We start from the raw sequence: 53,215 nt of genomic DNA, 5'->3' as shown, positions 1-53,215 counted from the left end.
CATTTAGTCCCACCACCCCTTCAAGTCTAACCATACAAGCGGGCATGCCCGCGAACACCGGCGCAGCCGGTGCCATGCACCGCGCTGGATTCTTCGCGGGCACGCCTGCTCCCACAGGGGTTACATGGTCGGCGCCACCAACCTGTACCCCACCCCTGGCTCGGTGATGATGAACCGCGGCGCCGTGGGGTCATCGCCCAGCTTCTGCCGCAGATGCCCGACCACGATCCGCAGGTAATGGGTGTCATCCACATGGGTAGGCCCCCAGATATCCTTGAGCAGTTGCTGCTGGGTAATCACCCGCCCCGGGTGCCCGGCCAGTTGCGCCAGCAGCGCATACTCCTTGCGGGTCAGCGCCACCTCCACGCCATCCAGGGTCACCCGGCGAAAGGCAAAGTCCACCATCAGCGGCCCAAAGCTGGCCGCCACTTCCGAGCCACCGGCCTGCGGCACCTGGCGCAGCAAGGCGCGCACCCGCGCCAGGAACTCCTGGATGCCGAACGGCTTGGTCACATAGTCGTTGGCTCCACCATCCAGCGCATCGACCTTCTGCACTTCACTGGCGCGCACCGACAACACCAGCACCGGCACCGCGCTCCATTCGCGCAGATCACGCAGTACCTGCTGGCCGTCCATGTCCGGCAGGCCCAGGTCGAGTACCACCAGGTCCGGCTTGCCCAGCGCCGCCTGGGCCAACCCTTCCGCGCCGGTGGCGGCCTCGAGCACCTTGTAGCCTTGCGAGGCCAGGCTTATGCGCAGGAACTTGCGGATCTGCGGTTCATCGTCGATGACCAGGAGAGTGGCGGACTGACTCATGGGGTTTCGCTTTCGGTTTCAGGTTGAGGGGGCAGCGGCAAGCATAAAGTGATGCTGGTGCCCTGGCCATCGATGCCTTCGCCCACCAGGATCTGCCCGCCATGGGCGCCGATCATGCCTTGGCAGATCGCAAGGCCCAGGCCGGTGCCCTGCCCGCCGCGGTCACCGCGAGCGGCGGTGTAGAACATGTCGAAGATCTTCTCGCGGTCTTCCACGGGAATGCCGGGGCCTTGGTCGCTGACGGCAAAGCACAACCGGGCGTCCTGCACCGACACCTGCAGCTCCAGCCGGCCATTGGCTGGCGAGAAGCGCGCGGCATTTTCCAGCACGTTGACCAACGCCTGTTCGATCAATGCCGCATGCACGAACAGCAACGGCAGCTCGGTCGGCACGTCGGTGTGTACCCGTAGCGGCGCCAGCACCGCGCGCAGGCGGTTGAGCGCGCTGCCGACGATGTCGGCCGGGGCCACCCAGTCGCGGGCCAGCTTGAGGCCGCCGTGGCCCAGGCGGGTCATGTCGAGCAGGTTCTGGATGTAGCGGTCGAGGCGTTCGGCCTCGTTGCGGGTGCCCTCCAGCAGTTCGCGGCGGTCGGCGGTGGGGATCGCCTCGCCCAGCGCCAGCAGGCTGTCGATGCTGCCGCGCATGGCGGTCAGCGGGGTGCGCAAATCATGGGAAACGGACGCGAGCAAGGCGCTGCGCAGCTGCTCGGTTTCGCCATGCAGCCGCGCGGCCTCCAGCTGTTCGGCCAGGCGCGCGCGGGCCAGGGCCTGGGCCAGTGGCTGACCAAGGGCAGTGAGCAGGCGCCGGCGCGGGTCGCTGAGCGGCTGGCCGGAGTGTGGGCGCACACCAAGCAATGCCAGGGGCTGCTCATCCACCGCCAGCGGCCACCACCACCAGCGGCCATTGGGCAGGGTGTCGCTGCCATGACCGGCGGCCTGGCCGTGCTGCCAGGCCCACTCTGCGGCGGCGCGTTCGTTATCGCTGAAGGCATGGGCTTCGCCGCTGGCCACCTGCAACTGGCCTTCGACATTGCGCTCCAGCAGGCACACCTGCATGTCCTGCCAACCGTTCAGGTGCTGGCCGGCGGCGTTGAACACCGCCTGGCGGTCGGTGGCCACGGTCAGCCGGCGCGACAGGTCGAGCAACTGGCTGGTCTGCGCCTGGGTCTCGCGCAGCGCCTGCAACTGGCGGCGCTGGCGGGCGGCCAGGTTGCCGGTGAGCGCGGCCATCAACAGGAAGAACACCAGGGTCAGCACGTCTTCTTCGCGCTGGATCCTGAACGACAGGTTGGGCGGGATGAACAGGAAGTCGTAGGTCAGGAACGACAGCACCGCGCAGGCCAGCGCAGGCCCCAGGCTGCTGCGCACTGCCACCAGCAACACCGCGGCCAGGAACACCAGCGATATGTTGGGCAGCGCCAGCACACTCGACACCGCCCAGGCCAGGCCTGCGGCCATGACCGTGGCCAGCAGCGCCAGCAGGTAATGGCGCCAGACCCACACCCGCCGTACCGCCGAACGCGGCGCTTGCGGCTGCGCGTCGCGGTCCAGCACGTTGATTTCCAGGCCGTGGCTTTCGCGCAGCAGCCGCGCGGCCACACCGGCACCGAACAGGCGCCGGCGCAGGCGGTCGCGGGACTGCCCGACCAGCACCAGGCTGGCCCGTCGTTCGGCGGCATGCTGGATCAACGTGCGCACCACTTCACCGGCACGCAGCAGTACCACCTCCCCGCCCAGGCGTTCGGCCAGTTGCTGGGCAGCTTGCAGGCGCTGGCGTGCGGTTTCGTCGCGCAGGCGGCCGTTGTCCACGTGCACCAGGCTCCAGGGCAGGTGGCGGCGTTGCGCCACGCGGCTGGCATGGCGCACCAAACGTTCCGCCTGGTCGTCGCCATCCACGCCCACCAGCAAGCGCCCACGCAGGGCCGGGGCTTCCTGGCCGCGCTGGCGATAGCCGTGGGCCAGGTCGGCATCCACCTGGGCAGCGGCGGTCTGCATGGCCAGCTCGCGCAGGGCGGTAAGGTTGGTTTGCGAGAAGAACGCATCGATGGCGGCCCGCGCCTGCTCGGGCACGTACACCTTGCCTTCGCGCAGACGTTCGAGCAGCTCGCGGGGTGGCAGGTCGATCAGCACCAGCTCGAAGGCTTCCTGCAGCACCCAGTCCGGAAGGGTTTCGCGCACTTGCACGCCAGTAATGTCGCGGACCTTGTCGTTGAGGCTTTCCAGGTGCTGGACGTTGACCGTGGTGTACACATCGATGCCGGCGGCCAGCAGTTCCTGTACGTCCTGCCAGCGTTTGGCGTGGCGGCTGCCGGGCGCATTGGTGTGGGCCAGTTCGTCGACCAGCACCAGGGCCGGCGCGGCCTTGAGAAGGCCGTCGAGGTCCATTTCCTCGAGCGTGACGCCGCGGTACTGGCTGCGCAGCAGGGGCTGCTGCTGAAGGCCAGCGAGCAATACCTCGGTTTCGGCACGGCCATGGGTTTCGACCACCCCGGCCAGCACCTGCACGCCCTGGCGTTGCTGGGCGTGGGCGGCCTGGAGCATGGCGAAGGTCTTGCCGACGCCGGGGGCGGCGCCAAGAAACACCTTCAACCGCCCCCGGCCGCTTCGCGGGAGGGTAGCCAACAGCGCGTCTGCGCGGGCGGAGTCACTCATCTTTCATCCTTTGCTATTTCCAGCAAGCAGCAAATCCAGGGACAAACACCGTACCTGTGGGAGCGGGTTCACCCGCGAATGCAGTAATAGCGCCACCGACGCATTCGCGGGTAAACCCGCTCCCACAGGGTCCCTGCTAGCCCCTCAAGTCATCTATCAATGGCTGAGGTTTTCCAAGGCCTGGTTCAAGGCCAGCACATTGACCACCGGCGGGCCGATCAATGGGTGGAGGGTGGCCTCTTCCAGCAAGCCTTGCAAGCGCTCCACCGGCAACTGCCGTGCCGCCGCCACCCGAGGGATCTGGTAGGCCACGGCCTCCGGCGGCAGGTGCGGGTCGAGGCCGCTGCCCGAGGTGGTGAGCAGCGCCTGGGGCACCGGCCCCTGCTGCGCCTGGTACAACGCAGCCGCATCGCCCTTGACCCGCTCGGCCAGCGCCGGGTTGCTCGGCGACAGGTTGCTGGCGCTGCTGGCCACGGTGGCGTAGGCGCCTGCCGATGGCCGCGCGTGGAACCAGCCATCGCCCTGGAAATCCTGGGCAATCAGCGCCGAACCGCGCACCTGGCCCTGGTCATCGCGCACCAGGCTGCCATTGGCCTGGGTTGGGAAAGCCACCTGGGCAATACCGGTCACCACCAGCGGATACAGCGCGCCGGTCACCAGGGTCATCAACAGGGCCAGGCTCAATGCCGGGCGTACATAAGCATTCATGGTGGCCTCCTCAGACCAGGTGCAGGGCATTGAGCAGCAGATCGATCAGTTTGATCCCGGCAAACGGCACGACAATGCCGCCCAGCCCGTAGATCAGCAGGTTGCGCCGCAGCAGGTGCGCCGCACTGGCCGCCTGCACCCGCACGCCGCGCAGCGCCAGCGGGATCAGCACGATGATGATCAGCGCGTTGAACACGATGGCCGACAGAATCGCACTCTGCGGGCTGGCCAGGTGCATCAGGTTGAGCACGCCCAACTGCGGGTAGATGGCGGCGAACAGTGCCGGGAGGATGGCGAAATACTTGGCCACATCATTGGCGATGGAGAAGGTGGTCAGCGCGCCGCGGGTCACCAACAACTCCTTGCCGACCTGCACCACATCCAGCAGCTTGGTCGGATCACTGTCGAGGTCGACCATATTGGCTGCCTCGCGCGCCGCCTGGGTACCGTCGTTCATGGCCATGCCCACGTCAGCCTGGGCCAGTGCCGGGGCGTCGTTGGCACCGTCGCCGCACATGGCCACCAGGCGGCCGTCGTTCTGCTCCTGGCGGATGCGCGCCAGCTTCTTCTCTGGCGTGGCCTCGGCCAGCACGTCATCCACGCCGGCCTCGGCAGCGATGGCGGCGGCGGTCAGCGGGTTGTCTCCGGTCACCATCACCGTGCGAATGCCCAGCTTGCGCAGCTCGGCAAAGCGCTCGCGGATGCCGGATTTGACCACATCCTTGAGGTGGATCACGCCAAGCAGGCGCTTGTCCAGGCACACCAGCAGCGGTGTACCGCCGCTCTGGGCAATACGCTCCACTTCACGGGCCAGTGCCGGTGGCATTTCCAGGCGTTGCATGCCGACGAACGCCAGTACGGCATCGACAGCGCCCTTGCGGTAGCGGTGTTGCTGGAAGTCGATCCCCGACAGGCGCGTCTCGGCGCTGAAAGCCACGGCCTCGAACTGGCCGGCGGACGGTTCGACAAAATCATGCAGCTGGCGCAGATACTCGACGATCGACTTGCCCTCGGCGGTGTCGTCCGCCAGCGAGGCCAGCAAGGCGCCCTCCCCCAGCTCGCGGGCGGTGATGCCCGGTGCCGCGTGCAGCGCACTGCAGCGGCGGTTGCCGAAGGTAATGGTGCCAGTCTTGTCGAGCATCAGCGTGTGCACGTCACCGGCCGCCTCCACCGCCCGGCCCGAGCGGGCGATGACGTTCAGCCGCACCAGCCGGTCCATGCCGGCAATGCCGATGGCCGACAGCAGGCCGCCGATGGTGGTGGGGATCAGCGTTACCAGCAATGCGGCGAGAAAGATCAGCGGCAGGCTGCCACCGACAAAGTGGGCGAACGGCTGCAGGGTCACCACCACGATCAGGAAGATCAGGGTCAGGCCGATCAGCAGGATGTCGAGGGCGATCTCGTTGGGCGTCTTCTGCCGCTTGGCGCCCTCGACCAGGGCAATCATGCGGTCGAGGGTCGATTCGCCCGGGTTGCTGGTGATGCGGATCAACAACCAGTCTGAGACCAGCCGGGTATTGCCGGTCACCGCTGAGCGATCGCCGCCAGACTCGCGGATCACCGGCGCGGACTCGCCGGTAATGGCGGCCTCGTTGACCGCAGCGATACCTTCAAGCACCTCGCCGTCACCGGGAATCATTTCACCAGCTACCACGCGCACCACATCGTCCTTGCGCAGCGCGCTGGCTGCTACGGTTTCGTAGCTGCCATCACGCTTGCGACGCTGGGCGGTAAGCCCTTGGCTGCCAGCCTTGAGGCTGTCGGCGCGGGCCTTGCCACGGCCTTCGGCCAGGGCCTCGGCAAAGTTGGCGAACAGCACGGTGAACCACAGCCACAGGGCGATCTGCACGGCCACACCGGTGCTCACACCGCTGCCGGGAGCGAAACACAGGACGGTGGTCAGTACCGCAGTCAGGGCGACCACCAGCATCACCGGCGAGCGCTTGAGTTGGCGCGGGTCGAGCTTGACGAATGCCTGCACCAGCGCCGGGCGCCACAATGCGGCGAAACGGGTCTGATCCTTGGCACTTTGCCGGGCTTTTACTTCAGCAATGGGCATGTTCATGGTCGGTCCTCAAAAACCCAGACTCAAATGTTCGGCGATCGGCCCAAGGGCCAGGGTCGGCAGGAAGGTCAGGCCACCGACCAGCAGGATGGTGACCAGCAGCAGGCTGGTGAACAGCGGGCCATGGGTGGGGAAGCTGTTAAGCCCCTGGGGCGCGCTTTTCTTCGCAGCCAGGCTGCCGGCCAGCGCCAGTACCGGCAGGATGTAGCCGAAGCGGCCGATGAGCATGGCCAGGCCGATCATCAGGTTGTGGTACACCGTGTTGGCACCAAAGCCGGCAAAGGCCGAGCCGTTGTTGGCCGTGCCCGACGTATAGGCATACAGCAGCTGGCTGAAACCATGCGCACCCGGGTTGCTGACCGCACCTGCCGGGCCTGGCAGGCTGGCGGCAATGGCGCCGAGCACCAACACGCCGACCGGCATCACCAGCAGGGTCGCCACCAGCAACTGCACCTCGCGGGCCTGCAGTTTCTTGCCCAGGTATTCCGGGGTGCGGCCGATCATCAGCCCGGCCAGGAACACCGCGATCAATACGAACAACAGCATGCCGTACAGCCCTGCACCGACGCCGCCAAAGATCACCTCACCGACTATCATGTTGACCATCGCCACCATGCCGGTCAGCGGGTTGAGGCTGTCGTGCATGGCATTGACCGAACCGTTGGAGGCAGAGGTAGTAGTCACTGTCCACAGCACCGAGCCGGTGGTGCCGAAGCGGGTTTCCTTGCCCTCCATCGGGGCGCTTTGCTGTACCTGCGCGCTCTCGAGGGCCGGGTTGGGCTGGTACTCGGACCACAATGCCGTGCTGCCGCCGATCAGGAACAGGGCCAGCATGCAGGCGAGGATTGCGCGGCTCTGGCGCAGGTCCTTCACGTAGTGGCCAAAGGTGAACACCAGCGCCACCGGAATGAGGATGATCGAGGCTACCTCGAACAGGTTGCTCCAGGCCGTGGGGTTTTCGAACGGGTGCGCCGAGTTGACCCCGAAGAAGCCACCGCCGTTGGTACCCAGTTGCTTGATGGCGATCTGGCTGGCGGCCGGGCCCAGCGGGATGGTCTGCTCGGTGCCTTGCAGGGTGACCGCGTGGGCGTAGTCGGCCAAGGTTTGCGGTACGCCCTGCCATACCAGCAGCAACGCCAGCAGCAGGCACAGCGGCAGCAAGCCGTAGAGGGTGGCGCGGGTCATGTCGACCCAGAAGTTGCCCAGCGTCGTGGCGCTGCGCCGGGCGATGCCGCGGCACAGGGCGACCAGCACGGCCAGGCCGGTGGCGGCGCTGACGAAGTTCTGCACGGTCAGGCCGAGCATCTGGCTCAGGTAGCTGACCGACGCTTCACCGCTGTAGGCCTGCCAGTTGGTGTTGGTTACGAAGCTGACCGCGGTGTTGAACGCCAGCGACCATTCCTGGCCGGGCAGATGCTGCGGGTTGAATGGCAGGTAGCCCTGCAACAGCAGCACGGCGAACAGCAGCAGGAACCCGGCCAGGTTGAAGGCCAGCAGAGCCAAGGTGTACTGCTGCCAGTTCTGTTCCTGGCTGGTGCCCACGCCCGCCAGCCGGTAGCAGGCTTGCTCGACCGGGCCCAGCACGGGCGACAGCCAGGTGCGCTGGCCTTCCATGACCTTGAAGTAGAACCGCCCGAGCCAGGGTGCTGGTAGCAGCACGATGGCGAAAAATGCCAACAGCAAGGCGAAGTCGTAACTGTGCATGGCCACTCCCTAGCTGCGATCGGCGCGCAGCAGCGCCACCAGCAGATAAAACGCCAATGCCACTGCCAGCAGCAGTGACAGCCCGTCGAGCATGTTCATGTGTGGTTCTCCCCGTGGTGCGGCTTGGGCCGCTTTGGGGAAATTGTCCGAGCGAGGGGCGTAAAGGGGCGAGACTGGGAGGTGGGGATGGCGATAAAGAAGGCGTAAAGATCGGGAGTTGAGGTTGCCTGAACCGGCCTCTTCGCGGGTAAACCCGCTCCTACAGGGACCGCACCGCTCTCCCGGGCTGTGGAGATCCTTGTGGGAGCGGGTTCACCCGCGAAGAGGCCAGTACAGGTTTACTGCTGAGGCGGCTGCGGGACGGCGTTGCGGCTCCAGTCCAGCAGCAGGCTGTAGCCGACCGCCAGCAAGGTCGGCCCGATGAACAGGCCAATGAAGCCAAAGGCGATCAGGCCGCCGAACACGCCCAGAAGCACGATCACCAACGGCAGGTTGCCGCCACGGCTGATCAGGTACGGTTTGAGTACGTTGTCCACGCCACTGATGATGAAGGTGCCCCAGGCGCCCAGGAACACCGCCATGCCGTATTCGCCTTTCCATACCAGCCAGCCGGTGGCCGGAATCCATGCCAGTGGCGGGCCCATGGGGATCAGGCTGAGCATGAAGGTCACCAGGCCCAGCACAATGGCCCCGGGCACACCGGCAATCAGGAAGCCGATCAACGCCAGCACGCCCTGCGCTGCGGCCGTACCGATCACCCCGTTGACCACCCGCTGCACCGTACCGGCCACCAGTTCCAGGTAGTACTCGGCACGGTCGCCCATCAGGCGGTGCAGCAGGCGCAGGACGAACGCCGACAAGCGCGGGCCATCCCGGTAGAAGAAGAACACGAATACCAGGCTGAGGGTCAGCTCCAGCACGCCGCTGCCGATCTGCGCGCTGCGCGCCAGCAACCAGTTGCCCACCTGCCCCAGGTGCGGCTTGACCGAGGCCAGCAAGGCCGCGCCCTGCTGGTCCAGCGATTGCCACCAGCTGACCAGGCGCTCGCCAACCAACGGGATGCCACCCAGCCACGCCGGAGCATCGGGCAGGCCGTCCACCTGCACGTCACGCACGAACGCCGTCGCATCGCGAATGTGGTCGGCCAGGTTGAACCCCAGCCACACCAGCGGCAGCGCCACGATCAGGATCCAGGCAGTGGTCAGCAGGCTGGCCGCCAGGGTTTCGCGCCCGCCCAGCGCACGCGTCAGCAGGCGCATCAACGGCCAGCTGGCAAAGGCCAGGATGGCCCCCCACAACAGCGCAGAAATGAAAGGTGCCATTACCCACAGGCCGGCACCCAGCAGCGCCAGCAGCAGAATCTGGACCAGCAAGCGGTCATTGTTAGCCATGGTGGTGCCCGTTCAACGGATCAGTTCAAGGTGCAGGCCGTCGGTAGGTGCACTACCGACTTCGAGGCGGCCATTGCGCACCCCCGCCTTGACCAGCGCCTCGCGCCAGGCTTCAGCCTGGGCCCCACTGAGGCTGGCACGCAGGGTGCTGTCGAGGTTCAGGCTACGGGCCAGCAGGTTCGCCCAGGCGTCTTGCGGCGCGGCCAGGTCAGGGTAGTCGAGCTTGCCGGTGTCGCGCATTTCGCGCAGCACCGTGGCGGCGGTCGGCAGCAGTTCGCCCAGCGGGCTGCCGGCGATGAACTCTTCCACGTGCAGGTAGGCGCGGCGGTTGCCGCGGGTGACACTGTACAGCGCGACCAGGGTGTCGGCCTGCTCCGCCGAGCGGCGCAGCAGGATGAACGCCTGCTGCTCGTCGCCGCCGTTGAGGCGGGCATTGCCGAACACATCATTGGCCCACAGGCTGGCCTCGCCACAATCGCGGCCCTGGCACCAGAACAGCGGGTAGCCGCCGTCGCGCTGCAGTGCTTCGCGAGCGCTGGTGAAGGCTTCGCGAGCAGTACGCTCGACCGGCAGTTCGTAGGTTACCGAGCTGACCTGGCCACGGCTTTCGACCTTGTCCTCGACCCGCAGGCGGCCGCTGATCTTGCGCAGCGGGCCCATGGGGTAGACGCGCTCCTGCTCCACGGCAGGGCGCTGGTCGACCACCTTGGCGTCCACCGGTACCGGCAGGCTGCCGGCCCACAAAACGGGGCTGGCGAACACCAGGCAGGCAGCGAAGGCATTACGGATGGCAACAGGCGCGCTCATTGGCGAACCAGACGGCGCTCAGCGCCGAGATGAAGCTCCAGGATGTCTGGCAGTTGCATGGTTGTCTCCCTGTTCAACCCGCCAAGCCTCGACACTTGTCCGATGCAAGTCAAGCAAAGCCAAAGAAGCGATTGAAACAGTCTGCGACAAGGGCCGCGCCCTGCTCATCGTTCAGGTGCAGGTGATGGCCACCGGGCAGCGTCACCTGCTCAAAGGGTAGCTGCTCCAGCAACCCGGTGTGGCGCGCCAGCATGCCGTCGGCGGCCACGACCAGGCGCGTCGGGCAACTCACCCGGTGCACATAGGCCATGGCCTGGGCCTCGCTCAGGCGCACTGGCGAAGGCAGGGTCAGGCGGCTGTCGCTGCGCCAGCTGTAACCGCCGGGCACCGGCATCAGGCCGCGCTGGGCCAGCAGCTCGGCCGCCTCACGGCTGACCGCGACCATGCCTTTCATGCGTGCCTGCACGCCCTGCTCCAGTGTGGTGTATACCGACTTGCGCTTGCCATCCAGGCGCAACTGGGCCAGCAGTGCCATGCCCAGCCGCTCCCCGGCGTCCTGCTCGGCGCCGGTCGGCGGAATGACCCCGTCGATCAGGGCCAGATGGCTGACCCGCTCCGGCAACGCGCCAGCCAGCTGCACCGAAATGATTGCCCCCAGCGAATGGCCCAGCAGGGCGAAACGTTGCCAACCCAGCTGCTCGGCCACCCGCAGCACGTCATGGGCGTAGTCGGCCAGGGCATAGCCGGCGCCGAGCGGCCGGTGCTCGGAGTAACCATGCCCGGCCAGGTCCAGGGCGACGATGCGCAGGCCTTTCAGCTGCGGCGCCAGGCGGGCGAAGCTGTTGGCGTTGTCCAGCCAGCCATGCAGGGCGATTACCGGCAGCCCATCCTCGGGGCCGAACAGGTGCGCCGCCAGTTCGATATGACCCAGGCTCAGGCGGATCTCCTCGACCTGCGCGCTCATGCCTGGCTCCAGCGGTCGAACAGGCCCTTGATCAGGCTGGCGGTGTCGGTTGGTCGCTCAAGCGGGAACATGTGCCCACCCGGCACGCTGTGGTATTCGCCCCTGGGCATGCCACGCACGGCCAGCGTGTGGTGGCGGCGAATGACGTTGCTGCGCTCGCCGCGGACCATGGCCAGCGGCACCTGCAACTGCCGCGCGGGCGCAGGGCTGGTATGCGGGATGCTGCGGTAGATGCTGAGTTCCGTGGCCGGGTCGAAGCGCAACTGCAGCCCCTGCTCCATCGCCTGCAGGCCGTGCTCTATGTAGGCATCGAAGCAGTCGGGGTCGAAATGGCGGAACAGTGACTTGCCGGCGAAATAGTCCCGGGCACTGTCGCGGTCATTGAAGGTTTCGCGGCGCCCCAGGGTGCGGCCAGCCGGGGTGATACGGTCAATGAAGCCGAAGCGCTTGGCGGTGCGCAGCAGCCACTGGTCGGCGCGGGTGAGCACCGGAGAGTCGAGCATGACCACGCCGCGGTAATACTCGGGGCAGCGCAAGGCTGCGTGCAGGTGCAACACCCCGCCCAGCGAATGGCCGACGCCCCATACCGGCTGGCCCTGCCGGGCCAGGTGGTGCAGCAGTTCATCGACCAGGCTCTGCCAGTTGTCGTCCACCGGAAAGCGCGGATCGTGGCCGTGCTGGGCCAGGTGCTGCACTTGGTAGTCCGGTGCCAGGGCGGCGAACAGCTTGCCGTAGGTGGCCGAGGGGAAACCGTTGGCATGGGCGAAGAAGATCTGCTGCGACATGGCGCCGGGTCCGGATGGGGAATGATGGCCCATTGTCGGTATCGCGGTGCAGTTCGGCAACGTCCGGAAAGGTCATCGGCGAGGGCTATCAGGTCAGGCTTGCGGGAGATCGCCCAGCCCTTTGGGCTGCGCTGTCGCGTAGATAACTGAGTTCGCAAGCAATCCGCAAACACTGTGGGAGCGGCTTTAGCCGCGAAGAATCCAACACGGTGCATGGCACCGGCTGCGCCGGTGTTCGCGGCTGAAGCCGCTCCCACAGCTCAAGGCGGGGGCGGTACCTGTCCGCGCAGCGGCCCCGGGGTTTCAGGCCGGCGAGTTGATCGCCCGAAGGGTCATCAACCCAGCCAGCGGCCAGTCCCCTTCCAGCTCCGCCAGGCTTGCAGTGCTCATGCCGGCCGGTTGCTGCTGGTGGCCATGCTGCAACACCCCTACCAAGGTACCCACCAGCGGCTGGTGGCTGACCAGCAGCACATGCTCCAGGCCCAGGCGCTCGATTTCGCCGATAACCTGCTGCACATCACTGTCAGGCGTCAGCCAGGGCACGGTGCGCACCGGTTCGGCAAAGCCCAGGGTGTCATGCACCAGGGCAGCCGTTTGCTGGGCGCGTACGTAAGGGCTGGCGATGATCGCCTGCAGCGGCTGGCCCAGCAGGCGGGCGGCGCTATGCAGCACCTGTTCGCGACCATGGGCGGTCAGCCGGCGCTCGGCATCGCTGTTGGCCCGCGGCTCCGCTTCGCCGTGGCGCAGAACCCACAGCTTCACAGCTTGGGCTCCTCGTCACGCACCGGGTGCGGGGCCGGGGCCACCGCATGCGGCGCCTCGCCTTCCGGGGCACGCGGTGCCGGCCAGTCGGCGAACGGCCAGGGCTTCTGGTCGCTGTGGAAGCTGCCGAAGCGGCCGATCTGCGCCAGGTACTGGCTCAGGCTGTCGCCGAAGTTCATCAGGCTGGCGCTGGGGGCGCCGTACACCAGGCGGTAGATCAGTTGTACCAGCACCAGGCCACCGAGCAACAGCTCGGCCAGCTGCCAGACCACCAGGAACACCAGCATCCACAGGGCCCGCAGGATGATCGACTCGCGCTGGGCGCGTTCGGGCGTATCGTTCATGTGTTGCTCCTTGCTGTTGTCAGAGCCGCTCGAGGCTCAGTTGAAACCGCTGATGGAAATGAAATCGACATCGGTCTTCGGCTCGGCACGCATCAGGTGCTCGATCACCTGGTTCAGCGTGCGGCCTTCGAACAGGATGGCATGCAGGCCAGCCACCAGCGGCATGTACACCTGCACTTCCTGCGCCTTGGCCTTGAGCACCTTGAGGGTGTTGACGCCTTCGGCCACTTCGCCCAGGCGGCTGACCGCCTGCTCCAGGCTCAGGCCCTGGCCCAGCGCGTGGCCGACCTGATAGTTGCGGCTCTTTGGCGAGGAGCAGGTGACGATCAGGTCACCGACACCGGCCAGGCCGAGGAAAGTCATGGGGTTGGCACCCTGACTGACGGCGAACCGGGTCATCTCGGCCAGGGCGCGGGTAATCAGCATGCTCTTGGTGTTCTCGCCCATGCCCAGGGCCACCGCCATGCCAGCGATGATGGCGTAGACGTTCTTCAGCGCCCCGCCCAGCTCGACACCAAAGCGGTCGGCACTGGCGTAGACGCGGAAGGTACGCCCGTGCAGCACGGCCTGCACCTGCTGGCACAGTTTTTCGTCCTCGCTGGCGACCACCGTGGCGGTCAGCGCATGTTCGGCGATTTCACGGGCCAGGTTGGGGCCGGACAGCACGCCGATACGCGCCTCGGGGGCGATTTCCTCGAGGATCTGGCTCATCAGCTTGAAGCTTTGCGCTTCGATGCCCTTGGTCAGGCTGACCAGGCCCTTGCCGCGCAGCAACTCGGCATGCGGAGCCAGCACGCTACGCAAGGCGCTCGATGGCAGGGCGACGAAAATCAGCTCGCTGGCCTGCAGTGTGGCGAGCAGGTCGCTGACCGGCTCGACGCCGTCGTGCAGGCGGATGCCCTTGAGGTAGCGCGGATTCTCGCGATTGACGCGCATGGCCTCAGCCTGTTCCGGGTCGCGCATCCATTGGCGCACCGGCACACCGTTTTCTGCCAGCAGGTTCGCCACGGCGGTGCCGAAGCTGCCGCCTCCCAGAACTGCAACAGGTTGCTGTTCAGTCATATCCAATCCGTTAAAGCCAAAAGTTAAGTGGCGACCCAGCCATTATACGGCTCGCCTGCTACAGAACCAGTGTCAGTACTGGCCTCTTCGCGGGTAAACCCGCTCCCACAGGTACAACGAAGCCTTCAGCAGCGGTGCGTTCCGTGTGGGAGCGGGTTTACCCGCGAAAGGGCCATCACGGGTAATGCAGATCACTGGCAAATACGCCACGGTCAGTTACCATGCCTGTTTCAATCCTGATACAAGGCCGCTTTGTGTTCCCTGGCACGCCCTCGTACCCGCGCCTGCTCATACTGACTGCCCTGCTCGGCGGCCCGGCCGTGGCCGATGACCTGTTCATCGACAACACGGACCTGCCGCAGGTTCTGACTGCAACGCGCCTGAAACAATCCCCCGCCGCAGTCCCGGGCAGCATGACCGTGCTCGACAGCGAGCTGATTCGCGCCAGCGGTGCCCGCGACATCCCCGAGCTGCTACGCCTGGTGCCGGGCATGATGGTGGGCTACAACGCCGGCAACCAACCCACGGTCAACTACCACGGCAGCAACGTCAACGATGCCCGGCGCATGCAGGTGCTGATCGATGGCCGTTCGGTGTACCGCGCCGGCCTGGCCACGGTGGACTGGAGCGACATCCCCCTGGCCATGGAGGATATCGAGCGCATCGAGGTGTTCCGCGGCCCCAACACGGTCAGTTATGGCGCCAACGCGCTGATGGCAGTGGTCAACATCCTTACCCGCAACCCGGCCGACAGCCATGGCACGCGGATGAAAATGACTCGCGGCCAGGATGGTATCAACGATTTCTACGCCAGCCACGGCTTCGGCTGGGATGGCGGCGACATGCGCCTGTCGCTGTCAGGCCAGCAGGACGATGGCTTCGACGAGAACCAGTTCGGCCAGGATTACCGCGACAGCCGCCGATTGACCCGCTTCAATATCAACGCCAGCCACAGCCTGGCACACGACCAGACCCTGGAATGGCAACTTGCTGCGAAGGAAGGCAGCAACCAGCGGCCTTATACCTACCAGCCGGTGTTCGCCAAATACGAAGCCGGTAACAACGCTGACGTCAGTGCCAAGGACTACGCCGGCTCATTGCGCTGGACAAAGGACTTCAGTTCTGAGCACAGCCTGTATATCCAAGGCTCTGCCCAACATTTCGACCGTCAGCAGGTGTGGCGTGCCTGTGACGCTTTGCAGTCGTTCAGCCCGGAATTGACCCAGCTCTGGCAAATGAACCCCGATTTCGCCGAAAAAGTGGCGCGCGGCATTGCTACCGGCGCACCACTTTCGACCAACGATCCCGTCATGAGAGGGCTTCTGGAGAAGGTCCAGCAGCAATGGGCGAACGGTGGCAAGCAGCAGGTTTGCGGCGACGTCGACCAGAGCACCCGCGAAACCCGCTATGACCTGGAAATCCAGGACACCCTGAGCCTGACCGACAGCCTGCGCCTGCTCAGCGGCATGAACTACCGCTATGATCGTGCCGACTCGCAGACCTACTTCAATGGCAGCATCGACGACCAGACCTGGCGCCTGTTCGGCCAACTGGAGTGGCGCGCCGACGAACACTGGATCCTGCAGGGTGGTGCCATGTTCGAGGACTCGCGCCTGTCCGGCAGCTCGCTGACCCCACGCGTGGCGGTCAACTACCTGATCACCCCGCGCCATGGCCTGCGTGCAGTGTATTCCGAGGCAGTGCGCTCGCCAGACATGTTCGAGAACAACGTCAACTGGAGCTACACGGTCAAGAACCTGACCCCCAACGCCTTTGGCCTGCAAAACGGCGAATACTTCGTCAAGACCCGCGGCCCGGGCGACCTCGACCAGGAACGCATGCGCTCGCGCGAACTCGGCTACAACGGCTACTTCAGCGACATCGACCTGAACATGGATGTGAAGCTGTTCTATGACGAGATCACCGGCATGATCAGCGAGCCCCTGAAGAACAACCAATACATCGCCAGCAATGCCAACAAGGCCCGTTTCAGCGGCAGCGAGGCGCAACTGGACTGGCGCCCGACCCTGCGCGACCGCCTGCGGGTGACCTACGCCTACGTGGATGCATGGGCCAGCAACCCCGCCGACCGCCGCCTCAGCGCGCGCAACAGCGGCTCGGCCGGATGGATGCGCGAGTGGGGTGCCGGTTGGTCGAGCGCGCTGTTCTATTACGGCGACGATGCGCTCAACCAGTACCGCTACGAGCGCCTGGACCTGCGCCTGGCCAAGCGTTTCCGGGTGCATGGCAGCAACCTGGAGCTGGCGGCGCTGTGGCAACAGCGCCTGGACGATGAGCCGACCACCGCAATCCAGAACCGCTACGACAGCCGCCACCGCCTGAGCGTCAGCGCGGAGCTGGAGTTCTGATGGCCCTGCTGCTGCGCCTGTTGCTGTTGTGCCTGTGGCCGATGGGGCCGCTGTTCGCCAGCGAAATCCTGTTGGTAGGCGCGGAAGACCAGCCTGGCATTCGCAGTTTCGTCGCCGCGCTGGAAAGCCGCCGGCCGCACGACCATGTACATTTCCAGACCACCGACGACCTGCCACGTCCGGGCAAGCTCAAGGCTGACCAGCGCCTGATCCTGCTGGACAACGCCGCACTGGAATGGCGCCTCGCGGAAACTGCCGGCCCGCCGGCCCTGGCCATGAGGGTCAGCCGGGTACAGGCTGAACAGCGCCTGGGAAAGTCGCGGCCCGCGTTCCTCACGCTGCTGTGGAGCGATCCGCCGCTGGGCCGGCAGTTGCGCCTGGCGCGCTACCTGCTGCCGCAGGCCCAGCGCATTGGTGTGCTGTACGGTGAGCACAGCAGCTTTCTGCTCGAAGAGCTGCGCCACGCCGCCCGCGCGCTGGACCTGGAGATCATTGCCCAGGACTGGCCCGACCCGCGCGACAGCCGCCCTTTGCAACACTTGTTGGCCAACAGTGACGTGCTGCTGGGCCTGGACGATGCCGACCTGTACAACTCCAAGACTGCGAAAAACCTGCTGTTGAGCAGCTATGGCCGGCAGATGGCGCTGATCGGCCCGAACGCCGGGTTCGTCCGCGCCGGCGCCCTGGCCAGCACTTTCAGCGACCAGGACGATTGGCTGGCGGTGCTCGACCAGTTGCTCGACCAGCCACCGGCACGCTGGCCACGCAGCCTGTACCCGGTACGCTTCGGCGTCAGCGGCAACCAGCAGGTGGCGCGCGCCCTGGGCCTTGAACCGATCGATCCGAACGCCGCCGCCAAGGCCCTGGCCGAAGGAGAACCCACCCCATGAGCAAGCGCCTGAGCTGGGACATCCACACCCGCACCCAGATCATCAGCCTCGGCCCTGCCCTGCTGTTGACCTTGCTGCTGATCAGCTTCTTCACCTTCGTGCGTATCCAGGACCTGCGCCAGGAACTGAACCACACTGGGCAACTGATCGCCAACCAGCTGGCGCCAGCCTCGGAATACGGGGTGATCTCGGGCAACAACGAAGTGCTCGAGGGCCTGATGCGCGCCACGCTCAGCATCCCCCACGTGCGCTTCCTCGAGGTGCAGGACAGCCGCAACCACATACTGGTCTATGTGGAGCAGTCCGACGAAAGTGCCAACCGCGCGCAGCGCGTCGAAGTGTTCCAGGCGCCCATCCGCCTGCAGCAGATCCGCCTGGACAGCGACTTCCTGCAACAGGGCAAAGCCACCACCCCGGCCATCGGCGACGATTACCTGGGCCGGGTCATCGTCGGCATGTCCGATGACGCCTTCAGCCAGCGCCAGCAGGAAATCGTGATCAAGGCCGGCATCCTCGCGCTGTTCGCCCTGCTGTTCACCTTCCTGCTGGCGCGCCGCCTGGCCCTGAGCCTGGCCAAGCCGATCAGCGACATGGGCCATGCGGTCAAGGCCATCCAGCAGGGCGAGTACCACACCCTGTTGCCGGTGGTCGATGACAGCGAACTGGGCCATCTGGCACGCCACATCAATAACCTGGCCCATGCCCTGGCGCAGGCCAGCAATGAACAGAAGCAGGCGATCGCCGAGCTTATCCAGGCCCGCGAGGAGGCCGAACAGGCCAACCGCGCCAAATCGGATTTCCTCGCGATGATGAGCCACGAGCTGCGCACGCCGATGAATGGCGTGCTGGGCATGCTGCAGTTGCTGGAAACCACGCAGTTGAACAGCGAGCAGGCCGAGTACACCGCGGTGGCCAGCGAATCCACCGGGCACCTGCTCAAGGTCATCAACGACATCCTCGACTTCTCGCGCATCGAACGCGCCGCGCTGCAACTGGAACACATCGACTTCAACCTTGGCGAACTGATCACCAGCAGCGTCCAGTCGTTCCAGCACAGCGCCCAACAGCGCGGCCTTGCCCTGCACCTGCAAATGCCGGCGGGTATCGAGCAGCTGCAGGTGAACGGCGATCCCACGCGCATCCGCCAGATCCTGCTTAACCTGGTCGGCAACGCGCTGAAATTCACCGAACGCGGCCAGGTTCAGGTCGAGGCGCGCTGGCAGGTGCTGGACCGCCAACTGATCTGGCTGACCTGCAGTGTGCGCGACACCGGTATCGGCATCGACAACGAACGCCTGGAAATGATGTTTGTCGCCTTCCAGCAGGCCGACAGCTCGATTTCCCGCCGCTATGGCGGCACCGGGCTGGGGCTGTCGATCGCCCGCACCCTGGCCGAACGCATGGGCGGCAAGCTGCGTGGCGAAAGCCGTGAAGGCCTGGGCTCAACCTTCACCTTGGAGATGCCTCTGGCGCTGGCCAGCCCTGCCCCGCTCTCGCTGACGCAGCCAAGCGCTGCGCCAGCGGCGGTGGCCGACAATGATCAGGTGCTGCTGGTAGAGGACAATCCGGTCAACCAAAGTGTCATCGAAGCCATGCTGCGTAGCCTGGGGCTGGCGGTATGCACGGCCGAGGACGGCCTGGAGGCGGTCGAAAGGGTCAGCCGGCAGCGTTTTGCCGCCGTGCTGATGGACTGCCGCCTGCCGCACCTGGACGGCTATGAAGCCACCCGGCGTATCCGGCAGCTGCCCAACGGCGCCAGGCTACCGATCATCGCCCTGACCGCCAACGCCTTGCAGGGCGACCGCGAGCGTTGCATGGCGGCCGGCATGGACGACTACCTGAGCAAACCCTTGCGCCGCACCGAACTGCAGCGTGTGCTGCAGCGCTGGCTACCCGGTCAGACAACCGCGACTGGCGATAAATGCTAAAGTGCGGCAGTCTTAAACACTGGACAGGACCTTCATCGGACCTGAAAATAGACGTTTCAGTGCACACCTGTACTTCTTTCACCGGGTGCACTGTGACTTTCACCACAACGCAATAGTCTACCTGTAGGCTGCCGCCCCGAACGCGATGCGTATCGGGCCGGCCGGGAAGATTCATCCCCTGCCGCAGGGGGTTATTGAGGAGCTCGCATGACCAAACAACACGCCTTTACTCGGGAAGACCTGCTGCGCTGCAGTCGCGGTGAGCTGTTCGGCCCAGGTAATGCGCAACTGCCCGCGCCGAACATGCTGATGGTCGATCGCATCACCCATATCAGCGAAGAAGGCGGCAAGTACGGCAAAGGTGAATTGGTCGCCGAGCTGGATATCAATCCGGACCTGTGGTTCTTCGCCTGCCACTTCGAAGGCGACCCGGTAATGCCGGGCTGCCTGGGCCTCGATGCCATGTGGCAGCTGGTAGGTTTCTTCCTCGGCTGGCAGGGCCTGCCAGGCCGCGGGCGCGCCCTGGGTTCGGGCGAGGTGAAGTTCTTCGGCCAGGTACTGCCGGAAGCCAAGAAAGTCACTTACAACATTCACATCAAGCGCGTCCTGAAGGGCAAGCTGAACATGGCCATCGCCGATGGCTCGGTCAGCGTCGACGGCCGCGAGATCTACACTGCCGAAGGCCTGCGGGTCGGCGTGTTCACCTCCACTGACAATTTCTAAGGGTTATTCGCATGCGCCGCGTCGTTATCACTGGTCTGGGCATCGTATCGTGCCTGGGCAATGACAAAGCTACCGTCACCGAAAACCTGCGCAACAGCCGTCCGGGTATCCGTTACAACCCGGAATACAAGGAAATGGGGCTGCGTAGCCAGGTTTCCGGGTCCATCGACCTCAACCTCGAAGAACTGATCGACCGCAAGGTCTACCGCTTCGTCGGCCACGCTGCTGCCTACGCCTACCTGGCGATGCAGGATGCGATCAAGGACGCCGGCCTGACCGAAGAGCAGGTTTCCAACCCGCGTACCGGCCTGGTGGCGGGCTCCGGCGGCGCCTCGACCCTGAACCAGATGGAAGCGCTGGACACCCTGCGTGAGAAAGGCGTCAAGCGCGTCGGCCCATACCGCGTTACCCGCACCATGGGCAGCACCGTTTCGGCGTGCCTGGCTACCCCGTTCAAGATCAAGGGTATCAACTACTCGATCTCCTCGGCCTGCGCCACTTCGGCACACTGCATCGGCACCGCGCTGGAGCAGATCCAGTGGGGCAAGCAGGACATCGTCTTCGCCGGTGGCGGTGAAGAAGAGCACTGGAGCCAGTCGTTCCTGTTCGATGCAATGGGCGCCCTGTCGACCAAGCGCAACGAAACCCCGGAACAGGCCTCGCGCGCCTACGACGCCGACCGTGATGGCTTCGTCATCGCTGGCGGTGGCGGCATGGTGGTGGTCGAGGAGCTGGAACACGCCCTGGCCCGTGGCGCCAAGATCTACGCGGAAATCGTCGGCTACGGCGCCACTTCCGACGGCTACGACATGGTTGCCCCGAGCGGCGAAGGTGCTATCCGCTGCATGCAGCAGGCGCTGTCGACCGTCGACACTCCGATCGATTACCTGAACACCCACGGCACCTCGACCCCGGTCGGTGACGTTGCCGAGATCAAGGGCGTTCGCGCCGTGTTCGGCGACAAGGCACCGAAAATCAGCTCAACCAAGAGCCTTTCGGGCCACTCGCTGGGCGCTGCCGGCGTACACGAGGCGATCTACTGCCTGCTGATGATGGAAAACAACTTCATCGCCGGCTCCGCCAACATCGACGAGCTGGACCCGGAGGTCGCCGACCTGCCGATCCTGCGCAAGACCGAAGAAAACGCCAAGATCGACACGGTCATGAGCAACAGCTTCGGCTTCGGCGGCACCAACGCCACCCTGGTGCTCAAGCGCTGGGAAGGCAAGTAAGACGCTGCTGCGGTAAACGAAAACGCCCCGACTGGTTCGGGGCGTTTTCATTTGTGTTGCCTGTACCGGCCTCTTCGCGGGCGCGCCCGCTCCCACAGGTACAGCACCGGTTTCAACAGCAGCGCGGCCCCTGTGGGAGCGGGTTTACCCGCGAAAGGGCCGGCACAGGCGAAATACTATTGCTTGGGCAACACATCCAGAAAATTCTCCCTGGCCACCTTGTTGGCAACTTGTTCCGGCAATGCATCCAGAAACGGCCTGAACCCGTGCATCTGCTCCCCAAGGCTACCAAACCGCCCCACCACATCCGAACCCAGCATGAACCGTTCCGGGAACCTCTCGACCAGTGCCAGCCACTCCTTGCGCGGTACCCCCTGGCCATCCAGCAGATAGGGTTTCAGCACGCTCCACGACAAATCGACATACAGGTTCGGGTAATCCTCCAGCAACCGCGTCAGCACCGGCAGCAGAAAGTCCATTTGCGTCTGGTGCCGCTGAATCTCCATGCTGCTGCCGGCGTGCGCCCAGATGAACCGCGTGTGCGGGTGATTGCGCAGCGGCTGTTCGATCTCCGCCAGGTACAGCGGGTTACGCTCGCGCTTGGAGGTGATGTTGGAATGCAGCAGCACCGGCAGGTCGCGCTCGGCCGCCAGGTGGTAGATACGCGCCATGGCTTCGTTGTTGGCGCGCGGCGTGTCACCGCTGGTCAGAGCAGTCAGGTCATCGTGGCGGGTGAACACCTCGCCAATGCCCTGCCACAGCCCCGGATGCAGATCGAGCATGCGCTCGATATGGCTGGCGGCGTTCTTGTCCACCGGATTGAAGCCGGCCAGGAACGGATGAAAGCGCTTGCGCTGCTCGTCGGGCAGTTGCTGTAGCGCCGCAGCCACGTAGGTATCGGTGGCGCTGTACCAGTAGGCTTCGGCGTCATCCCCAGCGTAATAGCGTGGGCGCTTGGGCTCGTCTTCATGCCACTTCTTGGCCACCGGCACGCCGGAAATCATCGACTGCTCGATACCGGCGGCATCCATGGCCTTGATCAGCGCAGGCATGCCTTCGCTTTCCTGGAAGAAGTCGACGTAGTGCAGGTGAGCATCACTGTAGCGGTAGTCGCGTGCCTGCGCCGCTTGGCACAGCCAGGTGGATAACAGCACGCAGGCCAACGCTCTCACGATCATGATGAAGCTTCCTTTTCCGGGTATCAGATCTCTAGACCGGCCGGCCTGCGAGACGGTTCAGCCGGGGCGGGCAAACCGCTATGCTTGGGGCATTTCCACCTTGCCTGGAGCCTTCCCATGAGCAGCCCCCTGGTCATCCGCCCACGTGCCGAATCGGTCGAGGGCCAGCCGATCCTGCGCCCGCTGCCATCAGCCCAGTGTCGCAGCGTCGGCCCGTTCGTGTTTTTCGACCACATGCTCGAAACCGACTATGCCCCGGGGCATGGCATGGACATCCGCCAGCACCCGCATATCGGCCTGTCGACCCTTACCTACCTGTTCGAAGGGGCAATCCTGCACAAGGACAGCCTCGGCTCGGCGCAGCGGGTGCTGCCGGGCGACGTCAGCTGGATGACCGCAGGCAGCGGCGTGGCCCATGTCGAGCGCACGCCTGAAGATGCCCTGGCCCATGGCTCACGCCTGCACGGGCTGCAGGTATGGCTGGCGTCGCCACGCGAGCATGAACAAGGCCCGGCAAGCTACAGCCACCACCCGGCGGCGAGCCTGCCGGTCAGCGACAGCCTGGGGGTACGCATCTGCATGATCGCTGGCAGCGGGTTCTGCCTGGAATCGCCGGTGCCAGTGCTCTCCCCTACCCTGTACGCGCATGTACAGATGCAACCGGCAACCACGCTACTGGTGCCGAACGAGCATTCGCAGCGGGCGCTGTACCTGCTTGATGGTGAGCTGGTGATGAACGATGAGGATGTGGAACCCTGCAGCCTGGTGGTCCTGCCCGAGGGTGAAGAGGTGACGCTGTATGCGGAGGGTGAGTGCCAGCTGGTGCTGATTGGTGGCGCACCACTGGATGGGCCGCGGCGGATGAACTGGAACTTTGTCGCCAGTGATGTGGAGCTGATCGAACAGGCCCGGGCCAAGTGGGCTGCGGGGGATTGGCCGGTGGTGCCAGGGGAAACCTCGCGAATCGAGTTGCCTAGGTGAAAGGGGGGCGTTTTTGCGACCCATTCGCGGGTAAACCCGCTCCCACAGACAGCGCAGTACCTGTGGGAGCGGTTTACCCGCGAATGGGCTGCAAAGCAGCCCCGTGCAATCTCAGCGCTGGAAAACTTCGGTCAGCAGGTTATGCATCGCCCGGAACGCCCGCTCCGAGGTACGCCGGTCATACTGCATCTTGCCCGGCACGTTGGCGCTCGGGTCGGTAAACGAGTGCACCGCGCCGCCATAGCTCAGCAATTGCCAGTCAACCTTGGCCGCGTTCATCTCCTCCTCGAACGCCGGCAACTGCTCCTTCGGCACCAGTGGATCGGAAGCGCCGTGCAGCACCAGCACCGAGCCCTTGATGCGCTTGGCATCTTCCGGATTCGGCGTGTCCAGCGTGCCATGGAACGACACCGCTGCACGCAAATCGGCGCCGGTACGGGCCAGCTCCAGTGCACAGCAGCCACCAAAGCAGAAACCAAACGTGCCGACCTTGCCCGGCTCCAGAAGCGCCTTCGACTGCCCCAACAGTTGCGCCAGGGCTTCCTGCATGCGCTTGCGCAGCTCGCCACGATCGTTCTTCAACGGCATCATCGCCGCGCCGGCCTCGTCCGCGTTGGACGGACGCACCGATTGTCCGTACAGGTCGGCAATCAGCACCACATAACCTTTCTCGGCCACTTCCTTGGCGATGCGCTCGGCACCTTCGCCGATACCCATCCAGTTCGGCGCCATCACCAGACCTGGCCGCCCCAGCGCGCCCGGCTCGTATACCAGGCGGCTTTCATACGCCTTGCCGGACAGGTGATAGACCAGCGATTCGACGATTACTTTGCTCATCAAGCACTCCTTTGGCACTCGTCATCAATATGCTCGCCATGAAAAAAGCCCGCCGAAGCGGGCTTTCCTATGCATCAACTCAAGCAGACAGTTCGACCAGCAGCTTGTTCAGGCGACGAACGTAAGCCGCCGGGTCCTTCAAGCTGTCACCGGCCGCCAGGGCCGCCTGATCGAACAGGATGTGCGACAGCTCGGCGAAGCGGTCTTCGCTCTGCTCGTTGTCCAGCTTCTCGATCAGCGGGTGGGTCGGGTTGAACTCGAAGATCGGCTTGGACTCCGGCACCTTCTGCCCGCTGGCTTCGAGGATCTGGCGCATCTGCAGACCCAGGTCCTGTTCACCGATGGCAAGGATCGCCGGCGAGTCGGTCAGGCGGTGCGACACGCGCACTTCGGCCACGCTGTCACCCAGCGCGCCCTTCAGGCGCTCGACCAGGCCTTCCTTGTCCTTGGCGACTTCTTCCTGGGCCTTCTTGTCTTCTTCCGAGTCCAGCTTGCCCAGGTCCAGGTCGCCACGGGCGACGTCGACAAAGGCCTTGCCGTCGAACTCGTTCAGGTAGCTCATCAGCCACTCGTCGATACGGTCGGTCAGCAGCAGCACTTCGATGCCTTTCTTGCGGAAGACTTCCAGGTGCGGGCTGTTCTTGACCTGCGCGTACGACTCGCCGGTGAGGTAGTAGATCTTGTCCTGGCCTTCCTTGACGCGAGCCAGGTAGTCCGCCAGGGCGACGCTCTGCTCGCCGCTGTCGTCCTGGGTGGAAGCGAAGCGCAGCAGGCCGGCGATCTTTTCCTTGTTGGCGAAGTCTTCGGCCGGGCCTTCCTTCAGCACCTGACCGAAGTTCTTCCAGAAGCCCTTGTACTGCTCGGGCTCGTTCTTCGCCAGCTTCTCCAGCATGTCCAGCACGCGCTTGGTCAGCGCGGTCTTCATCGAGTCGATGATCGGGTCTTTCTGCAGGATTTCACGCGACACGTTCAGCGACAGGTCGTTGGAGTCGACCACACCCTTGATGAAGCGCAGGTACAGCGGCAGGAACGATTCGGCCTGGTCCATGATGAACACGCGCTGCACGTACAGCTTCAGGCCGCGTGGCGCTTCGCGCTGGTACAGGTCGAACGGCGCGCGGGCCGGCACGTACAGCAGCGAGTTGTATTCGAGCTTGCCTTCTACCTTGTTGTGGCTCCAGGCCAGCGGGTTTTCGAAGTCATGGCCGATGTGCTTGTAGAACTCCTGGTATTCCTCGTCCTTGATTTCGGTACGCGGACGGGTCCACAGGGCGCTGGCACGGTTGACGGTTTCCCACTCTTCGGCCGGCTGCTCTTCGCCTTCGGCGGTAGCTTGCTCTTTCAGCAGCTGGATCGGCATGGCGATGTGGTCGGAGTACTTCTTGACCACGTTGCGCAGGCGCCAGCCATCGGCGAACTCCTGCTCGCCCTTCTTCAGGTGCAGGACGATGCGGGTGCCGCGCTGTGGCTTGTCGATGGTGGCGACTTCGAACTCACCTTCGCCCTTCGACGACCAGTGCACGCCTTCAGCGGCCGGCTGGCCGGCACGGCGGCTGTACACGTCGACCTTGTCGGCAACGATGAACGCGGAGTAGAAGCCCACACCGAACTGACCGATCAGGTGCGAGTCCTTCTTCTGGTCACCGGTGAGGTTCTTCATGAAGTCGGCAGTGCCGGACTTGGCGATGGTACCCAGGTGGGCGATGACGTCTTCGCGGCTCATGCCGATGCCGTTGTCCTCGAGGGTCACGGTACCGGCGTCCTTGTCGAAGCTCAGGCGAATCTTCAGGTCGGCGTCGCCTTCGAACAGCTCTGGCTTGGCCAGGGCCTCGAAACGCAGCTTGTCGGCGGCGTCGGAGGCGTTGGAGATCAATTCACGCAGGAAGATCTCCTTGTTCGAATACAGGGAATGGATCATGAGGTGCAGCAGCTGCTTTACCTCGGTCTGGAAGCCCAGCGTTTCTTTTTGAGTCTCCACACTCATGGTCTTCAAAACTCCGATCTGATGGCAGTTGACGCCTGGCGGCCAGGTTGGCCAGCGTTTAGCGGCGGATGTCATGCAGATGGGGGCTGCCCGGATGATTTCAAGGGCTTTTCCGGTTCGATCTTGAAATGGGCCCGAGCCGTGGCGATCGGCGACTGCCTGTCCCCCTGCCAGGCGGTGATGGCCACATTGGTCACCCGTCGGCCCTGGCGCCAAAGCTGGCATTGGGCGTAAGTATCGCGAAAGTGCCCGGCGCGCAGGTAATCGATGGAAAAGTCGATGATCTTCGGAATGCTTGCGCTCTCGCTGAAGATCAGCAGGTACAGCGCTGCCGACAGTTCCATGAAGCCCGCGATCACCCCGCCATGGATGGCCGGCAGCAGCGGGTTGCCGATGTTGTCCTGGTTGGCCGGCAGGCGGAACAGCAGGTCATCGCCCTCACGCTCGCATTCAATGCCGATCAGGCCGGCATAGGGGATCAGCGCCAGCAAGGGCCGATAGTCTCCCACCGCGTGGGCAGCGTTGAGCTGTTGGCGAACCTCGTACGGAATCATGCCCCGCCCTCCTTCAGGCTGTTGCCGAAGCGGAGGCCACCCTTGATTTCCTGGCCCAGGCGCATGAACGTGCCCACCACCTGGCAGATAGGCTGGGCGGGGTCATCCTGATAGGCCGTGCCACGGGTGAAGATCACATCGCGGGTGACTCGGTAGCATTGGGCATGGCCGTAGATGTCCTTGCCGGCCTCGGCCGGGTGCATGTAGTCGATGCGCAGGTCCAGTGTCGGGCACACCTCGAAGCGCGGCAGCACGCACAGCGTGGCCATGCCGCAGGTGGTGTCCATCAGCGTGGTCAGCGCGCCGCCATGCACGGCGCCGGTCTGCGGGTTGCCGACGATGGCCGCAGACCATGGCAGCACCAAGGTCATGCCATCGGCATTGGTTTGCGCCACACGCATTTGCAACAACTGACAATGTTTCAGGGCCGAGAGAAAGCGCTCGGCCATGGCCATCAAGGTTGAATCGCTCATTGGCTGTTTCCCTGCGCATTGCCGCATCGGCATAAAATCGTTAAAAAGTCTATATAGAACGGGGCGTTATATATGTGTAATCTTCGCGGAACTTATTCCGCATAGTTGCACTCGAAGGAACAAGTCACTTATTTCACCAAGGAGAAACACCCCCATGCGTAAACCTTTTGCTTTTGCTCTGATGCTGGCTGCTGCCATGGGCCTGGCTGCTTGCGATAAAGCGAGCGAAGACAAAGCCCAGGACGCACAGCAACACGCCGAGCAAGCCCAGGAAAAAGCGGGCGAAGCTCAGGATAAGATGAACGAGGCTGCCAAGGAAAACGCCGAAGCCGCCAAAGATCAGGCCGAAGCCGAGCAGAAGGCCGCCGAAGAAGCCGCTCCGGCTACTCCGGCTCCGGAAGCCGCTCCTGCTGCTCCAGCCGAACCTGCCAAGCAGTAATCGGCTAAAACAAAAAAACCCGACATTGTCGGGTTTTTTTGTGCCTGAAACTTAAGGGTTAAACGTTTCAGGTTCCTGGTGCGGTGTTTTCCCTGGCAGGTTCGATCGAAATACTTTCGGTAGGTGTGAACACCATCACATCCAATACATCCGAATGGAACTCGCGGCGGTACAGAATCAGCACTACTCCGACACTCATGACCATGAATAACCATGGGCTGATGAACCAGCTCAACATGGCCATGCCGAAGTAATAGGAACGCAGGCCCAGGTTGAACTGGTTGGCGGCAAGCGACAGCACCCGCGCCGCCCGCGAGGCGAATGCCTTGCGTTCAAGCTCATTGACCAGCCGTTCACCGATCATCGGCGCCGAACCCACCAGCACTGCCGCGAAGTTGTATTGGCGCATGCACCAGCTGAAGGTGAAAAAGGCATAGACAAAAACCATGGCCAGGCACAGCAGCTTGATCTCCGACATGCCCTGGGAGGTCTGCTGTACCAGCGGCAGGTCGGCCAGCAGCGACAGCGCCCGGTCGGAAGCCCCGAGCACGGTAAGGATACCGGCGAGGATGATCAGGGTGCTGGAGGCGAAGAACGAGGCGTTGCGCTCGAGGTTGCCGATCACGCTGGCATCGGCAATGCGGTTGTCGCGCAGCAGCATGCGGCGCATCCAGTCTTCGCGATACAGGTGCAGCACGCTGGCCAGGCACGCGGTGTCGCGGCCCTTCCAGATGGCATAGCGGGTGTAACCGCCCCAGCACAGGGCGAACCAGATGATGGCCAAAAGGTTGTTGAAGTTGCTTTGGATGAAGTTCATGCACGGTTCCCGGGAGGGCCAGATACCTGAAGGATAGGGACCGGATTTCGACGCTGGCAAGCGGCAAAAGGCACACATCCATCCTGATATTTGTACTGCTCATCCCGGCCTCTTCGCGGGCACGCCCGCTCCCACAGGTACAGCGCCAATTCTGAGGTTTGCGCTTGACCTGTGGGAGCGGGCGTGCCCGCGAAGAGGCCGGTACAAGCAAACAAAAAGCCCCGCATCCTTTCGGATACGGGGCTCTTGAGTTTCCACCCTTGGCGAGCACCCTTCGGCTTGTGGCCGGTGCCGCCCTCAGGCTTCGACTATCAGGCCAGCGCTTCGCGCGGCTTGCCGAGCATGCGGTCGCAGGCCACGGCACCAACCAGGGTCACCACCGAAGGCACCAGCCAGGCCAGGCCCTGGTCGCTCAGCGGCAGGTGAGCCATGAAGTCCGGCAGCACGTGGGCAATGCTGCTGCCCTTGATCGCGTCGACCATGCCGAACAGCAGCGATACCAGCATCACTGGTGCCAGGATGCGGGTTGGCGAGTTCCACAGGTCCTTCACGAAGCTGAGCCCGACCACCACGATGCACGGCGGGTAGATCGCGGTGAGCACCGGGATCGAGAACATGATCAGCTTGGTCAAGCCGAGGTTGGAGATCAGCAGCGAGAAGCCCGCCAGGATCACCACCAGTGCGCGGTACGACAGCGGCAGCATCTGGCTGAAGTACTCGGCGCAGGCACAGGTCAGGCCAACGGCGGTCACCAGGCAGGCCAGCGCGATCAGCACGGCGAGGAAACCGCTCCCCAGGGAACCGAAGGTGTGCTGCACATAGGCATGCAGTACCGCCGCACCGTTGGTAGCGTCAGCCGCGATCTCGTGGCTGGTTGCACCCAGTCGGAACAGGCTGATGTACACCAGGGCCAGACCGACACCGGCGATCAGGCCGGCGATGATGGCATAGCGGGTGATCAGTTTCGGCGACTCGACACCGCGCGAGCGGATGGCGTTGACGATGACGATACCGAACACCAGGGCACCCAGGGTGTCCATGGTCAGGTAACCATCGGAGAAGCCCTTGGAGAACGCTGCGGCGGCATAGGCCGGCTGCGCTTCACCAATGGTACCGGCAGGCAGCGCGAAGGCGGCGATGCCCAGCACCGCCAGGGCGATGATCTTCAACGGTGCCAGGAAGCGGCCCACGGTGTCGAGCAGCTTGCCCGGGTACATGGACACGGCCAGTACCACGAGAAAATACACCAGGCTGTAGATGAACAACGCCAGGGGGCTTTCACCGGTCAGCGGCGCAACACCCACTTCGAACGATACGGTCGCGGTGCGCGGGGTGGCGAACAGCGGGCCGACCGACAGGTAGCACACGGCCGCCAGCAGGCCACCGAAGAACTTGCCGATCGGGCTGCTCAGGGCATCCATGCCGCCGCCGACCTTGGCCAGGGCGACCACGGTGATGACCGGCAGGCCTACGGCGGTAACCAGGAAGCCAAGGGCCGCCATCCATACGTGCGGGCCAGACTGCAGACCGACGATAGGCGGGAAGATGATGTTGCCAGCGCCCACGAAAAGCGCAAACGTCATAAAGCCAAGCGCCAGGATATCCTGGCCTTTGAGAACTTTCATTTAAGGTAGTACCACACTGCTGAAATCGGGATTCGAGAGGGGATTTCCCTTTGGATGAGGGGAAATGCTGCCCGGCTTGATAGGCCAGACCCGTTTAGCGTGTCGTTCCCTTTTGGGGTACGGGCACAGAGTGAGCGCGTAATGTAACTGTTTTGTCAGTCAAACGCACTGGCACAGTACTGCTTGTCCGATGTGCGTACATGTTTGTCGTCTGTGCGACCGAGGACAGCGAGAATTATCCTCGAATTGAAACATTCGTCTGCGTGAAAATTCCTATCAAAGCCATCGAAAAATCCATGTTGCCTGTACCGGCCTCTTCGCGGGCTTGCCCGCTCCCACAGGGGATCACCACAGCCCCGGAAAGTGGAGATCTCATGTGGGGGCGGGCAAGCCCGCGAAGAGGCCGGCACAGGAATTCCCCCCAGAAACGACAAAGGCCACCCGAAGGTGGCCTCTGTGCGCGTGGGGGGTATAGCAGTATTACTTCTTGACTTCCCAGCCAGTCAGCTCGGCCAGGGCCTTGCCGATGTCAGCCAGGGAACGCACGGTCTTCACACCAGCGTCCTGCAGAGCGGCGAACTTCTCGTCCGCAGTGCCCTTGCCGCCGGAGATGATGGCGCCAGCGTGACCCATGCGCTTGCCCGCAGGTGCGGTAACACCAGCGATGTAGGAAACGACAGGCTTGGTGACGTTGGCCTTGATGTAGGCCGCAGCTTCTTCTTCAGCCGAACCGCCGATCTCGCCGATCATGACGATCGCTTCGGTCTTCGGGTCTTCCTGGAACAGCTTCAGGATGTCGATGAAGTTGGAGCCCGGGATCGGGTCACCGCCGATGCCGACGCAGGTCGACTGGCCGAAGCCGGCGTCGGTGGTCTGCTTCACAGCTTCGTAGGTCAGGGTGCCGGAACGCGAAACGATACCGACCTTGCCTGGCAGGTGGATGTGGCCTGGCATGATGCCGATCTTGCACTCGCCCGGGGTGATGACACCTGGGCAGTTAGGGCCGATCAGGGTCACGCCCAGCTCGTCGCACTTGACCTTGGCATCCAGCATGTCCAGGGTAGGAATGCCTTCGGTGATGCACACGATCAGCTTGATGCCGCCGAAGGCAGCTTCCAGGATCGAGTCCTTGCAGAAAGGAGCCGGAACGTAGATCACCGAAGCATCAGCGCCGGTAGCTTCCACAGCTTCTTTCACAGTGTTGAACACTGGCAGGCCCAAGTGGGTGGTGCCACCCTTGCCTGGGGTTACGCCGCCGACCATCTTGGTGCCGTAGGCGATGGCCTGTTCGGAGTGGAAAGTACCCTGCGAGCCGGTGAAGCCCTGGCAGATGACTTTGGTGTCTTTATTGATCAGGACGCTCATTACTTGCCCTCCGCAGCTTTGACAACTTGTTGAGCAGCGTCGGTCAGGCTGGTTGCCGCAATGATGTTCAAACCGCTTTCTGCCAGTACTTTAGCGCCCAGTTCGGCGTTGTTGCCTTCAAGGCGAACGACAACCGGAACTTTCACGCCGACTTCTTTCACTGCACCGATGATGCCTTCGGCAATCATGTCGCAGCGAACGATGCCGCCGAAGATGTTGACCAGAACGGCCGCGACATTGCTGTCGGACAGAATGATCTTGAACGCTTCGGTAACGCGCTCTTTGGTAGCACCACCACCAACGTCGAGGAAGTTGGCCGGTTTGCCGCCGTGCAGGTTGACGATGTCCATGGTACCCATGGCCAGGCCGGCACCGTTGACCATGCAGCCGATGTTGCCTTCGAGGGCAACGTAGTTCAGTTCGAACTTGGCAGCGTGGGCTTCACGGGCGTCGTCCTGCGACGGGTCGTGGAAGGTTTTCAGCTTAGGCTGACGGTACATGGCGTTGGCGTCGATGTTGATCTTGGCATCGAGGCAGTGCAGGTCGCCGTCGGCCTTGATCACCAGCGGGTTCACTTCCAGCAGGGCCAGGTCGTGATCCTTGAACAGCTTGGCCAGACCAACGAAGATCTTGGCGAACTGTTGAACTTGCTTGCCTTCCAGGCCCAGCTGGAACGCCAGCTCGCGACCCTGGAACGGCTGAGCGCCGACCAGCGGGTCGATGGTGGCCTTGAGGATCTTCTCAGGCGTTTCGTGAGCGACTTTCTCGATGTCCACGCCACCTTCGGTGGAAGCCATGAACACGATACGGCGGCTCGAACGATCGACTACAGCGCCCAGATACAGCTCTTTGGCGATGTCAGTGCAGGATTCGACCAGAATCTTGGAGACGGGTTGACCGTTGGCATCGGTCTGGTAGGTAACCAGATTCTTGCCCAACCACTGTGCAGCGAACGCCTTGGCGTCTTCTTTGCTGCGAACCAGCTTGACGCCGCCCGCCTTACCGCGACCACCCGCGTGAACCTGGGCTTTTACCACCCACTCGTTCCCGCCGATCTTGTCGCAGGCTTCTGCAGCTTGCTCAGGGGTATCGACAGCGAAACCCTTGGAAACTGGCAGGCCGTACTCAGCGAACAGCTGCTTACCCTGATACTCGTGAAGATTCATGCTTTTTACCGTCTTCGTTAGGTACTGCGCTTCGGCGCTGCGCCATCACTGGCGCCGCACCACCTGTGACCGTTGACCCCGGGTTTTCCCGTGTGATCCGGTCCGGCGGACTTTCCGCGGTGAGTCATGCACGCAAGACTCACGACGGGCAGCCCGCCGTGGTTTCTTATAATTAACGCTTCTTACGGTTGGCCACGTGAATGGCGCCGCCATTCACTGCCAGCGCTGCTTCATGCAACGCTTCGGACAGGGTCGGATGGCTGAAGACCATCATGCCCAGATCCTCGGCACTGGTGCCGAATTCCATTGCGATTGCGCCCTGCTGCACCAGTTCGGCAGCCGATGGGCCAATCACGTGCACACCCAGGACGCGGTCGGTCTTGGCATCGGCGATGACCTTGACGAAACCACCGGTGTCGTTGGCAGCCATCGCACGGCCGCTGGCCGCGAACGGGAAGGTGCCCACGTTAACCTCAACGCCCTCGGCCTTCAAGGCCTGTTCGGTCTTGCCGACCCACGCGATTTCCGGGTGGGTGTAGATGACCGACGGAATCAGGTCGTAGTTCATCTGGGCCTTGTGGCCCTTGATGCGCTCGACCACCATGATGCCCTCTTCCGAAGCCTTGTGGGCCAGCATCATGCCGCGCACCACGTCACCGATGGCGTACACGCCAGGCACGCTGGTAGCGCAGTAGTCGTCGACGAAGATGTAGCCACGCTCATCGATGGTCACACCGCTGTCGGCAGCCAGCAGGTCGGTGGTCACCGGGCGACGGCCGACCGCGACGATCAGCTTGTCGAAGGTGATCTTCTGCTCGCCGTTGGCGTCGGTGTAGGTCACTTCGACTTCGTTGCCGTTGACTTTCGAGCCGGTGACGCGCGCACCCAGCTTGATGTCCAGGCCTTGCTTGGTCAGGGTCTTCTGGGCTTCTTTCGACACGGCGGTGTCGGCAGCCATCAGGAAGGTGTCCAGGGCTTCCAGGACGGTGACTTCAGCACCCAGGCGAGCCCATACCGAGCCCAGCTCCAGGCCGATCACGCCAGCACCGATAACGCCCAGGCGCTTCGGCACGGCCTGGAATTCCAGGGCGCCGGTGGAGTCGACGATGACGTTCTGGTCGACCGGAGCCGGTGGAATGTCGATCGGGCGCGAGCCGGAAGCCAGGATCACGTTCTCGGCTTCGATGACTTCGGTGGTGCCGTCAGCCTTGGTGACTTCGACTTTCTTGCCGGCCAGCAGCTTGCCGTGGCCCTGGATCGAAGTAACGCCGTTGGCCTTGAACAGGGTGGCAACGCCACCGGTCAGGTTCTTGACGATGCCAGCCTTGCGGCCAACCATCGCGGCGACGTCCATCTTCACTTCACCAGTGGAGATACCGTGGACGTTGAAGCTCTCTTTGGCTTCCTTGTACTTCCAGGAGCTGTCCAGCAGCGCCTTGGAAGGAATGCAACCTACGTTCAGGCAGGTGCCGCCCAGGGCCAGCTTGCCCTCGGCGTCGGTGTACTTCTCGATACAGGCAGTCTTCAGACCAAGTTGTGCGGCCTTGATGGCAGCAACATAGCCGCCAGGACCTGCACCAATTACCACTACGTCGAATTTCTGGGTCATAAAAGATTCCTTATCAGCTACAAGCTACAAGCCGCGGACCGCGCGGCATGGCTTCCTGCGAAGCCAGGGCCGGCACGGTACGCAGCCAGAGGGTTAGATGTCCAGCAGCAGGCGAGACGGATCTTCCAGCAGGTTCTTGATGGTGACCAGGAAGGTTACCGCTTCCTTGCCGTCGATCAGGCGGTGATCGTACGACAGCGCCAGGTACATCATCGGGCGAATCACAACCTGACCATTGATGGCCATCGGGCGCTGGATGATGTTGTGCATGCCGAGAATGGCAGCCTGCGGCGGGTTGACGATCGGGGTCGACATCATCGAACCGAAGGTACCACCGTTGGTGATGGTGAAGGTGCCGCCAGTCATCTCTTCGATGGCCAGCTTGCCATCACGAGCCTTCTTGCCGAAGGTGGCGATGCCGTTCTCGATTTCCGCCAGGCTCATCGACTCGGCGTTACGCAGTACCGGTACCACCAGGCCACGGTCGCTGGACACGGCTACGCCGACGTCGGCGTAGCCGTGGTAGACGATGTCGTTGCCATCGATCGAGGCGTTGACAGCCGGGAAGCGCTTCAGGGCTTCGGTGGCAGCCTTGACGAAGAACGACATGAAGCCCAGGCGCACGCCGTTGTGGGTCTTCTCGAACAGGTCCTTGTACTTCGAACGCAGGGCCATGACTTCGGTCATGTCGACTTCGTTGAAGGTGGTCAGCATGGCCATGCTCGACTGGGCTTCGACCAGACGCTCGGCGATCTTGGCGCGCAGGCGGGTCATCGGCACGCGCTTCTCGGTGCGGTCGCCAGCGGCAACGACAACCGGGGCAGCAGCGGCAGCGGCGGCAGGCTTGGCAGCTGCAGCAGGCGCCGACTTCTTGTTGGCGACGGCAGCGACGACGTCTTCCTTGGTGATGCGACCACCTTTGCCGGTGCCGGCAACGGCAGCCAGGTCGATGCCGTTCTCTTCAGCCAGCTTGCGCGCGGCCGGGGCGGCAACCGGGTCTTCTTCGCCAGCGTCGGCAGCAGCGGCAGCCGGGGCAGCAGCGGCCGGGGCGGCAGCTGGTGCAGCGGCGGCAGCACCGCCTTCAACGATCGAACCCAGTACTTCGTCGGACAGGACGGTGTCGCCCTCGCCCTTGACGATGGCGCCCAGCACGCCGTCGGCGGTGGCCAGTACTTCCAGGACGACCTTGTCGGTCTCGATGTCGACGATCAGCTCGTCACGCTTGACGGCATCGCCCGGCTGCTTGTGCCAGGTGGCAACGGTGCCATCGGCAACCGATTCCGGGAAGGTTGGGGCTTTGATCTCGATAGCCATTATCTGTGTTTCCTTAAATTCGGTTTCAGGTGCGCGAAGGCATTAAACAGTGAAAGCGTCTTGCAGCAGTTTTTCCTGCTGTTCGGCGTGCTTCGATGCGTAACCACAGGCTGGCGCGGCGGAAGCGTCGCGGCCGGCGTATTCCAGGACCAGTGCCTTGTTGTGGCGGCCCAGGATACGGCGCATGTGGTGCTGGCTGCTGTACCAGGCGCCCTGGTTCATCGGCTCTTCCTGACACCAGACCGCATGCTTGAGGTTGGTGTAAGGCGCCAGGATTTCGACCAGGTCGTCCTCAGGGAACGGATACAGCTGCTCGATACGCACGATGGCGATGTCTTCGCGGCCTTCGGCACGGCGTTTTTCCAGCAGGTCGTAGTAAACCTTGCCGCCGCACAGGACCAGGCGTTCGACCTTGGCCGGATCGAGGCTGTCGATTTCCGGGATCACGGTCTGGAACGAGCCTTCTGCCAGGTCTTCCAGGGTCGAGATGGCCAGCTTGTGGCGCAGCAGAGACTTCGGCGTCAGCACGATCAGCGGCTTGCGCAGCGGACGGATGACCTGGCGACGCAGCAGGTGGTAGATCTGGGCCGGGGTGGTCGGTACGCAGACCTGGATGTTGTGCTCGGCGCACAGCTGCAGGTAACGCTCCAGGCGCGCGGAGGAGTGCTCCGGGCCCTGCCCTTCATAACCGTGTGGCAGCAGCATGGTCAGACCGCACAGACGGCCCCACTTGTGCTCGCCGCTGGTGATGAACTGGTCGATCACCACTTGCGCACCGTTGGCGAAGTCACCGAACTGGGCTTCCCAGATCACCAGCGCGTTCGGCGTGGTGGTCGAGTAGCCGTATTCGAAGGCCAGTACCGCTTCTTCCGACAGGAAGGAGTCGTACAGTTCGAACTGAGGCTGGCCCGGGAACAGGTTCTTCAGCGGTACGTAGGTGCTGGCGTCCTTCTGGTTGTGCAGCACCGCGTGACGGTGCGAGAAGGTGCCACGGCCGATGTCCTGGCCGGTCATGCGGATCGGGTGACCTTCGAACTGCAGGGTGGCGTAGGCCATGGTCTCTGCATAACCCCAGTTGATCGGCAAGCCACCGGCCTGCATCTTCTGGCGGTCTTCGTAGATCTTGGCGACCTGGCGCTGGACGACGAAACCTTCCGGGATCTCCAGCAGCTTGGCCGACAGTTCCTGCAGAGTCTTGAGGTCGAAGCGGGTATCGTGACGCGCGGTCCAGGCATGGCCCAGATACGGACGCCAGTCGACGAACAGCTCGCGGTTCGGCTCCTTGACCAGGCTCTTCACCACGTGCAGGCCGTTGTCCAGCGCGTTGCGGTACTCGTCGATCTTGGCCTGGGCGCGTTCGGCATCGATGCGGCCGGCCTGGATCAGTGCCTCAGCGTACAGTTCACGCGTGGTGCGCTGCTTGCTGATCTGCTGGTACATCAAAGGCTGGGTGCCGTTCGGCTCGTCGGCCTCGTTGTGGCCGCGGCGGCGGTAGCAGACCAGGTCGATGACCACGTCACGCTTGAACTGCATGCGGTAGTCGATGGCCAGCTGGGTCACGAACAGCACGGCTTCCGGGTCGTCGCCGTTCACGTGCAGGATCGGCGCCTGGATCATCTTGGCAACGTCGGTGGCGTACTCGGTGGAGCGCGCGTCCAGCGGGTTGCTGATGGTGAAACCAACCTGGTTGTTGATCACGATGTGCACGGTACCGCCGGTCTTGAAACCGCGGGTCTGCGACATCTGGAAGGTTTCCATGACCACGCCCTGGCCGGCGAATGCTGCGTCGCCGTGGATCGAGATCGGCAGTACCTTGTCGCCAACGGTGTCGTTGCGGCGGTCCTGACGGGCGCGCACCGAACCCTCGACCACTGGCGAGACGATTTCCAGGTGGGACGGGTTGAACGCCATGGCCAGGTGCACTTCGCCGCCCGGGGTCATCACGTTCGAGGAGAAGCCCTGGTGATATTTGACGTCACCGGAGCCCAGCTCGTTCATCTTCTTGCCTTCGAACTCGTCGAACAGCTCGCGCGGGTTCTTGCCGAAGGTGTTGACCAGAACGTTCAGGCGGCCACGGTGGGCCATGCCGATCACGACTTCCTTGGTGCCGTAGGAACCGGAGCGCTGGATCATCTCGTCCAGCATCGGGATCAGGCTTTCGCCGCCCTCGAGGCCGAAACGCTTGGTGCCCGGGTACTTGGTGCCCAGATATTTCTCAAGGCCTTCACCGGCGGTCACGCGCTCGAGCAGGTGGGCCTGCACGTCAGCGGAAAACTCCGGACGGCCGCGCACGCTTTCCAGACGCTGCTGGAACCAGCTGCGCTGCTCGGAATCGACGATATGGGTGAACTCGGCGCCAATGGTGCGACAATATGTCTTCTGGAGCGCCTCGAAGATCTCGCGTAGGCTCGCCTCCTCTTTGCCGATGAACAGGTCGCCGGCACGGAAGGTCGTATCAAGATCGGCATTGGTCAAGCCGTAGTGATTGATCGACAGGTCTACGGGCGCAGGACGCTGCCACAACCCCAACGGGTCGAGCTTGGCAGCCTGATGGCCGCGCATACGATAGGCCTGGATCAGTCGCAGAACTTCAACCTGCTTCTTCTCGTGTTCACTGCTCACGCTCCCGGCGGATACCGGTTGGGCGCGGCGCTGGTTCTTTGCCAGCAGTACGAAATGGTCGCGGATTGTCGAGTGCGATACATCGGTAGCGGTGCTGCCGTCGGCGGGCAACTTCTGGAAGTAGGTGCGCCACTCTTCTGGCACAGCGTTAGGGTCGTGCAGGTAGAGCTCATAAAGCTCTTCCACATATGCAGCGTTACCACCTGAAAGGTGGGCGCTTTCCCACATGCGCTGCATCACGCTTTCTTGCATGCTTGGTCACCCTCGGTTAGGGGACTGATCGGCGAGAGCCACAGCAAACCTGGAAAAGTCCGAATACAGCGACTGAACCACGCCACTTGGATCCTGCTGATTTTCCGGGTACCAGCCCGGAAGCCCCTGCTGGTCTCATATCTTCATAGGTAATGAACGCAGGCTTTGTGGGCCCTTGTTCGGGTTTTACCTCAGTGCGGGCTCACCACCCGCACCTCGGCTTACTGCAGGTACAACTCTTTGTATCAGGTGCCGCTTTGCAGCAGCATGTTACGTACGTGGCCGATTGCCTTGGTCGGGTTCAGACCTTTCGGGCAAACGTTGACGCAGTTCATGATCCCGCGGCAGCGGAATACGCTGAACGGGTCATCCAGGGACGCCAGGCGCTCCTGGGTCTTGGTGTCACGGCTGTCGGCCAGGAAGCGATAGGCCTGCAGCAGTGCGGCGGGGCCCAGGAACTTGTCCGGGTTCCACCAGAACGACGGGCAGGAGGTCGAGCAGCAAGCGCACAGGATGCACTCGTACAGGCCGTCCAGCTTGTCGCGGTCTTCCGGCGACTGCAGGCGCTCGATGGCCGGTGCCGGGGTGTCGTTCTGCAGGAACGGCTTCACCTTCTCGTACTGCTTGTAGAAGATGCTCATATCGACGACCAGGTCACGAATGACCGGCAGGCCCGGCAGCGGACGCAGAATCAGCTTGTTGCCCTTCACCACCGCCGACAACGGGGTGATGCAGGCCAGGCCGTTCTTGCCGTTGATGTTCATGCCATCGGAACCGCAAACGCCTTCACGGCACGAGCGACGATAGGAGAAACCTTCGTCCTGTTCCTTGATCAGTGCCAGCACGTCCAGAACCATCAGATCCTTGCCGCCGGTATCGACCTGGAAGGTCTGCATTTTCGGCGCCGAATCGGTGTCCGGGTTGTAACGATAAACTTCGACTTGCAACATAGCGGCCACCCTTAGTAAGTCCGGACTTTTGGTTCGAAGGCTGGAACAGTCTTCGGCGCAAAGTTGACGCCACGCTTGGCGACGCGCTTCTCACCCGGGTAGTACAGGGTGTGGCACAGCCAGTTTTCGTCGTCACGGTCTTCGTAGTCTTCACGGGCGTGAGCGCCGCGGGACTCTTTACGGGCTTCTGCCGCGATGGCGGTAGCTTCGGCGACTTCCAGCAGGTTCTGCAGCTCCAGCGCTTCGATACGCGCGGTGTTGAAGGCCTGGGACTTGTCGTTGATCTTGACGTTGGCGATACGGTCACGCAGACCGGCCAGCTGCTCGATACCCTTCTGCATGTATTCGCCAGTACGGAATACACCGAAGTAGTTCTGCATGCAGCTCTGCAGCTCGCGCTTCAGGCTGGCAACGTCTTCACCGGTGGTGCGCTCGTTCAGCTTGTTCAGGCGGTTCAGGGCAACATCGACGTCGGTGTCGCTGGCGTCGCGGTATTCCACGCCTTCGGTCAGCGCCTTCTCCAGGTGCAGGCCGGCAGCACGGCCGAACACCACCAGGTCGAGCAGCGAGTTGCCGCCCAGGCGGTTGGCACCGTGAACAGATACGCACGCCACTTCACCTACGGCGAACAGGCCCGGGATGATGTGGTCGTTGCCTTCGGCGTCCATGGTAATGGCCTGGCCATGAATGTTGGTGGCAACGCCGCCCATCATGTAGTGGCAGGTCGGGATGACCGGTACCGGCGCGACCACAGGGTCGACGTGGGCGAAGGTCTTGGACAGCTCGCAGATACCTGGCAGACGGCTGTGCAGCACTTCCTCGCCCAGGTGGTCCAGCTTCAGCAGTACGTGGTCCTTGTTCGGGCCCACGCCGTTGCCGGCGATGATTTCCTTGACCATGGAACGGGCGACCACGTCGCGGCCGGCCAGGTCTTTCGCGTTCGGCGCGTAACGCTCCATGAAGCGCTCGCCGTGGGCGTTGATCAGGTAGCCACCCTCACCGCGGCAACCTTCGGTGACCAGTACACCGGCGCCGGCGATGCCGGTCGGGTGGAACTGCCACATTTCGATGTCCTGCACCGGCACGCCGGCACGCAGGGCCATGCCCACGCCGTCACCGGTGTTGATCAGGGCGTTGGTGGTGGAGGCGTAGATACGGCCGGCACCGCCAGTTGCCAGCACGGTGGCCTTGGACTTGATGTACAGGGTCTCGCCGGTTTCGATGCAGATCGCGATCACGCCAACGAATGCGCCGTCCTGGTTCTTCACCAGGTCAACTGCGTAGTACTCGTTGAGGAAGGTGGTGCCGGCTTTCAGGTTGCCCTGGTACAGGGTGTGCAGCAGCGCGTGACCGGTACGGTCGGAAGCGGCGCAGGTACGGGCAGCCTGGCCACCTTTACCGAAGTCCTTGGACTGGCCACCGAACGGACGCTGGTAGATGCGACCGGTTTCGGTACGCGAGAACGGCAGGCCCATGTGGTCCAGCTCGAAGACCGCAGCCGGGCCTTCCTGACACATATATTCGATAGCGTCCTGGTCACCGATGTAGTCGGAGCCCTTGACGGTATCGTACATGTGCCAGCGCCAGTCGTCGTTCGGGTCGGCCGAAGCGATGGCGCAGGTGATGCCGCCCTGGGCGGATACAGTGTGCGAACGGGTCGGGAAGACCTTGGTGACTACGGCAGTCTTGTGGCCGCCTTGAGCCAGCTGCAGCGCAGCGCGCATGCCGGCGCCGCCGCCACCGATGATGATGGCGTCGAAGGAAATGGTTGGAATGCTAGCCATGGATCAGATACCCCAGAGAATCTGCACACCCCAGACGAAGTAAGCGAACATCGCAACGCCGCATACCGCCTGGAACAGGAAACGAATCGCAGTTGCCGACTTGCCGAACGACATAGGCGTCAGGTAGTCGGTCGCAATGGTCCACATGCCGACCCAGGCGTGAGCGCCCAGGGCAACGAGGGCCAGCAGACTGAAGATCCGCATCGCGTTGTTGGAGAACAGACCATGCCACTGGGTGTAGTCGATGCCTGGGTGGGCGACCACGTAGCCGATCAGGAAGAGGAAGTAAGCCGCGAGAACGACCGCAGAAACGCGCTGCGCCATCCAGTCATAGAGGCCCGAACGCGACAGGTTCGTGACATTGGTTACCATACCCAAACTCCCACCAGAACGATCAGCACCACGGAGATGACGATCACGATTTTCGAGCCCAGCTTGCCGCCTTCCAGCGTCTCACCGATGCCCATGTCCATGATCAGGTGACGAACACCTGCCACGAGGTGATAAAGCAGGGCGGACAGCAGGCCCCAGGTCACGAATTTGGCCAGCGGGCTGGTCAGACACGCCTTCACCTCACCAAAGCCTTCCTCGGAACCCAGCGACTTGCCCAGTGCATAAAGCATGATGGCAAGGCCGAGGAACAGGATGACGCCGGAGATACGATGCAGGATGGACGTGTACGCAGTGACGGGGAGCTTGATGGTCCTTAGGTCTAGGTTTACAGGTCGTTGGCTTTTCACGGCTTTTTTCACACTGAAGAGCCCCTAGCGAATCAGGGCAAAGTTGTTGGTAAGTGTACTGGTCAGGTACCCACCACCCAGGGAACGGCGACCCCCAGCAGTTCGGGCTTGCAAGCCCCTGGCGGTCGGGTTGCGAGTATAGACAGTTAGGCTGCTTATGACAACGTGACGGGGTAGCCCAAATAGCGCATTGCCTTTAGCGCACAAAAGGCGTAAATGGGCGAGAATTTCGCGAAAAATCAGGCCTCAATGCCTGTTTCAACAAGCCTTTAGGCAAATTGACATCTGAATTTATCCCTCTATAGTGGTGCGGGCCCTGCGTGGGGGGTCTGTCTGATGATTTCAAGCATTAATAGGAGGCCACATGGCTGACAAAAAAGCGCAGTTGGTCATCGAGGGCGCTGCCCCCGTCGAGCTGCCCATTTTAACCGGCACCGTTGGTCCTGATGTAATCGACGTCCGCGGGTTGGGGGCCACTGGTCACTTCACCTTCGACCCTGGTTTCATGGCGACTGCCTCGTGCGAGTCGAAGATCACCTACATTGACGGCGACAAAGGTATCCTGCTGCACCGCGGCTACCCGATCGAACAGCTCGCTGAAAAATCCGACTACCTCGAAACCTGCTACCTGCTGCTCAACGGCGAACTGCCGAATGCCGAGCAGAAGGCCCAGTTCGTCAGCACCGTGAAGAACCACACCATGGTTCACGAGCAGTTGAAGTCCTTCTTCAACGGCTTCCGCCGCGACGCCCACCCGATGGCGGTGATGTGCGGCGTGGTTGGCGCCCTGTCGGCGTTCTATCACGACTCCCTGGACATCAATAACCCGCAACACCGCGAAATTTCCGCGGTGCGCCTGGTCGCCAAGATGCCGACCCTGGCCGCGATGGTTTACAAGTACTCCATGGGCCAGCCGATGATGTACCCGCGCAACGACCTGTCGTACGCGGAAAACTTCCTGCACATGATGTTCAACACCCCGTGCGAGATCAAACCGATCAGCCCGGTGCTGGCCAAGGCGATGGACCGGATCTTCATCCTCCACGCCGACCACGAGCAGAACGCCTCCACCTCCACCGTTCGTCTGGCCGGTTCGTCGGGTGCCAACCCGTTCGCCTGCATCGCCGCCGGTATCGCCGCACTGTGGGGCCCGGCCCACGGCGGTGCGAACGAAGCGGTACTGACCATGCTCGATGAAATCGGCGATGTCTCGAACATCGACAAGTTCATCGCCAAGGCCAAGGACAAGAACGACCCGTTCAAGCTCATGGGCTTCGGTCACCGCGTGTACAAGAACCGCGACCCGCGCGCCACCGTGATGAAGCAGACCTGCGACGAAGTCCTGCGCGAGCTGGGCATCAAGAACGACCCGCAGCTGGAACTGGCCATGCGCCTGGAAGAGATCGCCCTGACCGATCCGTACTTCATCGAGCGCTCGCTGTACCCGAACGTCGACTTCTACTCGGGGATCATCCTCAAGGCAATCGGCATTCCGACCAGCATGTTCACCGTGATCTTCGCCCTGGCACGTACCGTGGGCTGGATCTCGCACTGGAAAGAAATGCTCTCCAGCCCGTACAAGATCGGCCGCCCGCGCCAGCTGTACACCGGCGAGCAGAAGCGCGACATCGTTGCGCTGCAGGACCGCAAGTAAGCTTCCATAGCCGAACGCAAAAAGGCTGCCCTCGGGCAGCCTTTTTTATTCGTCCTGTGCTGGTCTCTTCGCGGGTAAACCCGCTCCCACAGGGACCCCACAGGCCCGAAAGTTTGCGGGATACCTGTAGGAGCGGGTTTACCCGCGAAGAGGCCAGCACAGGTGACACAATGCCTCAGTTTTTCTCAGCCCGCTCCCGCAACCCTTTCAGGGTATTGAACGGCGCATCCACCACGAACTTGTTGGCCACCATCGCCGGCACGCTACCACCCGGTTCGGTGTGCACCTGATAGGTCACTTCCGTGCTGTCGCCCTTGGGCACCAGCTTCCAGAAGCCTTCGACCTTCGCCACCCGCACAAAGCCCTTCTCTTCCGGGATATAGGTCGGCTCTTCCTTCAGGTTGCGCACCAGGCTGCCATCAGCCTCCTTCACAGTAGTCACATGCAACACCGAGTCCCGCGGCGTCACCGGCCATGGCGTATTGAACTGGGTATAGGTCCAGCTTTGGTCACCTTCGTGCTTGAGCAGCTTCTGCGACTTGCATTCGTGAATCCATGCACAAGCCCCGACCACGTCCTCCTGCAACGCCTGCACCTTGGCCAGCGGCGCCTTGATCACAGTGACACCTTGATAGGCCTTGTACTTGGAACCGGCCACTTCGCTAAGGGAAACCTTGATCCCCTCCTCGTCCTTGGCCACCTGCCAGTTTTCGGCCCAGGCCGCAGGCGCCAGCAGAACACCCATGCCACACAGCAGAGCAATACGCTTGAACGATCTCATCATGTTTATCCTTGTTTTCGAAGATCCAGCCTGTCACGCCGCCGTTATCTGTTCCCACCAGCCGAGAATCCTTATAGCCTCATCACGATCACTGCCACACACCTCGACATCCGCCTTGAAACCACCACACACCGCAGGCCTTTCGGGCTTGCCGAACAAGTCGCAGAGGTTGTCGACAGTCAGGTGCAGGCAGCGCTCGCCAGCCGGCTTGCCATTGGGCATGCGCGGCATCGCAGAGGTGATGGACGGGGCGATGCAGCAGGCACCACAGCCCTCACGACAGTTCATGGCTCTTCACCAAAATAACGACTCCCTGGAACAAAACGGGACGAGCGTCCCTGGATAGTAACCGCTCAAACAGGCGTTTGAAATTGCTGGCACGCTGAAATCTGCCATGACCCGGCAGTCAGTTCGTCAGCTACTGGCGGTACTCGAAATCGATGGCCGCCCCTTCCACTTCCCGACGGCTGTCATTGCGTAGCTGCAGCTGCATTTCATTGCTGATCAACCGGCCATTGAGCTGGAACGGGCTGTCGCTGGTCTCCGGCTTTTCAGTGAACATGGGGGGCAGAAGAGGTTTGCGACGCTGTATCGGCGACAGGCTGCCCACATCTGGCTCAAGGTTATCGACCATCTCGGCCGGCAGGCTGAGGTCGAGCTTTGCCTTGGGTAGCGGCTTGGCAACCTCCTTGCTCACCTGCTTGCGCGCCGGCCTGGCCTTGCTGTTACCGGCTTTTTTTGCTGATTGTTTGTGCGCTGGCCTGGCTGCGGCCTTCTGCACCGGCTTGGCCGCCTGCGCCTGGCTTGTCGGCTGTGCAGCCTGGGCAACACCAGCCAGGCTGCAGAGCGGTACAAGGCACAAGATCAGGGCAAAACGGCGCAGAGCATTCATGGCAAATGGACAGACTGGCAGGAAAAGTGCGTATGCTCCCTGTTCCACAGGCGCGTGGCAAGCCTATAAAAAAGCTGCCGCTGGCTCCCGGCACAATTGCTGGGCCAGCAAACCGAGGGTGATCACCGCGCGCTCGGCTTCCTTGTTCCAGGGTATGCCGCAATTAAGGCGGATGCAGTGGTTGAATTGCTCGGTGTTACTGAAGATCAGCCCCGGCGCAATACTGATGCCCTGCTCCAGCGCACGCACATGCAGCTCCTGAGTGTTGACCCGCCCCGGCAGGCTCACCCACAGGATGAAACCGCCCGTCGGCCGGGTCATCTGGGTACCCTCGGGGAAGTGTTGCTGCACCGCCAGCTGGTAGGCACTGAGGTTCTTGCGGTACTCCTGGCGAATGTAACGCAGGTGCCGGTCATAGCCGCCATTCTCCAGGTAGGCCGCCACACCCATCTGCGTCACGCTACAGGCCGAGTGAGTGGTGAAGGTTTGCAGGCGCTGGATCTCGTCCTGATAGCGCCCGGCAATCATCCAGCCAACTCGAACACCAGGGGACAGCGTCTTGGAAAAACTAGAGCAATAGATTACTCGGTCCAGGCGGTCGAATGCCTTGAGCGCCTTGGTCTTGCCTTGCTCGAACATCAGCTCGCCATAGATGTCATCCTCGACGATCTGGATATCGAAGTCCGACGCCAGGCGCAGCAACTGCTTCTGCCGCTCTTCCGGGACAGTGCCACCCAGCGGGTTGCTAAGGCGCGCGGTCAGAACCAGGGCCTTGATCGACCACTGGTTGGCGGCCAGTTGCAGCGCCTCGAGGCTGATGCCGGTGGACGGGTCACTGGGGATCTCGATCACCTTAAGGCCCAGCAGGTCGGCCAGTTGCAGCAGACCGTAATAGGTGGGCGATTCGGCCGCGATCAGGTCGCCTGGACGAGTCAGCACGCGCAGCGACATCTGCAGCGCATCGACACAGCCATGGGTCACGATCACTTCACGCGGGTCGACCAGTACGCCGGCATCACGCATGCGAATGGCGATCTGCCGGCGCAGCGGCTCGAAGCCGGGGCTGAACATGTAGCTGAAGGCACGCGGGCTGTGGAAGCGCGTCACCTTGGCAATCTGCTGGTGTAAAGCACGGACCGGCAGGTAGTCGACATGCGGCACAGCGGCGCCGAACGGGAACACGCCATCACGGCGAGCCTCGGTCAGCACCTGCTGGATGATACTGGCGCGGGTGACCAGGCCGGGGCGCTCCACGCGGGCGATGTCCGGGGTCTGCGCGGTCAGGGCCGGGGTCTGGTGCACGTAGTAGCCGGACTGCGGCCGCGCACGAATCAGCCCCTGGTCCTCGAGATTGGCATAGGCCTGCAGCACCGTGGCATGGCTGACATTGAGCTGGGCGCTCATCTTGCGCACGGAGGGCACCCGCTCGCCTGGCTGGTAGACACCACGACGGATGTCATCGGCCAGTTGCTGGGCGATACGCTGGTACAACAGCAGGTTGGTCATGGCGGCAGACTCGTTATTCTTGTACGGCTCAGTGACGGTAGAGGATACCGTAACAGTTGCAGAGTGTACTGGAACAGAATGCAACATAGTCGACAATACAATAGCGTGACAGCTATCGAAACGATTAAGCCGACAAACTGCCGGGAGTGCGCCGCCCCTGTGGGAGCGGGTTCACCCGCGAAGCAGGTGACGCGGTGGATGGCACCGGCTTTGCCGGTGTTCGCGGCTAAAGCCGCCCCCACAAGAGCAGTGCCGAACTCAAGGCATGCACAACGCCTGTAGGAGCGGCCTTGTGTCGCGAAAGGACCGCAGAGCGGTCCCCGGTATTTCAAAGACTTAGCGTGCTGGCGCAAGCCTGCCCTTGTCATCGGAGAACACGATCTCCACCCGACGGTTCTGCGCCCTGCCCCGCTCCGAGGCATTGGCCTCGATCGGGTACTGGTCGCCATACCCCTCGACCTGCAGGCGCTTCTCGTCGATGCCCAGGTCTACCAGCATGTCGGCCACGGCCTGCGCCCGGTCACGCGACAGCTTCAGGTTGTCCTCGGCCGGGCCGGTGCTGTCGGTATAGCCCTCGATCCGAACCACCCGGCGCGGGTTGAGCTGGAGGAACTGCACCAGCTTGAGCACGGTACGGCTGGCCGAGTTCTTCAGGTCGGCCCGGCCGGTGTCGAACAGCACGTCCCCCAGGGTCATCACCAGACCACGGTCGGCCTGCTCCGAGGCCAGCGCGGCGATCTGCGACTCGACCCACTTGCCCTGCTGCTGAACACTGGCCAGCTTGGCCTCGCGCAGGGCCAACTGCAGGCGCTGGCGCTCCAGGTCGAGCTTGGCCTGGCGCTCCTGGTTCAACGCCAGCTTGGCATGCTCGCTGGCAATTTCGCTGTAGCGCTGGCTCAGGTAGGCGTAATGGCGCACGTCGGCACCGGTGCCGATGTAGCTGGACAGGCGCTCGGCACGGGCCAGCGACTCGCCTGCGCGAATCACGTCGCGCGGCGCGCTGCGCAGCACATTGGAATCATCCTTGACCTTTTGGAAAGCTGCAGTGGCATCATCCAGCGCTGCGCTGCTGCGCTGGCTGGCGCAACCTTGCAAACCTGCCGCCAGCGCCAGCACTGCCAGCGCGGCCAATGGCATACGACGGATCATGGCTGCACCTCCAACTGTTTGCGCAGGCGCTGGACCCGCGACTGCAGCAGCTGCAGCTGCTCTTCGCTCTTCTGGTTCAGTACCTGGGCCTCGGCCAGGCGCGCATCCAGCTCGGCCTGCTCGGCACGCATGCGCGCATCGCGGTAGTCTTCGGTGAGCATGTTGGTCTTGGCCCGGGCCAGCTTGTCTTCAGCCAGCTTGAGCGCATCGACCTGCTCGGTGGCACCGACGGCCCTAGCCTGCTCCAGTGCCTGTTCGGAGATGCGCATCTGCTCGTTAGGGGCCGGATCGTTGGCGCAGCCAGCCAGGCCGAGCACGGCCAGGGCAAGGATTAGTGGTTGGGTTCTCACGCAATCTTCCTAGTGTTTGGGGGCGTCCGACGGCACCTGCAGCTGCGCTTTCCAGCGCTCGACATTACGTTGCAGCACGGCCTCGGATGCTCCGGAGATCGGCAATTCTGTCAGTTTTTTCGCCAATTGCCCACGCAGCCAGCTGTCATTGCAGGCCGAATTGTGCGACAGCGCCAGGTACAGGCCCGGCCGATCCACCGGCAGGCCGCGGGCGATCAGGTCATTGCTCATGCCCAGGCTCTGAGCCATGGCGATGCCCGAATAGCGGCCAGCGAGCACATAATCCACCTGGCCGAGCACCAGCTTCTGGAATGCCTGGGTCAGGTTCTGTGCCGGCTCCAGCTTCAGCTGGGCCTTGGCGAAAGCGGTAAAGGCCGGGGTCAGCCGCGCGCGCTCGGACAAACTGCCTTGGTACTGGGCCAGGTCAGCCGGGCCCTCGAAGGCCAGTGTGGCGTCGTGGCGCGTCCACACCAGGTATTCGTTGAGCTGCAGGGGTGGATGGATGTAGTCCAGCGCGGTCAGTTGCTCCACCTGCATGGGGGTGTCGAGCAGCAGGTCCATCCGCCCGCTACGCACTTCTTCCAGCGCCTGGTCACGACGGCCGGCGCTCAGCACCTCAACTTTCACACCCAGCTCGCCAGCCACCTGGCGCAGCAGGTCGACGTTGGCGCCGATCAGGTGTTTCGGGTCGTTGGGGTCCTGCCATGAATAGGGCGGAGAATCAGGGCTGCCGGTTGCCACCAGGCGTTCACACTTGCCCGCCGCCATGGCCAGCGGCGAAACCAGCACCGCCATGCATGCCAGCACCCCGCCTGCTTTACGCAGCACCATTGCTCACTCCTTGTACAGACCAAAAAAAACCCGGCCCCTGTACAAGGGCCGGGTTCTTTATAAGTGAAGCAGGCGGATCAGACCAGCTTTTCCAGCTCCGGGACCGCTTCGAACAGGTCAGCGACCAGGCCGTAGTCGGCTACCTGGAAGATCGGCGCTTCTTCGTCCTTGTTGATCGCCACGATCACCTTGGAGTCCTTCATGCCGGCCAGGTGCTGGATCGCGCCGGAGATACCGACGGCGATGTACAGCTGTGGCGCGACGATCTTGCCGGTCTGACCGACCTGCATGTCGTTCGGCACGAAGCCGGCGTCGACCGCGGCGCGCGAAGCACCGACGGCAGCGCCGAGCTTGTCGGCCAGGCTGTACAGGTGCTTGAAGTTGTCACCGTTGCCCATGCCACGGCCGCCGGAAACGACGATCTTGGCAGCGGTCAGCTCTGGGCGGTCGGACTTGGCCAGCTCTTCGCCAACGAAGGCCGAGATGCCGGCGTTGTGCGCAGCGCCAACGGCTTCGATGGCAGCCGAACCACCTTCGGCGGCCACGGCGTCGAAGCCGGTGGTACGCACGGTGATGACCTTGATGGCGGCGCTCGATTGCACGGTGGCAATGGCGTTACCAGCATAGATCGGGCGCTTGAAGGTATCGGCGGACTCGACCGAGATGATCTCGGAGATCTGGTCCACGTCCAGCAGCGCGGCAACGCGCGGCAGGATGTTCTTGCCGTTGGTGGTGGCCGGCGCCAGCACGTGGCTGTAACCCTTGGCCAGCTCGACGATCAGCGGCGCAACGTTTTCTGGCAGGACGTGGGCGTAGGCAGCGTTATCTGCAACCAGCACCTTGGCCACGCCAGCGATCTTGGCTGCGGACTCGGCAACGCCGCCCACGTTCTGGCCAGCGACCAGCACGTGCACATCACCACCGATCTTGGCGGCAGCAGCAACAGTGTTCAGGGTGGCCGGGGCTACGGCACCGTTCTCGTATTCAGCGACAACCAGGATAGTCATTTAGATTACCTTCGCTTCGTTCTTCAGCTTCTCGACCAGTTCGGCCACCGATTTGACCTTGATGCCAGCGCTGCGGGCAGCCGGGGCTTCAACCTTCAGGGTCTTGTTGGTGGAGGCGAGGGAAACGCCCAGCGCATCTGGAGTAAGAGTCTCCAGCGGCTTCTTCTTGGCCTTCATGATGTTCGGCAGCGACGCGTAGCGCGGTTCGTTCAGGCGCAGGTCGGTAGTGACGATGGCTGGCAGGTTCAGTGCAACGGTCTGCAGGCCGCCGTCGATTTCACGGGTGACGTTCAGCTTGTCGCCAGCCACTTCGACCTTGGAGGCGAAGGTGCCCTGGGCGAAGCCGGTCAGCGCAGCCAGCATCTGGCCGGTCTGGTTGTTGTCACTGTCGATGGCCTGCTTGCCGAGGATGACCAGCTGCGGCTGCTCTTTGTCGACAACGGCTTTCAGCGCCTTGGCCACGGCCAGGGAATTCAGTTCGTCAGCGGCTTCGACCAGGATGGCACGGTCGGCACCCAGTGCCAGGGCAGTACGCAGTTGCTCCTGGGCAGTGGTCGGGCCGACGGAAACGACGACGATCTCGGACGCGACGCCCTTTTCCTTCAGGCGTACGGCTTCTTCCACGGCGATTTCGCAGAAGGGGTTCATGGACATCTTGACGTTAGCAAGGTCGACGCCGGAGTTGTCCGCCTTGACGCGAACCTTGACGTTGTAGTCGACCACTCGTTTGACAGCTACAAGAACCTTCATGGATTCCTCGTTACTCTCCGGTGAATAGATAGTCGCCAGGGGCAGAGCCCTGCGATGCGCGTGGGTACAAGGGCACCTCTAAAAACGTACCGGGAGGCGGTAACTTCACAGTGACCGAACAGTCTTGTCCGGACTCTTGCGACAAATACTCACGGGTCATTTTCTGTCGTGGCGTGTAAACTCCACTACAAACCGGCCAAAGGCCGCAAAACCCTGCTCCACACCTGGTCTTTAGAGGTGTACCTGCGCCCGGCTGCAAGCCTACGGCGAACGTAAAACCGCTCGTATCTTGACCGTAACACCCAATCCGGTCAATACGGCAAATCGGTCACCCTCCAGCCGCGTTCCTGTGATTTTACTGGCCTGCGGCAAATTCAAACAAACGTTTGTATTGGACCCGCCAAGTGGTGTAGATATAATGCGCGGCCAAGACAAAACGGTGTAGTCCGTCATTTGCCCAGCTACAGTTCCGCCGTTGCGTAGAACCGCTGCGAATGCCCCGCGCACCCAATAAGACAAAGCAACAGCACGAGCCTTGATGAGTAGGAGAGAACCAGTGGAACGCGAATACATGGAATTCGACGTGGTCATCGTCGGCGCCGGCCCGGCGGGCCTGTCCGCCGCCTGCCGCCTGAAGCAGAAGGCCGCCGAAGCCGGTAACGAAATCAGCGTCTGCGTGGTGGAAAAAGGCTCTGAAGTCGGCGCCCACATCCTATCCGGCGCGGTGTTCGAACCCCGCGCCCTGAACGAGCTGTTCCCCGACTGGAAAGAGCTCGGCGCGCCGCTGAACACCGAAGTGAAGCGTGACGACATCTACGTGCTCAAGGATGCAGGTAGTTCGACCAAGGTGCCTGACCTGTTCGTGCCCAAGACCATGCATAACCAGGGTAACTACATCATCTCCCTGGGCAACCTGTGCCGCTGGCTGGCCCAGCAGGCCGAGAACCTGGGCGTGGAAATCTACCCGGGCTTCGCCGCCCAGGAAGCACTGTTCGACGACAACGGCGTGGTCCGTGGCATCGTCACCGGCGACATGGGCGTCGACCGCGAAGGCAACCCGAAAGACGGCATGTACACCCCTGGCATGGAACTGCGTGCCAAGTACACCCTGTTCGCCGAGGGCTGCCGCGGCCATATCGGCAAGCAGTTGATCAAGCGCTTCAACCTCGACAGCGAAGCCGACGTCCAGCACTACGGCATCGGCCTGAAGGAAATCTGGGAAATCGACCCGGCCAAGCATGAGCAGGGCCTGGTGGTGCACACCGCTGGCTGGCCGCTGGACGTCATGGCCAAGGACAACACCGGTGGTTCGTTCCTTTATCACCTGGAAAACAACCAGGTAGTCGTCGGCCTGATCGTCGACCTGTCCTACGCCAACCCCTACCTGTCGCCGTTCGACGAGTTCCAGCGTCTCAAGCACCACCCGGTGATGGCGCAATACCTCGAAGGCGGCAAGCGCATCAGCTACGGTGCCCGTGCCATCTGCAAGGGCGGCTTCAACTCGCTGCCGAAAATGGTCTTCAACGGCGGCGCGCTGATCGGCTGCGACCTGGGTACCCTGAACTTCGCCAAGATCAAGGGCAGCCACACCGCAATGAAGTCCGGCATGCTCGCCGCCGAAGCGGTGGCTGATGCACTGATCGCCGGCAGCGAAGGCGGTGACCAGCTCAACGGCTACGTCAGCGCCTTCAAGGCCAGCTGGCTGTACGAGGAGCTGTTCGCCAGCCGCAACTTCGGCCCGGCCATGCACAAGTTCGGCCCGCTGCTGGGCGCGGCATTCAACTATGTGGACCAGAACTGGTTCGGCGGCAAGCTGCCGTTCACCCTGCACGACACCAAGCCGGACTACGCCTGCCTGAAGCTGGCGGCCGAGTCGCAGAAGATCGATTACCCGAAACCGGACGGCAAACTCAGCTTCGACAAGCTCAGCTCGGTATTCCTCTCCAGCACCAACCACGAAGAGGAACAGCCCTGCCACCTGAAGCTGACCGACCCGAACGTGCCGATCGCCAGCAACCTGCCGCTGTACGACGAGCCGGCCCAGCGCTACTGCCCGGCAGGCGTGTACGAGGTTGTCACCCAGGAAGACGGCAGCAAGCGCTTCCAGATCAACGCGCAGAACTGCGTGCATTGCAAGACCTGCGACATCAAGGACCCGGCCCAGAACATCACCTGGGTCACCCCTGAAGGCGCTGGCGGGCCGAACTACCCGAACATGTAAGGCCCCTGCCCTGCACTGACAAAAAGCCCCCGGTTCTCACGAGCCGGGGGCTTTTTGTTTTACCTGTACCGGCCTCATCGCCGGCAAGCCAGCTCCCACCTCGACCGCATCGACCTCGAGCCATGCGCTATCCCTGTGGGAGATTCTATGGTTTTAGGGAAGTTTTTTAAGCGGCTTTTGACC

47 protein-coding genes are annotated in these 53,215 nt (G+C 63.1%); 9 read left to right on the top strand and 38 right to left on the bottom strand.

Translation table 11 applies throughout. From position 1 onward, the window contains the following. Window positions 1-120: 120 nt before the first annotated feature. The 13 genes from MJ643_RS22775 to MJ643_RS22715 all read right to left on the bottom strand — a co-directional run bounded on the left by MJ643_RS22775 (window position 121) and on the right by MJ643_RS22715 (window position 14,059). Complete coding sequence (locus MJ643_RS22775; RefSeq protein WP_013973414.1) at window positions 121-816, bottom strand: response regulator; 696 nt, start codon at window positions 814-816, stop codon at window positions 121-123. After that, a complete protein-coding gene (locus MJ643_RS22770) occupies window positions 813-3,467 on the bottom strand; it encodes a sensor histidine kinase KdpD (protein WP_024087413.1) in 2,655 nt (884 codons plus the stop codon). The genes MJ643_RS22775 and MJ643_RS22770 overlap by 4 nt, the downstream gene beginning before the upstream one ends. 156 nt (window positions 3,468-3,623) lie before the next feature. Further along, on the bottom strand, window positions 3,624-4,175 hold the full coding sequence (kdpC, locus tag MJ643_RS22765; RefSeq protein ID WP_013973416.1) for a potassium-transporting ATPase subunit KdpC: 552 nt from the start codon (window positions 4,173-4,175) through the stop codon (window positions 3,624-3,626). Between the two features lie 10 nt (window positions 4,176-4,185). Continuing rightward, window positions 4,186-6,240: a potassium-transporting ATPase subunit KdpB gene (gene kdpB, locus MJ643_RS22760; RefSeq protein ID WP_013973417.1), complete on the bottom strand. Its 2,055-nt coding sequence runs from the start codon at window positions 6,238-6,240 to the stop codon at window positions 4,186-4,188. Window positions 6,241-6,249: 9 nt separating this feature from the next. After that, complete coding sequence (gene kdpA / locus MJ643_RS22755; RefSeq protein ID WP_208209545.1) at window positions 6,250-7,944, bottom strand: potassium-transporting ATPase subunit KdpA; 1,695 nt, start codon at window positions 7,942-7,944, stop codon at window positions 6,250-6,252. 9 nt (window positions 7,945-7,953) lie between these two features. Then, on the bottom strand, window positions 7,954-8,043 hold the full coding sequence (gene kdpF / locus MJ643_RS22750) for a K(+)-transporting ATPase subunit F (RefSeq protein ID WP_003251485.1): 90 nt from the start codon (window positions 8,041-8,043) through the stop codon (window positions 7,954-7,956). A gap of 239 nt (window positions 8,044-8,282) precedes the next feature. Next, window positions 8,283-9,335: an AI-2E family transporter gene (locus MJ643_RS22745; protein ID WP_013973419.1), complete on the bottom strand. Its 1,053-nt coding sequence runs from the start codon at window positions 9,333-9,335 to the stop codon at window positions 8,283-8,285. A gap of 12 nt (window positions 9,336-9,347) precedes the next feature. Further along, entirely contained in the window at window positions 9,348-10,142 is a 795-nt protein-coding gene (locus tag MJ643_RS22740) for a DUF4892 domain-containing protein (RefSeq protein ID WP_013973420.1), read from the bottom strand. 109 nt (window positions 10,143-10,251) lie between these two features. Further along, window positions 10,252-11,106: an alpha/beta hydrolase gene (locus MJ643_RS22735; protein WP_013973421.1), complete on the bottom strand. Its 855-nt coding sequence runs from the start codon at window positions 11,104-11,106 to the stop codon at window positions 10,252-10,254. Further along, window positions 11,103-11,891, bottom strand: a complete 789-nt coding sequence (locus MJ643_RS22730; protein WP_247727001.1) for an alpha/beta hydrolase — start codon at window positions 11,889-11,891, stop codon at window positions 11,103-11,105. Before MJ643_RS22730 ends, MJ643_RS22735 begins: the two co-directional genes overlap by 4 nt. Window positions 11,892-12,194: 303 nt before the next feature. After that, window positions 12,195-12,653 carry a phosphohistidine phosphatase SixA gene (sixA, locus tag MJ643_RS22725; protein ID WP_013973423.1) on the bottom strand — a complete coding sequence of 153 codons (459 nt, stop codon included), beginning with the start codon at window positions 12,651-12,653 and terminating at the stop codon, window positions 12,195-12,197. Continuing rightward, a complete protein-coding gene (locus tag MJ643_RS22720; RefSeq protein ID WP_013973424.1) occupies window positions 12,650-12,997 on the bottom strand; it encodes a DUF4389 domain-containing protein in 348 nt (115 codons plus the stop codon). Before MJ643_RS22720 ends, sixA begins: the two co-directional genes overlap by 4 nt. Before the next feature lie 36 nt (window positions 12,998-13,033). Further along, window positions 13,034-14,059, bottom strand: coding sequence for an NAD(P)H-dependent glycerol-3-phosphate dehydrogenase (locus tag MJ643_RS22715; RefSeq protein WP_013973425.1), 1,026 nt, complete (start codon window positions 14,057-14,059; stop codon window positions 13,034-13,036). Between the two features lie 221 nt (window positions 14,060-14,280). Between MJ643_RS22715 and MJ643_RS22710 the strand changes: the two genes are divergently transcribed. The 5 genes from MJ643_RS22710 (at window position 14,281) to fabB (ending at window position 21,201) form a co-directional block, all read left to right on the top strand. After that, a complete protein-coding gene (locus MJ643_RS22710) occupies window positions 14,281-16,428 on the top strand; it encodes a TonB-dependent receptor (RefSeq protein ID WP_013973426.1) in 2,148 nt (715 codons plus the stop codon). Beyond that, entirely contained in the window at window positions 16,428-17,318 is an 891-nt protein-coding gene (locus tag MJ643_RS22705) for an ABC transporter substrate-binding protein (protein ID WP_013973427.1), read from the top strand. The genes MJ643_RS22710 and MJ643_RS22705 overlap by 1 nt, the downstream gene beginning before the upstream one ends. After that, window positions 17,315-19,246: an ATP-binding protein gene (locus MJ643_RS22700; RefSeq protein WP_208209544.1), complete on the top strand. Its 1,932-nt coding sequence runs from the start codon at window positions 17,315-17,317 to the stop codon at window positions 19,244-19,246. Before MJ643_RS22705 ends, MJ643_RS22700 begins: the two co-directional genes overlap by 4 nt. A 207-nt stretch (window positions 19,247-19,453) precedes the next feature. Further along, window positions 19,454-19,969, top strand: a complete 516-nt coding sequence (gene fabA / locus MJ643_RS22695; RefSeq protein ID WP_003251509.1) for a 3-hydroxyacyl-[acyl-carrier-protein] dehydratase FabA — start codon at window positions 19,454-19,456, stop codon at window positions 19,967-19,969. An 11-nt stretch (window positions 19,970-19,980) separates the two neighbouring features. Continuing rightward, window positions 19,981-21,201 carry a beta-ketoacyl-ACP synthase I gene (gene fabB, locus MJ643_RS22690; RefSeq protein WP_013973429.1) on the top strand — a complete coding sequence of 407 codons (1,221 nt, stop codon included), beginning with the start codon at window positions 19,981-19,983 and terminating at the stop codon, window positions 21,199-21,201. Between the two features lie 176 nt (window positions 21,202-21,377). Here fabB and MJ643_RS22685 read toward each other — a convergent pair whose 3' ends face one another. Next, window positions 21,378-22,379, bottom strand: a complete 1,002-nt coding sequence (locus MJ643_RS22685) for an amidohydrolase family protein (RefSeq protein ID WP_208209543.1) — start codon at window positions 22,377-22,379, stop codon at window positions 21,378-21,380. Between the two features lie 117 nt (window positions 22,380-22,496). Between MJ643_RS22685 and MJ643_RS22680 the strand changes: the two genes are divergently transcribed. Beyond that, window positions 22,497-23,360: a pirin family protein gene (locus tag MJ643_RS22680; RefSeq protein WP_208209542.1), complete on the top strand. Its 864-nt coding sequence runs from the start codon at window positions 22,497-22,499 to the stop codon at window positions 23,358-23,360. 111 nt (window positions 23,361-23,471) lie between these two features. On the opposite strand, the gene MJ643_RS22675 is transcribed toward MJ643_RS22680, so the two are convergent. From MJ643_RS22675 to MJ643_RS22660, 4 genes are all read right to left on the bottom strand, one after another. Next, window positions 23,472-24,197, bottom strand: coding sequence for a dienelactone hydrolase family protein (locus MJ643_RS22675; protein ID WP_013973432.1), 726 nt, complete (start codon window positions 24,195-24,197; stop codon window positions 23,472-23,474). A 79-nt stretch (window positions 24,198-24,276) separates the two neighbouring features. Beyond that, window positions 24,277-26,181 carry a molecular chaperone HtpG gene (gene htpG / locus MJ643_RS22670; protein ID WP_023661535.1) on the bottom strand — a complete coding sequence of 635 codons (1,905 nt, stop codon included), beginning with the start codon at window positions 26,179-26,181 and terminating at the stop codon, window positions 24,277-24,279. A gap of 71 nt (window positions 26,182-26,252) precedes the next feature. Next, on the bottom strand, window positions 26,253-26,735 hold the full coding sequence (locus MJ643_RS22665; RefSeq protein WP_013973434.1) for a PaaI family thioesterase: 483 nt from the start codon (window positions 26,733-26,735) through the stop codon (window positions 26,253-26,255). Continuing rightward, the gene (locus MJ643_RS22660) at window positions 26,732-27,208 is read right to left on the bottom strand and encodes a PaaI family thioesterase (protein WP_013973435.1); all 477 of its coding nucleotides are present in this window, start codon (window positions 27,206-27,208) and stop codon (window positions 26,732-26,734) included. Before MJ643_RS22660 ends, MJ643_RS22665 begins: the two co-directional genes overlap by 4 nt. A 154-nt stretch (window positions 27,209-27,362) precedes the next feature. Here MJ643_RS22660 and MJ643_RS22655 point away from each other — a divergent pair, with 154 nt between their 5' ends. Further along, complete coding sequence (locus MJ643_RS22655) at window positions 27,363-27,647, top strand: hypothetical protein (protein WP_023661534.1); 285 nt, start codon at window positions 27,363-27,365, stop codon at window positions 27,645-27,647. Window positions 27,648-27,714: 67 nt separating this feature from the next. On the opposite strand, the gene MJ643_RS22650 is transcribed toward MJ643_RS22655, so the two are convergent. The 11 genes from MJ643_RS22650 to sdhC form a co-directional block, all read right to left on the bottom strand. Beyond that, window positions 27,715-28,464, bottom strand: coding sequence for a DUF599 family protein (locus MJ643_RS22650; protein ID WP_013973437.1), 750 nt, complete (start codon window positions 28,462-28,464; stop codon window positions 27,715-27,717). Between the two features lie 311 nt (window positions 28,465-28,775). Continuing rightward, window positions 28,776-30,089, bottom strand: a complete 1,314-nt coding sequence (brnQ, locus tag MJ643_RS22645; protein ID WP_004375997.1) for a branched-chain amino acid transport system II carrier protein — start codon at window positions 30,087-30,089, stop codon at window positions 28,776-28,778. A gap of 480 nt (window positions 30,090-30,569) precedes the next feature. Then, on the bottom strand, window positions 30,570-31,454 hold the full coding sequence (gene sucD / locus MJ643_RS22640) for a succinate--CoA ligase subunit alpha (RefSeq protein WP_004376004.1): 885 nt from the start codon (window positions 31,452-31,454) through the stop codon (window positions 30,570-30,572). Beyond that, on the bottom strand, window positions 31,454-32,620 hold the full coding sequence (sucC, locus tag MJ643_RS22635; RefSeq protein WP_003254205.1) for an ADP-forming succinate--CoA ligase subunit beta: 1,167 nt from the start codon (window positions 32,618-32,620) through the stop codon (window positions 31,454-31,456). Before sucC ends, sucD begins: the two co-directional genes overlap by 1 nt. A gap of 172 nt (window positions 32,621-32,792) precedes the next feature. Further along, entirely contained in the window at window positions 32,793-34,229 is a 1,437-nt protein-coding gene (gene lpdA / locus MJ643_RS22630) for a dihydrolipoyl dehydrogenase (RefSeq protein WP_013973439.1), read from the bottom strand. A gap of 93 nt (window positions 34,230-34,322) precedes the next feature. Further along, window positions 34,323-35,543, bottom strand: coding sequence for a 2-oxoglutarate dehydrogenase complex dihydrolipoyllysine-residue succinyltransferase (gene odhB / locus MJ643_RS22625; RefSeq protein ID WP_013973440.1), 1,221 nt, complete (start codon window positions 35,541-35,543; stop codon window positions 34,323-34,325). A gap of 42 nt (window positions 35,544-35,585) precedes the next feature. Beyond that, the gene (locus tag MJ643_RS22620) at window positions 35,586-38,417 is read right to left on the bottom strand and encodes a 2-oxoglutarate dehydrogenase E1 component (RefSeq protein WP_013973441.1); all 2,832 of its coding nucleotides are present in this window, start codon (window positions 38,415-38,417) and stop codon (window positions 35,586-35,588) included. Window positions 38,418-38,662: 245 nt separating this feature from the next. Next, window positions 38,663-39,367: a succinate dehydrogenase iron-sulfur subunit gene (locus MJ643_RS22615; RefSeq protein ID WP_011534752.1), complete on the bottom strand. Its 705-nt coding sequence runs from the start codon at window positions 39,365-39,367 to the stop codon at window positions 38,663-38,665. An 11-nt stretch (window positions 39,368-39,378) separates the two neighbouring features. Next, window positions 39,379-41,151, bottom strand: a complete 1,773-nt coding sequence (gene sdhA, locus MJ643_RS22610) for a succinate dehydrogenase flavoprotein subunit (protein WP_013973442.1) — start codon at window positions 41,149-41,151, stop codon at window positions 39,379-39,381. A 3-nt stretch (window positions 41,152-41,154) separates the two neighbouring features. Next, window positions 41,155-41,523 (bottom strand): succinate dehydrogenase, hydrophobic membrane anchor protein, encoded by a 369-nt coding sequence (sdhD, locus tag MJ643_RS22605; RefSeq protein WP_003254214.1) that lies wholly within the window; start codon window positions 41,521-41,523, stop codon window positions 41,155-41,157. Continuing rightward, complete coding sequence (gene sdhC, locus MJ643_RS22600; RefSeq protein WP_012315350.1) at window positions 41,517-41,903, bottom strand: succinate dehydrogenase, cytochrome b556 subunit; 387 nt, start codon at window positions 41,901-41,903, stop codon at window positions 41,517-41,519. Before sdhC ends, sdhD begins: the two co-directional genes overlap by 7 nt. A gap of 352 nt (window positions 41,904-42,255) precedes the next feature. Between sdhC and gltA the strand changes: the two genes are divergently transcribed. Then, entirely contained in the window at window positions 42,256-43,545 is a 1,290-nt protein-coding gene (gene gltA / locus MJ643_RS22595) for a citrate synthase (protein ID WP_013973445.1), read from the top strand. 175 nt (window positions 43,546-43,720) lie between these two features. Here the strand turns inward: gltA and MJ643_RS22590 are convergent, their stop codons facing one another. From MJ643_RS22590 to MJ643_RS22550, 9 genes are all read right to left on the bottom strand, one after another. After that, window positions 43,721-44,326, bottom strand: a complete 606-nt coding sequence (locus MJ643_RS22590) for an START domain-containing protein (RefSeq protein ID WP_024087417.1) — start codon at window positions 44,324-44,326, stop codon at window positions 43,721-43,723. 33 nt (window positions 44,327-44,359) lie between these two features. Next, entirely contained in the window at window positions 44,360-44,614 is a 255-nt protein-coding gene (locus MJ643_RS22585; RefSeq protein WP_023661894.1) for a YkgJ family cysteine cluster protein, read from the bottom strand. A gap of 130 nt (window positions 44,615-44,744) precedes the next feature. Continuing rightward, window positions 44,745-45,218 (bottom strand): hypothetical protein, encoded by a 474-nt coding sequence (locus MJ643_RS22580; protein ID WP_013973448.1) that lies wholly within the window; start codon window positions 45,216-45,218, stop codon window positions 44,745-44,747. A gap of 63 nt (window positions 45,219-45,281) precedes the next feature. Next, window positions 45,282-46,724: a PLP-dependent aminotransferase family protein gene (locus tag MJ643_RS22575; RefSeq protein WP_013973449.1), complete on the bottom strand. Its 1,443-nt coding sequence runs from the start codon at window positions 46,722-46,724 to the stop codon at window positions 45,282-45,284. Between the two features lie 336 nt (window positions 46,725-47,060). Further along, window positions 47,061-47,873 (bottom strand): OmpA family protein, encoded by an 813-nt coding sequence (locus MJ643_RS22570; protein WP_013973450.1) that lies wholly within the window; start codon window positions 47,871-47,873, stop codon window positions 47,061-47,063. Further along, complete coding sequence (locus tag MJ643_RS22565; RefSeq protein ID WP_013973451.1) at window positions 47,870-48,223, bottom strand: DUF4398 domain-containing protein; 354 nt, start codon at window positions 48,221-48,223, stop codon at window positions 47,870-47,872. The genes MJ643_RS22570 and MJ643_RS22565 overlap by 4 nt, the downstream gene beginning before the upstream one ends. Before the next feature lie 9 nt (window positions 48,224-48,232). After that, window positions 48,233-49,054 carry a transporter substrate-binding domain-containing protein gene (locus tag MJ643_RS22560; RefSeq protein WP_013973452.1) on the bottom strand — a complete coding sequence of 274 codons (822 nt, stop codon included), beginning with the start codon at window positions 49,052-49,054 and terminating at the stop codon, window positions 48,233-48,235. A 77-nt stretch (window positions 49,055-49,131) separates the two neighbouring features. Continuing rightward, the gene (locus MJ643_RS22555; protein WP_013973453.1) at window positions 49,132-50,061 is read right to left on the bottom strand and encodes an FAD-binding protein; all 930 of its coding nucleotides are present in this window, start codon (window positions 50,059-50,061) and stop codon (window positions 49,132-49,134) included. Next, window positions 50,062-50,811 carry an electron transfer flavoprotein subunit beta/FixA family protein gene (locus tag MJ643_RS22550; RefSeq protein ID WP_023661847.1) on the bottom strand — a complete coding sequence of 250 codons (750 nt, stop codon included), beginning with the start codon at window positions 50,809-50,811 and terminating at the stop codon, window positions 50,062-50,064. A 538-nt stretch (window positions 50,812-51,349) separates the two neighbouring features. Between MJ643_RS22550 and MJ643_RS22545 the strand changes: the two genes are divergently transcribed. Then, window positions 51,350-53,032, top strand: coding sequence for an electron transfer flavoprotein-ubiquinone oxidoreductase (locus tag MJ643_RS22545; protein WP_080563809.1), 1,683 nt, complete (start codon window positions 51,350-51,352; stop codon window positions 53,030-53,032). The last annotated feature ends 183 nt before the right edge of the window (window positions 53,033-53,215 follow it).

Origin of the sequence: Pseudomonas sp. PNPG3, from assembly GCF_023093815.1 — a bacterium.
Classification (GTDB): Bacteria; Pseudomonadota; Gammaproteobacteria; order Pseudomonadales; family Pseudomonadaceae; genus Aquipseudomonas; species Aquipseudomonas asiatica.
The sequence above is the reverse complement of the archived record's forward strand: the minus strand, read 5'-3'. Positions and strand labels throughout refer to the sequence as shown.

Excerpts from the sequence above, each read along its gene's own strand:
- MJ643_RS22575 (WP_013973449.1), bottom strand. The coding sequence starts at position 46,724 with ATGACCAACCTGCTGTTGTACCAGCGTATCGCCCAGCAACTGGCCGAT.
- MJ643_RS22620 (WP_013973441.1), bottom strand. The coding sequence starts at position 38,417 with ATGCAAGAAAGCGTGATGCAGCGCATGTGGGAAAGCGCCCACCTTTCA.
- MJ643_RS22740 (WP_013973420.1), bottom strand. The coding sequence starts at position 10,142 with ATGAGCGCGCCTGTTGCCATCCGTAATGCCTTCGCTGCCTGCCTGGTG.
- MJ643_RS22735 (WP_013973421.1), bottom strand. The coding sequence starts at position 11,106 with ATGAGCGCGCAGGTCGAGGAGATCCGCCTGAGCCTGGGTCATATCGAA.
- MJ643_RS22570 (WP_013973450.1), bottom strand. The coding sequence starts at position 47,873 with ATGATCCGTCGTATGCCATTGGCCGCGCTGGCAGTGCTGGCGCTGGCG.
- htpG (WP_023661535.1), bottom strand. The coding sequence starts at position 26,181 with ATGAGTGTGGAGACTCAAAAAGAAACGCTGGGCTTCCAGACCGAGGTA.
- gltA (WP_013973445.1), top strand. The coding sequence starts at position 42,256 with ATGGCTGACAAAAAAGCGCAGTTGGTCATCGAGGGCGCTGCCCCCGTC.
- MJ643_RS22675 (WP_013973432.1), bottom strand. The coding sequence starts at position 24,197 with ATGAGCAAAGTAATCGTCGAATCGCTGGTCTATCACCTGTCCGGCAAG.
- MJ643_RS22720 (WP_013973424.1), bottom strand. The coding sequence starts at position 12,997 with ATGAACGATACGCCCGAACGCGCCCAGCGCGAGTCGATCATCCTGCGG.
- MJ643_RS22580 (WP_013973448.1), bottom strand. The coding sequence starts at position 45,218 with ATGAATGCTCTGCGCCGTTTTGCCCTGATCTTGTGCCTTGTACCGCTC.
- MJ643_RS22590 (WP_024087417.1), bottom strand. The coding sequence starts at position 44,326 with ATGAGATCGTTCAAGCGTATTGCTCTGCTGTGTGGCATGGGTGTTCTG.
- MJ643_RS22550 (WP_023661847.1), bottom strand. The coding sequence starts at position 50,811 with ATGAAGGTTCTTGTAGCTGTCAAACGAGTGGTCGACTACAACGTCAAG.
- sdhA (WP_013973442.1), bottom strand. The coding sequence starts at position 41,151 with ATGGCTAGCATTCCAACCATTTCCTTCGACGCCATCATCATCGGTGGC.
- MJ643_RS22665 (WP_013973434.1), bottom strand. The coding sequence starts at position 26,735 with ATGATTCCGTACGAGGTTCGCCAACAGCTCAACGCTGCCCACGCGGTG.
- odhB (WP_013973440.1), bottom strand. The coding sequence starts at position 35,543 with ATGGCTATCGAGATCAAAGCCCCAACCTTCCCGGAATCGGTTGCCGAT.
- fabA (WP_003251509.1), top strand. The coding sequence starts at position 19,454 with ATGACCAAACAACACGCCTTTACTCGGGAAGACCTGCTGCGCTGCAGT.
- kdpB (WP_013973417.1), bottom strand. The coding sequence starts at position 6,240 with ATGAACATGCCCATTGCTGAAGTAAAAGCCCGGCAAAGTGCCAAGGAT.
- MJ643_RS22775 (WP_013973414.1), bottom strand. The coding sequence starts at position 816 with ATGAGTCAGTCCGCCACTCTCCTGGTCATCGACGATGAACCGCAGATC.
- sdhD (WP_003254214.1), bottom strand. The coding sequence starts at position 41,523 with ATGGTAACCAATGTCACGAACCTGTCGCGTTCGGGCCTCTATGACTGG.
- sucC (WP_003254205.1), bottom strand. The coding sequence starts at position 32,620 with ATGAATCTTCACGAGTATCAGGGTAAGCAGCTGTTCGCTGAGTACGGC.
- fabB (WP_013973429.1), top strand. The coding sequence starts at position 19,981 with ATGCGCCGCGTCGTTATCACTGGTCTGGGCATCGTATCGTGCCTGGGC.
- MJ643_RS22585 (WP_023661894.1), bottom strand. The coding sequence starts at position 44,614 with ATGAACTGTCGTGAGGGCTGTGGTGCCTGCTGCATCGCCCCGTCCATC.
- MJ643_RS22715 (WP_013973425.1), bottom strand. The coding sequence starts at position 14,059 with ATGACTGAACAGCAACCTGTTGCAGTTCTGGGAGGCGGCAGCTTCGGC.
- kdpF (WP_003251485.1), bottom strand. The coding sequence starts at position 8,043 with ATGAACATGCTCGACGGGCTGTCACTGCTGCTGGCAGTGGCATTGGCG.
- lpdA (WP_013973439.1), bottom strand. The coding sequence starts at position 34,229 with ATGACCCAGAAATTCGACGTAGTGGTAATTGGTGCAGGTCCTGGCGGC.
- MJ643_RS22700 (WP_208209544.1), top strand. The coding sequence starts at position 17,315 with ATGAGCAAGCGCCTGAGCTGGGACATCCACACCCGCACCCAGATCATC.
- MJ643_RS22770 (WP_024087413.1), bottom strand. The coding sequence starts at position 3,467 with ATGAGTGACTCCGCCCGCGCAGACGCGCTGTTGGCTACCCTCCCGCGA.
- MJ643_RS22560 (WP_013973452.1), bottom strand. The coding sequence starts at position 49,054 with ATGGTGCTGCGTAAAGCAGGCGGGGTGCTGGCATGCATGGCGGTGCTG.
- MJ643_RS22655 (WP_023661534.1), top strand. The coding sequence starts at position 27,363 with ATGCGTAAACCTTTTGCTTTTGCTCTGATGCTGGCTGCTGCCATGGGC.
- MJ643_RS22730 (WP_247727001.1), bottom strand. The coding sequence starts at position 11,891 with ATGTCGCAGCAGATCTTCTTCGCCCATGCCAACGGTTTCCCCTCGGCC.
- MJ643_RS22660 (WP_013973435.1), bottom strand. The coding sequence starts at position 27,208 with ATGAGCGATTCAACCTTGATGGCCATGGCCGAGCGCTTTCTCTCGGCC.
- brnQ (WP_004375997.1), bottom strand. The coding sequence starts at position 30,089 with ATGAAAGTTCTCAAAGGCCAGGATATCCTGGCGCTTGGCTTTATGACG.
- MJ643_RS22545 (WP_080563809.1), top strand. The coding sequence starts at position 51,350 with ATGAGTAGGAGAGAACCAGTGGAACGCGAATACATGGAATTCGACGTG.
- MJ643_RS22710 (WP_013973426.1), top strand. The coding sequence starts at position 14,281 with ATGCCTGTTTCAATCCTGATACAAGGCCGCTTTGTGTTCCCTGGCACG.
- MJ643_RS22680 (WP_208209542.1), top strand. The coding sequence starts at position 22,497 with ATGAGCAGCCCCCTGGTCATCCGCCCACGTGCCGAATCGGTCGAGGGC.
- MJ643_RS22650 (WP_013973437.1), bottom strand. The coding sequence starts at position 28,464 with ATGAACTTCATCCAAAGCAACTTCAACAACCTTTTGGCCATCATCTGG.
- MJ643_RS22685 (WP_208209543.1), bottom strand. The coding sequence starts at position 22,379 with ATGATCGTGAGAGCGTTGGCCTGCGTGCTGTTATCCACCTGGCTGTGC.
- MJ643_RS22615 (WP_011534752.1), bottom strand. The coding sequence starts at position 39,367 with ATGTTGCAAGTCGAAGTTTATCGTTACAACCCGGACACCGATTCGGCG.
- kdpA (WP_208209545.1), bottom strand. The coding sequence starts at position 7,944 with ATGCACAGTTACGACTTCGCCTTGCTGTTGGCATTTTTCGCCATCGTG.
- MJ643_RS22745 (WP_013973419.1), bottom strand. The coding sequence starts at position 9,335 with ATGGCTAACAATGACCGCTTGCTGGTCCAGATTCTGCTGCTGGCGCTG.
- sucD (WP_004376004.1), bottom strand. The coding sequence starts at position 31,454 with ATGAGCGTCCTGATCAATAAAGACACCAAAGTCATCTGCCAGGGCTTC.
- MJ643_RS22705 (WP_013973427.1), top strand. The coding sequence starts at position 16,428 with ATGGCCCTGCTGCTGCGCCTGTTGCTGTTGTGCCTGTGGCCGATGGGG.
- kdpC (WP_013973416.1), bottom strand. The coding sequence starts at position 4,175 with ATGAATGCTTATGTACGCCCGGCATTGAGCCTGGCCCTGTTGATGACC.
- MJ643_RS22555 (WP_013973453.1), bottom strand. The coding sequence starts at position 50,061 with ATGACTATCCTGGTTGTCGCTGAATACGAGAACGGTGCCGTAGCCCCG.